The sequence below is a fragment of the Deinococcus fonticola genome (genome assembly GCF_004634215.1).
GTDB classification, from domain to species: domain Bacteria; phylum Deinococcota; class Deinococci; order Deinococcales; family Deinococcaceae; genus Deinococcus; species Deinococcus fonticola.
This window is the reverse complement of sequence record NZ_SMMH01000005.1, coordinates 111113-164538: the sequence shown is the minus strand read 5'-3', so window position 1 is coordinate 164538 and position 53426 is coordinate 111113. Positions and strand designations below refer to the sequence as shown.

Annotated in this window: 64 protein-coding genes (2 of these 64 running past the window's edge); 52 read left to right on the top strand and 12 right to left on the bottom strand. The window is 63.7% G+C overall.

Annotation, left to right across the window (positions count from 1 at the left end):
* From rplB to E5Z01_RS04975, 20 genes are all read left to right on the top strand, one after another.
* On the top strand, positions 1 to 279 hold the 3' portion of the coding sequence (rplB, locus tag E5Z01_RS05070) for a 50S ribosomal protein L2 (RefSeq protein WP_135228360.1). Its footprint begins 549 nt before the window's first position; 279 of the gene's 828 nt are visible here — the last part of the coding sequence; the start codon falls outside the window, past its left edge; the stop codon is at positions 277 to 279.
* A 14-nt stretch (positions 280 to 293) separates the two neighbouring features.
* Positions 294 to 581: a 30S ribosomal protein S19 gene (gene rpsS, locus E5Z01_RS05065; protein ID WP_135228359.1), complete on the top strand. Its 288-nt coding sequence runs from the start codon at positions 294 to 296 to the stop codon at positions 579 to 581.
* Positions 578 to 1021, top strand: a complete 444-nt coding sequence (gene rplV / locus E5Z01_RS05060) for a 50S ribosomal protein L22 (protein WP_240738191.1) — start codon at positions 578 to 580, stop codon at positions 1019 to 1021. Before rpsS ends, rplV begins: the two co-directional genes overlap by 4 nt.
* Positions 1021 to 1776: a 30S ribosomal protein S3 gene (rpsC, locus tag E5Z01_RS05055; RefSeq protein ID WP_135228358.1), complete on the top strand. Its 756-nt coding sequence runs from the start codon at positions 1021 to 1023 to the stop codon at positions 1774 to 1776. The genes rplV and rpsC overlap by 1 nt, the downstream gene beginning before the upstream one ends.
* The gene (gene rplP / locus E5Z01_RS05050) at positions 1776 to 2201 is read left to right on the top strand and encodes a 50S ribosomal protein L16 (protein ID WP_119763469.1); all 426 of its coding nucleotides are present in this window, start codon (positions 1776 to 1778) and stop codon (positions 2199 to 2201) included. The genes rpsC and rplP overlap by 1 nt, the downstream gene beginning before the upstream one ends.
* Positions 2188 to 2403: a 50S ribosomal protein L29 gene (gene rpmC, locus E5Z01_RS05045; protein ID WP_119763467.1), complete on the top strand. Its 216-nt coding sequence runs from the start codon at positions 2188 to 2190 to the stop codon at positions 2401 to 2403. Before rplP ends, rpmC begins: the two co-directional genes overlap by 14 nt.
* Positions 2400 to 2690, top strand: coding sequence for a 30S ribosomal protein S17 (gene rpsQ / locus E5Z01_RS05040; RefSeq protein ID WP_119763465.1), 291 nt, complete (start codon positions 2400 to 2402; stop codon positions 2688 to 2690). Before rpmC ends, rpsQ begins: the two co-directional genes overlap by 4 nt.
* Entirely contained in the window at positions 2687 to 3091 is a 405-nt protein-coding gene (gene rplN, locus E5Z01_RS05035; protein WP_135228357.1) for a 50S ribosomal protein L14, read from the top strand. Before rpsQ ends, rplN begins: the two co-directional genes overlap by 4 nt.
* The gene (rplX, locus tag E5Z01_RS05030) at positions 3091 to 3438 is read left to right on the top strand and encodes a 50S ribosomal protein L24 (protein ID WP_119763461.1); all 348 of its coding nucleotides are present in this window, start codon (positions 3091 to 3093) and stop codon (positions 3436 to 3438) included. Before rplN ends, rplX begins: the two co-directional genes overlap by 1 nt.
* Before the next feature lie 93 nt (positions 3439 to 3531).
* Positions 3532 to 4074: a 50S ribosomal protein L5 gene (gene rplE / locus E5Z01_RS05025; RefSeq protein ID WP_119763459.1), complete on the top strand. Its 543-nt coding sequence runs from the start codon at positions 3532 to 3534 to the stop codon at positions 4072 to 4074.
* A gap of 9 nt (positions 4075 to 4083) precedes the next feature.
* Positions 4084 to 4269, top strand: coding sequence for a type Z 30S ribosomal protein S14 (locus E5Z01_RS05020; protein ID WP_119763457.1), 186 nt, complete (start codon positions 4084 to 4086; stop codon positions 4267 to 4269).
* Positions 4270 to 4298: 29 nt separating this feature from the next.
* The gene (locus E5Z01_RS05015) at positions 4299 to 4694 is read left to right on the top strand and encodes a hypothetical protein (protein ID WP_135228356.1); all 396 of its coding nucleotides are present in this window, start codon (positions 4299 to 4301) and stop codon (positions 4692 to 4694) included.
* A 413-nt stretch (positions 4695 to 5107) separates the two neighbouring features.
* Positions 5108 to 5509 (top strand): 30S ribosomal protein S8, encoded by a 402-nt coding sequence (rpsH, locus tag E5Z01_RS05010; RefSeq protein WP_135228355.1) that lies wholly within the window; start codon positions 5108 to 5110, stop codon positions 5507 to 5509.
* A gap of 68 nt (positions 5510 to 5577) precedes the next feature.
* Positions 5578 to 6135 (top strand): 50S ribosomal protein L6, encoded by a 558-nt coding sequence (gene rplF, locus E5Z01_RS05005; protein WP_135228354.1) that lies wholly within the window; start codon positions 5578 to 5580, stop codon positions 6133 to 6135.
* Complete coding sequence (rplR, locus tag E5Z01_RS05000; RefSeq protein ID WP_135228353.1) at positions 6135 to 6473, top strand: 50S ribosomal protein L18; 339 nt, start codon at positions 6135 to 6137, stop codon at positions 6471 to 6473. Before rplF ends, rplR begins: the two co-directional genes overlap by 1 nt.
* The gene (rpsE, locus tag E5Z01_RS04995; protein ID WP_233554539.1) at positions 6463 to 7068 is read left to right on the top strand and encodes a 30S ribosomal protein S5; all 606 of its coding nucleotides are present in this window, start codon (positions 6463 to 6465) and stop codon (positions 7066 to 7068) included. The genes rplR and rpsE overlap by 11 nt, the downstream gene beginning before the upstream one ends.
* Positions 7065 to 7232: a 50S ribosomal protein L30 gene (rpmD, locus tag E5Z01_RS04990; RefSeq protein WP_119763445.1), complete on the top strand. Its 168-nt coding sequence runs from the start codon at positions 7065 to 7067 to the stop codon at positions 7230 to 7232. Before rpsE ends, rpmD begins: the two co-directional genes overlap by 4 nt.
* Positions 7229 to 7705 carry a 50S ribosomal protein L15 gene (gene rplO, locus E5Z01_RS04985; protein WP_119763443.1) on the top strand — a complete coding sequence of 159 codons (477 nt, stop codon included), beginning with the start codon at positions 7229 to 7231 and terminating at the stop codon, positions 7703 to 7705. The genes rpmD and rplO overlap by 4 nt, the downstream gene beginning before the upstream one ends.
* Positions 7705 to 9024, top strand: coding sequence for a preprotein translocase subunit SecY (gene secY, locus E5Z01_RS04980; protein ID WP_119763441.1), 1320 nt, complete (start codon positions 7705 to 7707; stop codon positions 9022 to 9024). Before rplO ends, secY begins: the two co-directional genes overlap by 1 nt.
* A 154-nt stretch (positions 9025 to 9178) precedes the next feature.
* On the top strand, positions 9179 to 9784 hold the full coding sequence (locus E5Z01_RS04975) for an adenylate kinase (protein ID WP_135228352.1): 606 nt from the start codon (positions 9179 to 9181) through the stop codon (positions 9782 to 9784).
* Positions 9785 to 10034: 250 nt separating this feature from the next.
* Here E5Z01_RS04975 and E5Z01_RS04970 read toward each other — a convergent pair whose 3' ends face one another.
* Positions 10035 to 11033 (bottom strand): WD40 repeat domain-containing protein, encoded by a 999-nt coding sequence (locus E5Z01_RS04970; protein ID WP_135228351.1) that lies wholly within the window; start codon positions 11031 to 11033, stop codon positions 10035 to 10037.
* 187 nt (positions 11034 to 11220) lie between these two features.
* Here E5Z01_RS04970 and E5Z01_RS04965 point away from each other — a divergent pair, with 187 nt between their 5' ends.
* Complete coding sequence (locus E5Z01_RS04965) at positions 11221 to 12570, top strand: FAD-dependent oxidoreductase (protein ID WP_135228350.1); 1350 nt, start codon at positions 11221 to 11223, stop codon at positions 12568 to 12570.
* A gap of 151 nt (positions 12571 to 12721) precedes the next feature.
* Here E5Z01_RS04965 and serA read toward each other — a convergent pair whose 3' ends face one another.
* Positions 12722 to 14347 carry a phosphoglycerate dehydrogenase gene (gene serA, locus E5Z01_RS04960; protein WP_135228349.1) on the bottom strand — a complete coding sequence of 542 codons (1626 nt, stop codon included), beginning with the start codon at positions 14345 to 14347 and terminating at the stop codon, positions 12722 to 12724.
* A 157-nt stretch (positions 14348 to 14504) separates the two neighbouring features.
* Between serA and E5Z01_RS04955 the strand changes: the two genes are divergently transcribed.
* Entirely contained in the window at positions 14505 to 15803 is a 1299-nt protein-coding gene (locus E5Z01_RS04955) for an Nramp family divalent metal transporter (RefSeq protein WP_135228348.1), read from the top strand.
* 330 nt (positions 15804 to 16133) lie between these two features.
* Here E5Z01_RS04955 and E5Z01_RS04950 read toward each other — a convergent pair whose 3' ends face one another.
* Both E5Z01_RS04950 and aat read right to left on the bottom strand, forming a co-directional pair.
* Complete coding sequence (locus E5Z01_RS04950) at positions 16134 to 16733, bottom strand: DoxX family protein (RefSeq protein ID WP_135228347.1); 600 nt, start codon at positions 16731 to 16733, stop codon at positions 16134 to 16136.
* A 173-nt stretch (positions 16734 to 16906) separates the two neighbouring features.
* Positions 16907 to 17527, bottom strand: a complete 621-nt coding sequence (gene aat / locus E5Z01_RS04945; protein WP_135228346.1) for a leucyl/phenylalanyl-tRNA--protein transferase — start codon at positions 17525 to 17527, stop codon at positions 16907 to 16909.
* A gap of 65 nt (positions 17528 to 17592) precedes the next feature.
* Here aat and E5Z01_RS04940 point away from each other — a divergent pair, with 65 nt between their 5' ends.
* Complete coding sequence (locus tag E5Z01_RS04940) at positions 17593 to 18246, top strand: MazG family protein (RefSeq protein ID WP_135228345.1); 654 nt, start codon at positions 17593 to 17595, stop codon at positions 18244 to 18246.
* The gene (locus tag E5Z01_RS04935) at positions 18243 to 18824 is read left to right on the top strand and encodes an NUDIX hydrolase (protein WP_135228344.1); all 582 of its coding nucleotides are present in this window, start codon (positions 18243 to 18245) and stop codon (positions 18822 to 18824) included. The genes E5Z01_RS04940 and E5Z01_RS04935 overlap by 4 nt, the downstream gene beginning before the upstream one ends.
* Positions 18825 to 18979: 155 nt before the next feature.
* Here the strand turns inward: E5Z01_RS04935 and E5Z01_RS04930 are convergent, their stop codons facing one another.
* The gene (locus E5Z01_RS04930) at positions 18980 to 20026 is read right to left on the bottom strand and encodes a DUF4384 domain-containing protein (protein WP_135228343.1); all 1047 of its coding nucleotides are present in this window, start codon (positions 20024 to 20026) and stop codon (positions 18980 to 18982) included.
* A 163-nt stretch (positions 20027 to 20189) separates the two neighbouring features.
* Positions 20190 to 21365 carry an ABC transporter permease gene (locus E5Z01_RS04925; protein ID WP_135228342.1) on the bottom strand — a complete coding sequence of 392 codons (1176 nt, stop codon included), beginning with the start codon at positions 21363 to 21365 and terminating at the stop codon, positions 20190 to 20192.
* A gap of 564 nt (positions 21366 to 21929) precedes the next feature.
* On the opposite strand from E5Z01_RS04925, the gene E5Z01_RS04920 reads away from it, so the two are divergent.
* Positions 21930 to 23108, top strand: coding sequence for an aminotransferase class V-fold PLP-dependent enzyme (locus E5Z01_RS04920; protein ID WP_135228341.1), 1179 nt, complete (start codon positions 21930 to 21932; stop codon positions 23106 to 23108).
* Between the two features lie 173 nt (positions 23109 to 23281).
* A complete protein-coding gene (locus tag E5Z01_RS04915; RefSeq protein WP_135228340.1) occupies positions 23282 to 23842 on the top strand; it encodes a hypothetical protein in 561 nt (186 codons plus the stop codon).
* 83 nt (positions 23843 to 23925) lie between these two features.
* On the opposite strand, the gene E5Z01_RS04910 is transcribed toward E5Z01_RS04915, so the two are convergent.
* On the bottom strand, positions 23926 to 24555 hold the full coding sequence (locus E5Z01_RS04910; protein ID WP_119763421.1) for a CBS and ACT domain-containing protein: 630 nt from the start codon (positions 24553 to 24555) through the stop codon (positions 23926 to 23928).
* A gap of 143 nt (positions 24556 to 24698) precedes the next feature.
* Between E5Z01_RS04910 and E5Z01_RS04905 the strand changes: the two genes are divergently transcribed.
* The 3 genes from E5Z01_RS04905 (at position 24699) to E5Z01_RS04895 (ending at position 26321) form a co-directional block, all read left to right on the top strand.
* On the top strand, positions 24699 to 25187 hold the full coding sequence (locus E5Z01_RS04905) for an OmpH/Skp family outer membrane protein (RefSeq protein WP_167757771.1): 489 nt from the start codon (positions 24699 to 24701) through the stop codon (positions 25185 to 25187).
* Between the two features lie 108 nt (positions 25188 to 25295).
* Positions 25296 to 25769: an OmpH family outer membrane protein gene (locus tag E5Z01_RS04900; protein WP_135228339.1), complete on the top strand. Its 474-nt coding sequence runs from the start codon at positions 25296 to 25298 to the stop codon at positions 25767 to 25769.
* Positions 25770 to 25871: 102 nt separating this feature from the next.
* Entirely contained in the window at positions 25872 to 26321 is a 450-nt protein-coding gene (locus tag E5Z01_RS04895) for a carboxymuconolactone decarboxylase family protein (RefSeq protein WP_135228338.1), read from the top strand.
* Between the two features lie 7 nt (positions 26322 to 26328).
* Here the strand turns inward: E5Z01_RS04895 and E5Z01_RS04890 are convergent, their stop codons facing one another.
* A complete protein-coding gene (locus E5Z01_RS04890; protein WP_135228337.1) occupies positions 26329 to 27009 on the bottom strand; it encodes a hypothetical protein in 681 nt (226 codons plus the stop codon).
* A gap of 193 nt (positions 27010 to 27202) precedes the next feature.
* Entirely contained in the window at positions 27203 to 28141 is a 939-nt protein-coding gene (locus E5Z01_RS04885; RefSeq protein WP_135228336.1) for a metal ABC transporter solute-binding protein, Zn/Mn family, read from the bottom strand.
* A 216-nt stretch (positions 28142 to 28357) separates the two neighbouring features.
* On the opposite strand from E5Z01_RS04885, the gene E5Z01_RS04880 reads away from it, so the two are divergent.
* The 11 genes from E5Z01_RS04880 to E5Z01_RS04830 all read left to right on the top strand — a co-directional run bounded on the left by E5Z01_RS04880 (position 28358) and on the right by E5Z01_RS04830 (position 39130).
* Positions 28358 to 29197: a chlorite dismutase family protein gene (locus tag E5Z01_RS04880; protein ID WP_135228335.1), complete on the top strand. Its 840-nt coding sequence runs from the start codon at positions 28358 to 28360 to the stop codon at positions 29195 to 29197.
* A 180-nt stretch (positions 29198 to 29377) separates the two neighbouring features.
* On the top strand, positions 29378 to 29569 hold the full coding sequence (locus E5Z01_RS04875; protein WP_135228334.1) for a hypothetical protein: 192 nt from the start codon (positions 29378 to 29380) through the stop codon (positions 29567 to 29569).
* A 293-nt stretch (positions 29570 to 29862) separates the two neighbouring features.
* Entirely contained in the window at positions 29863 to 30939 is a 1077-nt protein-coding gene (pheS, locus tag E5Z01_RS04870; RefSeq protein WP_135228333.1) for a phenylalanine--tRNA ligase subunit alpha, read from the top strand.
* Between the two features lie 5 nt (positions 30940 to 30944).
* The gene (locus E5Z01_RS04865; RefSeq protein ID WP_135228332.1) at positions 30945 to 31406 is read left to right on the top strand and encodes a hypothetical protein; all 462 of its coding nucleotides are present in this window, start codon (positions 30945 to 30947) and stop codon (positions 31404 to 31406) included.
* Complete coding sequence (locus E5Z01_RS04860; RefSeq protein WP_135228331.1) at positions 31403 to 31837, top strand: NUDIX hydrolase; 435 nt, start codon at positions 31403 to 31405, stop codon at positions 31835 to 31837. Before E5Z01_RS04865 ends, E5Z01_RS04860 begins: the two co-directional genes overlap by 4 nt.
* Positions 31834 to 34293 (top strand): phenylalanine--tRNA ligase subunit beta, encoded by a 2460-nt coding sequence (locus E5Z01_RS04855; protein ID WP_135228330.1) that lies wholly within the window; start codon positions 31834 to 31836, stop codon positions 34291 to 34293. The genes E5Z01_RS04860 and E5Z01_RS04855 overlap by 4 nt, the downstream gene beginning before the upstream one ends.
* A 447-nt stretch (positions 34294 to 34740) precedes the next feature.
* On the top strand, positions 34741 to 34971 hold the full coding sequence (locus E5Z01_RS04850) for a hypothetical protein (RefSeq protein ID WP_119763405.1): 231 nt from the start codon (positions 34741 to 34743) through the stop codon (positions 34969 to 34971).
* Entirely contained in the window at positions 34968 to 35945 is a 978-nt protein-coding gene (locus E5Z01_RS04845) for a phosphotransferase family protein (protein WP_240738190.1), read from the top strand. Before E5Z01_RS04850 ends, E5Z01_RS04845 begins: the two co-directional genes overlap by 4 nt.
* A gap of 54 nt (positions 35946 to 35999) precedes the next feature.
* Positions 36000 to 36659, top strand: coding sequence for a class I SAM-dependent methyltransferase (locus tag E5Z01_RS04840; RefSeq protein ID WP_135228329.1), 660 nt, complete (start codon positions 36000 to 36002; stop codon positions 36657 to 36659).
* A 147-nt stretch (positions 36660 to 36806) separates the two neighbouring features.
* Positions 36807 to 37541, top strand: a complete 735-nt coding sequence (locus E5Z01_RS04835) for a sporulation protein (protein WP_135228328.1) — start codon at positions 36807 to 36809, stop codon at positions 37539 to 37541.
* A gap of 164 nt (positions 37542 to 37705) precedes the next feature.
* Positions 37706 to 39130 (top strand): aldehyde dehydrogenase family protein, encoded by a 1425-nt coding sequence (locus E5Z01_RS04830; protein ID WP_135228327.1) that lies wholly within the window; start codon positions 37706 to 37708, stop codon positions 39128 to 39130.
* A 74-nt stretch (positions 39131 to 39204) separates the two neighbouring features.
* On the opposite strand, the gene E5Z01_RS19400 is transcribed toward E5Z01_RS04830, so the two are convergent.
* Complete coding sequence (locus E5Z01_RS19400; protein ID WP_167757770.1) at positions 39205 to 39369, bottom strand: hypothetical protein; 165 nt, start codon at positions 39367 to 39369, stop codon at positions 39205 to 39207.
* A 60-nt stretch (positions 39370 to 39429) separates the two neighbouring features.
* Between E5Z01_RS19400 and E5Z01_RS04825 the strand changes: the two genes are divergently transcribed.
* From E5Z01_RS04825 to E5Z01_RS04790, 8 genes are all read left to right on the top strand, one after another.
* The gene (locus E5Z01_RS04825) at positions 39430 to 39864 is read left to right on the top strand and encodes a pyrophosphohydrolase domain-containing protein (RefSeq protein WP_135228326.1); all 435 of its coding nucleotides are present in this window, start codon (positions 39430 to 39432) and stop codon (positions 39862 to 39864) included.
* A gap of 75 nt (positions 39865 to 39939) precedes the next feature.
* Positions 39940 to 40473 (top strand): hypothetical protein, encoded by a 534-nt coding sequence (locus E5Z01_RS04820; RefSeq protein ID WP_135228325.1) that lies wholly within the window; start codon positions 39940 to 39942, stop codon positions 40471 to 40473.
* Positions 40470 to 42353: a radical SAM protein gene (locus tag E5Z01_RS04815; protein WP_205750466.1), complete on the top strand. Its 1884-nt coding sequence runs from the start codon at positions 40470 to 40472 to the stop codon at positions 42351 to 42353. The genes E5Z01_RS04820 and E5Z01_RS04815 overlap by 4 nt, the downstream gene beginning before the upstream one ends.
* Positions 42350 to 42850: a hypothetical protein gene (locus E5Z01_RS04810; protein WP_135228324.1), complete on the top strand. Its 501-nt coding sequence runs from the start codon at positions 42350 to 42352 to the stop codon at positions 42848 to 42850. Before E5Z01_RS04815 ends, E5Z01_RS04810 begins: the two co-directional genes overlap by 4 nt.
* A gap of 107 nt (positions 42851 to 42957) precedes the next feature.
* Positions 42958 to 43398 (top strand): NAD(P)H-dependent oxidoreductase subunit E, encoded by a 441-nt coding sequence (locus E5Z01_RS04805; RefSeq protein WP_135228323.1) that lies wholly within the window; start codon positions 42958 to 42960, stop codon positions 43396 to 43398.
* Positions 43395 to 44960: an NADH-ubiquinone oxidoreductase-F iron-sulfur binding region domain-containing protein gene (locus tag E5Z01_RS04800; RefSeq protein ID WP_205750465.1), complete on the top strand. Its 1566-nt coding sequence runs from the start codon at positions 43395 to 43397 to the stop codon at positions 44958 to 44960. The genes E5Z01_RS04805 and E5Z01_RS04800 overlap by 4 nt, the downstream gene beginning before the upstream one ends.
* Positions 44957 to 47803, top strand: coding sequence for a formate dehydrogenase subunit alpha (gene fdhF / locus E5Z01_RS04795; protein ID WP_135228322.1), 2847 nt, complete (start codon positions 44957 to 44959; stop codon positions 47801 to 47803). Before E5Z01_RS04800 ends, fdhF begins: the two co-directional genes overlap by 4 nt.
* Positions 47804 to 47926: 123 nt before the next feature.
* Positions 47927 to 48247 (top strand): formate dehydrogenase subunit delta, encoded by a 321-nt coding sequence (locus E5Z01_RS04790; protein ID WP_135228321.1) that lies wholly within the window; start codon positions 47927 to 47929, stop codon positions 48245 to 48247.
* 67 nt (positions 48248 to 48314) lie between these two features.
* Here E5Z01_RS04790 and E5Z01_RS04785 read toward each other — a convergent pair whose 3' ends face one another.
* Together E5Z01_RS04785 and E5Z01_RS04780 are read right to left on the bottom strand one after the other, a co-directional pair.
* Positions 48315 to 49007, bottom strand: a complete 693-nt coding sequence (locus E5Z01_RS04785) for a Bax inhibitor-1/YccA family protein (RefSeq protein ID WP_135228320.1) — start codon at positions 49005 to 49007, stop codon at positions 48315 to 48317.
* Positions 49008 to 49096: 89 nt separating this feature from the next.
* Positions 49097 to 50119: a nucleotidyltransferase domain-containing protein gene (locus E5Z01_RS04780; RefSeq protein ID WP_135228319.1), complete on the bottom strand. Its 1023-nt coding sequence runs from the start codon at positions 50117 to 50119 to the stop codon at positions 49097 to 49099.
* Positions 50120 to 50197: 78 nt separating this feature from the next.
* Here E5Z01_RS04780 and E5Z01_RS04775 point away from each other — a divergent pair, with 78 nt between their 5' ends.
* The 4 genes from E5Z01_RS04775 to E5Z01_RS04760 form a co-directional block, all read left to right on the top strand.
* Entirely contained in the window at positions 50198 to 51463 is a 1266-nt protein-coding gene (locus tag E5Z01_RS04775; protein WP_135228318.1) for a S1C family serine protease, read from the top strand.
* Positions 51460 to 52554 carry a tRNA nucleotidyltransferase/poly(A) polymerase family protein gene (locus E5Z01_RS04770; RefSeq protein ID WP_240738189.1) on the top strand — a complete coding sequence of 365 codons (1095 nt, stop codon included), beginning with the start codon at positions 51460 to 51462 and terminating at the stop codon, positions 52552 to 52554. The genes E5Z01_RS04775 and E5Z01_RS04770 overlap by 4 nt, the downstream gene beginning before the upstream one ends.
* 43 nt (positions 52555 to 52597) lie before the next feature.
* Complete coding sequence (locus E5Z01_RS04765) at positions 52598 to 53260, top strand: site-2 protease family protein (protein WP_135228317.1); 663 nt, start codon at positions 52598 to 52600, stop codon at positions 53258 to 53260.
* 133 nt (positions 53261 to 53393) lie between these two features.
* Positions 53394 to 53426, top strand: partial view of a CTP synthase gene (locus E5Z01_RS04760; RefSeq protein WP_135228316.1) — the 5' end (the start) only. It continues 1602 nt past the right edge of the window; the window shows 33 of its 1635 coding nt (coding positions 1-33); its start codon is at positions 53394 to 53396; the stop codon falls past the right edge of the window.

Here is a 53426-nt window from a genome sequence, read left to right as displayed (position 1 = left end):
CGCATTCACAGCGAGTGCTACGCCACCATCGGCGTCGTGGGCAACAGCGAGCACAAGAACATCGTGATCGGTAAAGCCGGTCGCAGCCGCTGGCTGGGCCGCAAACCGCACCAGCGCGGCAGCGCCATGAACCCCGTGGATCACCCCCACGGCGGTGGTGAAGGCCGCACCAGCGCCGGTCGCGTGCCCGTCACCCCCTGGGGCCAGCCCACCAAGGGCCTCAAGACCCGCAAGAAACGCAAGATTTCTGACCGTTTCATCGTCACCCGTCGCAAGTAAAGGAGGGCTGAGATATGCCTCGTAGCCTGAAGAAAGGCCCGTTCGTGGATGATCACCTCCTGGAGAAGGTGGACGCTCAGAACGAAGCCCGCACCAAGAAAGTCATCAAGACCTGGAGCCGCCGCTCCACCATCGTTCCCGAGATGATCGGCCACACCATCGCCGTCCACAACGGCAAGCAGCACGTGCCGGTGTTCGTGAACGAGCAGATGATCGGCCACAAGCTCGGCGAGTTCTCGCCCACCCGCACCTACCGCGGCCACGGCGCGGACAAGAACGCCAAGGGGAGCAAGAAGAAATGACCGCTTCCGACACCGCCCAACTCAAGACTGCCAGCCGCAAGAACGAAGCGGCAGGCGTGCGCAACAAGAAGCAGCGCAAGCAGGAGGTCAAACTCCGCAAGCCCGGTTTCGCCGTCGCCAAGTACGTCCGCATGTCGCCCCGCAAGGTGCGACTGGTCGTCGACGTGATTCGCGGCAAGAGCGTTCAGGACGCCGAAGACCTGCTGCGCTTCATTCCCCGCAGCGCTTCTGAGCCGGTCGCCAAGGTGCTGAACAGCGCCAAGCACAACGCCCTGCACAACGATGACATGCTAGAAGACCGCCTGTACATCAAAGAAGCGTACGTGGACGCCGGCCCGACCCTCAAGCGCCTGATTCCCCGCGCCCGTGGCAGCGCCAACATCCTGAAGAAGCGCACCAGCCACATCACGATTATTGTCGCCGAGAAGGGAGCCAAATAATGGGCAACAAAATTAACCCCAACGGCTTCCGCCTCGGCATCACCCGTGGCTGGAACAGCCGCTGGTACGCCGGTAAAAAACAGTACGCCACCCTGCTCAAAGAAGACGAGAAGATCCGTAAACTCGTGAGCAAGAAACTGGTCGCCGCCGGTCTGGCCCGTATCGAGATCGAGCGCGCCGGCCAGCAGGTCAACGTGATCATCAGCGCCGCCAAGCCCGGCGTGGTGATCGGTAAGGGCGGCGAGAGCATCAAGGAACTGCGCGGTGACATCGAGCGCCTGGTGTCGGCCGGTACGGTGGCCGTGAACGTCGCCGAGATCCCCAACCCCAACATCAGCGCTCCCCTGGTCGCTCTGCGCATTGCCGAGCAGATCGAACGCCGCTTCGCGTTCCGCCGCGCCATGAAACAGGCCGCCCAGCGCGTCATGGAGTCGGGCGCCCGTGGCGTCAAGATCGTCCTGGGTGGACGCCTCGGCGGCGCCGAACAGGCCCGCACCGAAACCGTCCGTGAAGGCCGCGTGCCGCTGCACACCCTGCGCGCCGACATCGAGTACGGCACCGCCCGCGCCGAAACCACTTACGGCAGCCTCGGGATCAAAGTCATGGTGTTCAACGGTGAAGTCATCGGTGGCAAGACCGAGAGCTATGCCCGCCCGCAGCGCCGCGACGAACGCGGTGAACGCCGCGAAGCCGCCGCAGGTGACCGCCCCAACCGCCGCCGTCCCACGGCGCGCCGCCGCACCGGAGGTGAATGATGCTTCTTCCGAAGCGCACCAAATTCCGTAAACAGATGCGTGGCCGTATGCGCGGCGACGCCAAGGGTGGAGACTACGTCGCCTTCGGCGACTACGGCATGATCGCCCAGGAACCCGCCTGGATCACCAGCCGTCAGATCGAAGCGTGCCGTATCGTCATGAGCCGTCACTTCCGCCGTGGCGGTAAGATCTACATCCGAATCTTCCCCGACAAACCCGTCACCAAGAAACCCGCCGAAACCCGAATGGGTAAAGGGAAGGGCGCCGTGGAGTACTGGGTCAGCGTCGTGAAGCCCGGACGCGTGATGTTCGAAGTGAGCGGCGTGACCGAAGAGCAGGCCAAGGAAGCCTTCCGCCTGGCCGGTCACAAGCTGCCCATCCACACCAAGATGGTGAAGCGCGAGGTCTACGATGAAGCCCAGTGAAATGCGTAACCTGAAAGGCGAAGACTTCCAGAAGGAAATCGAAGCCCGTAAGAAAGAACTGATGGAACTGCGCTTCCAGGCCGCCATGGGCAGCCTGGCCCAGCCCCACCGCGTCAAGCAACTGCGCCGCGAAGTCGCTCAACTGAACACGATTCGCCGCGAGCAAACCGTGTCCGAACTCAAAGACGGAGCTAGTAAATGAAAAAGACCTTTACTGGCGTCGTGGTGAGCGACAAAGCCGACAAGACCGTCAGCGTGAAAGTCGAACGTAAGTTCGCCCACCCGCTGTACGGCAAGGTCGTGACCCGCAGCCACAAGTACGCCGCCCACGACGAAAACAATGAATACCGCCTCGGTGACCGCGTGGAGATCATCGCTGTGCGCCCCATCAGCAAGACCAAGACCTGGAAGGTCACCAAGCTGATCGAGCGCCCCCGTGGCATCGAGACCACCCTGGCCGAGACGGAAGTGGCCGGAGGCGAAGCATGATCCAGACTCAATCCCGCCTCGACGTGGCCGACAACAGCGGCGCACGCGAAATCATGTGCATCCGCGTACTGAACAGCGGCATCGGTGGCAAGGGCCTCACCACCGGCGGCGGTGGCAACAAGAAATTCGCCCACGTCGGTGACATCATCGTCGCCAGCGTGAAAGACGCCGCCCCCCGTGGCACCGTGAAAAGCGGTGACGTGGTCAAGGCCGTGATCGTGCGCACCAGCCAGGCGATCAAACGCGCCGACGGCAGCACCATCCGTTTCGACAAGAATGCCGCCGTCATCATCAACAACCAGAGTGAACCCCGCGGCACCCGCGTCTTCGGGCCGGTCGCCCGCGAACTGCGTGACCGCCGCTTCATGAAGATCGTTTCCCTGGCCCCGGAGGTGCTGTAATGCCCCGTCCCCGCGCCGGAACGCACCACAACAACAAGCTGCACTTCAAGAAAGGCGACACCGTCATCGTCCTGAGCGGCAAGCACAAAGGCCAGAGCGGCAAAGTGCTGCTCGCCCTGCCCCGCGACCAGAAGGTCGTCGTGGAAGGCGTGAACGTCATCACCAAGAACGTCAAGCCCAGCTTTGCCAACCCCCAGGGCGGCCAGGAGCAACGCGAACTGGCCCTGCACGCCAGCAAGGTCGCGCTGGTCGACCCTGAAACCGGCAAAGCCACCCGCATCCGCAAGACCATCGTGGACGGCAAGAAAGTCCGCGTGGCCGTCGCCAGCGGCAAGAACATCGACTGACCATCTCCGGGCCACCCCAGTCCACAGGACTGAAACGGGGTGGCCTGAGCGGCGCTCTCTGAAAAACTGGGAGACCGCTCGAAGGAACCCACCATGCAAACCCTGAAGAAGAAGTACAACGAAGAAGTGCGCCCCGCACTCATGCAGCAGTTCGGCTACAGCTCCGTCATGGCCGTCCCCCGCATCGAGAAAATCGTCGTGAACGAAGGTCTCGGCAGCAGCAAGGACGACAGCAAGGCCATCGACAAGGCAGCCAAGGAACTGAGCCTGATCACCCTTCAGAAGCCCATCGTCACCAAGGCCAAGAAAAGCATCAGCAACTTCAAACTCCGCCAGGGCATGCCCGTCGGCATCAAAGTCACCCTGCGCGGCGAGCGCATGTACGTGTTCCTCGAAAAACTTGTGAACATCGGCCTGCCCCGCATCCGTGACTTCCGTGGCATCAACCCCAACGCTTTCGATGGACGCGGGAACTACAACCTCGGGATCAAAGAGCAACTGATCTTCCCCGAGATCACGTACGACATGGTCGACAAGACCCGCGGCATGGACATCACCATCGTGACCAGTGCCAAAACCGACGAAGAAGCCCGCGCCCTGCTGCAAGCGATGGGGCTGCCCTTCCGCAAGCAGTAAGAGGAACTTATGGCTAATACTTCCAAAGTCGTGAAAGCCGCACGCGGACACAAGTTCGCCGTGCAGAACTACAACCGTTGCAGCCGCTGTGGCCGCGCCCGCAGCTACTACCGCTTCTTCGGCCTGTGCCGCATCTGCATCCGCGAAATGGCCCACAAAGGCGAACTCCCCGGCGTGAAAAAAGCAAGCTGGTAAGCGAAACGCACCAAGCAAGACTCCCCTGCGTGGGGAGTTTTTTGTTGGTGGAGGTCACGGTGGGTGGAAAAAGTTGGCCCTATCTGGTCGCAATTTTGCAGGTTGTTGTTGCAGTTACCGCCGCGCTGGCACTCATCAATCCCTTCCGTGAACCCATGCTCTGGGCGTTTGCCTTCGCGGGGGTGCTCTTTCTGACGACAGCGCCTGTACATTTTTGGATTCGCACCCGTGGCTCTGAAGAGGTCATCCATGGTCGGAATCGGCCCTCTTTCCTCACCAGGGAATTTCAGCAGAAACAATCTACAGAGTTCAATCAGTACCTCTACTTCCATTCGATACTTTCTCTGTGTAGTATGGCCATTTTCCTGGGTGTGATTTTCTTTGGTCTGCTTCAGGACATGCGGCTTGGTGCATCCAGTCATTAAGTCTGCTTCAACTTTTGCTGTGACTTGGGTACGGTGAAGGAGCGGTCAGGACGGAGTCGCTAGCCTCCGGTTGACTCCTCGACCCCTTCAGGGCAGCTTCCCCTAGATAGAGCCAGGAAGTGGTGTTCAAAGCTATTTGGCCGTTGCCTCGCTCGCCTGGGTTCTGCTACAATCCTAAATTGCCGTGTTTGTTGCGGCATTGTGTTCGGCCCCCCGGATACGAACTGTCCACATTTGGCCAGTGATCGTCTGGGAGTGGAATGACCCAACAGAAGAAGTGCCGCGTTTTTGCGGCCCACTTTCCGAGGGGAGAATTGCGCCCGCCTGCCAGCTTGTCTGGGGACGGGCCGCCTGCCGGGGATAAGCCTTGACACAAGGAACTGTTTCCGGGTAATGCAGCCGCTGGAGGCTACATGCTGAGTGATCCCATCGCCGATATGCTCACGCGCATTCGCAACGCGACGCGCACCCACAAGGAGACCGTGGATGTCCCGGCCTCCAAGTTCAAGGAAGAGCTGGCCAAGTTGCTCGTGAAGGAAGGTTACGTGGCTTCCTACGAGCGCACCCGTCCCGAAGGGGCAAAATTTGACGTGCTGCGCCTGACGCTGAAATACGGCGAGAAGCGCGAGCAGGTCATCAAGCACATCGAGCGCGTGAGCCGTCCTGGCCGCCGCGCTTATGTCAGCGCCGAGAACCTGCCCCGCGTGCAGCGTGGCCTGGGCGTGGCCGTGGTGTCCACGAGCAAAGGCCTGCTGGCCGACCGTGACGCCCGCAAGCAAGGTGTGGGCGGCGAAGTCGTCTGCATTCTCTGGTAATCGGTTTTCTGGCTTTTTAGACCTGACCTCAGACCATTAGGTTTGACTTAAGGAAGAAGGAGGACACTATGTCCCGTATTGGTAGACAGCCTATTGCCGTGCCGAACGGCGTGACGGTGAACATGGAAGGCGGCGTGTTCAAGGTCAAAGGCCCCAAAGGTGAACTGAGCGTTCCCTACAACACCGAACTGACCATCAAGAAAGACGGCGACAACCTCGTTGTCGAGCGCCCCACTGACCAGCAGCGCCACCGCGCCCTGCACGGCCTGACCCGCACCCTGGTCGCCAACGCCGTGAAAGGCGTCAGCGAAGGGTACACCATCAACCTGGAACTCAAGGGCGTGGGTTTCCGCGCCAAGATGACCGGGAAGAACCTGGAAATGGCCATGGGTTTCAGCCACCCTGTCGTCATCGAGCCCCCCACTGGCGTGAGCTTCACCGTGCCGGAACCCACCAAGATCGACGTGAGCGGCATCGACAAGCAGCTCGTCGGCCAGGTGGCCGCCAACGTCCGCAAAGTGCGTAAGCCCGATGTGTACCACGGCAAGGGTGTGCGCTTCGCTGGTGAGAAGATCTCGCTCAAGGCCGGTAAGGCTGGTGCCACCGGCGGCAAAGGGAAGAAATAATGAGCGCCCAGACGACTATTCGCCGCAAACTCCGCGCCCGCCGCAAAGTGCGTACCGCCGCCGGAGAACGCCTCCGCCTCAGCGTGTACCGCAGCAGCAAGCACATCTACGCCCAGATCATCGACGACAGCAAGGGTGTGACGGTCGCGGCCGCCAGCTCCGCTGGACTGACGAACGGCTCCAAGTCCGACAGCGCCAGCGCCGTGGGCAAGGCCCTGGCCGAAGCTGCCGTCGCCAAAGGCGTCAAGCAAGTGGTTTTTGACCGTGGACAGTACCGTTACCACGGACGTGTAAAAGCGCTCGCCGAAGCGGCGCGGGAGGGTGGCCTTGACTTTTAATCGTCGGAACGACCGCAACATGGAGCGTGAACCCAGCGAATTCGAAGAGAAGATGCTGTTCGTCAACCGCACCAGCAAAACCTATCAGGGCGGGCGCCGCTTCCGTTTCGCGGCCCTGGTGATTCTGGGTGACCGCAACGGCCGTGTGGGCATGGGCATCGGCAAAGCCAAGGAAGTGCCCGTCGCCATCGAGAAGGCCAAGAGCATTGCCCGCAAGAACATGATCAGTGTTCCGGTGGAAAACGGCACCATTCCCCACGAAATCGTGGGGGCGAACAGCACCAGCCGCGTGCTGTTGAAGCCCGCCGGCCCCGGTACCGGCGTGATTGCCGGTACGGTTCCCCGCAGCATTGCGGAACTGGCCGGAATCACCAACATGCTGTCCAAGGAACTCGGCAGCCGCAACAAAGTGAACGTGGCCTACGCTGTGTTCGACGGCTTCAAGAACCTGCGCACCGCCAAGCAAGTTCGCGCCCTGCGCGGCGACGCCGTGGTGGCCCAGCGCGGCGAAAGTCCCGCAGACCGCAGTGCCCCCCTTCAGGCCAACGCTGCCGAAGCCGGTGAAGGCGCCGCAGACAACGGAGGCACGCAATGAAAATCAAGCTCGTGCGCAGCGTCATCGGTCGCCCTGAGAACCAGGTCAAGACCGTTCAGGCGCTGGGCCTCAGAAAAATCGGTCAGACCCGCGAGGTCAACGACACCCCCGCCATGCGCGGCATGGTGAACACCGTCAAGCACCTGCTGGAGGTGCAAGAATGAAACTCCACGATCTGCAACCCACGCCCGGCAGCCGCAAGAACCGCAAGCGCGTCGGACGCGGCCCCGGCGGCACCGACAAGACCGCCGGACGCGGCCACAAGGGCCAGAAAGCCCGCAGCGGCGCTGGCAAAGGCCAGTTCTTCGAGGGTGGCCGTAGCCGCCTGATCGCCCGCTTGCCCAAGCGCGGTTTCAACAATGTGGGTACCACCTACGAAATCGTGAAACTGGGCCAGCTCGAAGGGATTGAAGGCACCACCGAAATCAACCGTGAAGCCCTGGAAATCCTGGGCCTGGTGCGCCGCAGAGACCGCCCCGTGAAACTCCTCGTCGGTGGCGAACTGAGCCGCGCCCTGACCATTCACGTGGACGCCGCCAGCCAGTCCGCCGTCAAAGCCGTCGAAGCGGCCGGGGGCAAAGTTGTGCTGCCCGCCGCACCCACTGAAACTCAAGCTGAAGCAGCGAAGGCGGAGTAATGCTTCGCGCCTTCCGCGACGCCTTCAGGATTCCTGATCTTCAGCGGAAGATTGTCTTCACCCTGCTGCTCCTCGCCGTCTACCGCCTGGGGAACACGATCCCCACCCCAGGCGTCAACAGTGCCGCCCTGAGTCAAGCGAACTCGGGCGGCCTGTTCGGCTTGATCAGCATGATCTCGGGCGGCAATCTCTCGCAATTCTCGATTTTTGCCCTGGGCGTGCTGCCGTACATTACGGCCAGCATCGTCATTCAGCTGCTGACCACCACCGTTCCTGCACTGGAAAAACTCAGTAAGGAAGGGGAAGAGGGCCGCAAGAAGATCAACCAGTTCACGCGCTACGCCGCTGTGGGTTTGGGGGCGGTGCAGGCCACCTTCTTTGCCGGCATGATCAATGCCAACCCCAGTTACATCGCCGTGGGCTGGGAGCCGGGGCTGTTCACCACCATGGTGATGGTCTTGACGCAGGTGGCCGGGATTGCCTTCACCATGTGGATCGGTGAGCGCATCACCGAAGTGGGCATCGGCAACGGCATTTCGCTGATCATCACGGCAGGCATTATTGCCAACTATCCCCGCGAAATCGCCGCCACCGCCGCCCTGCTCCGCAACGAGACCATCAGCATCCTCAGCATCGTGGCTTTTATCGTCGCCATTCTGATCACGCTGGCCGGCATCGTTTACGTGTATCAGGCCGAGCGCCGCGTTCCCATCACGTACGCGCGCGCGCGCGGCGGGGCTGCTGGGGAGGCCCGCGCTGCCGGACGCGCCACCTGGCTGCCCATCAAGGTGAACCAGGCCGGCGTGATTCCGGTGATCTTCGCCAGCGCCGCCCTGATGATCCCTAACCTGATCGCCAGTGCCACCGCCACCCGCGCGCCCGACGTGCAGGCCTGGATTCAGACCAACCTGAGTTTCGGCCAGCCGCTGTACATCCTGCTGGAATCGCTGCTGATCTTCGGGTTCACGTACCTGTACAACAGTGTGCAGTTCGACCCGAAACGCATCGCCGAGCAGCTCCGCGAGGGGGGCGGCTTCATTCCCGGAGTGCGCCCCGGGCAGCCCACCGCCGAATTCCTGGGCAGCATCAGCAGTCGCCTGAGCCTGTGGGGCGCCCTGTTCCTGGTGGTGCTGACCATTCTGCCGCAGATCGTGCAGAGCGCCACGAACATCAGCACCTTCCAGCTTTCCGGCACCGGGCTGCTGATCATCGTCGGGGTCGCGCTCGAAACCCTCAAACAACTCGAAGCGCAACTCACGGTCAGGCGCTACGACGGCTTCATCAGCAAGGGCCGCATTCGCGGACGCCTCAACAACTGAACGCCTCGTCGCCAGTTTCTCAAGTTGCTCAGCCGCCTTCCCCCCGGAGGGCGGTTTTCACGTTACCCCCGCAGTTCCCCCACAGGGCTGGGCAGGGGGCGCCCGCCTTCGACAGAAAGCATTATTCTGAACACTGTAACGGAGGAACACTCAAGTGACCCACTCAAAGCACAAAGTTGTCATTTTCCTCGGGCCTCCCGGCGCGGGCAAAGGCACCCAGGCTGCCCGACTGGCCGAAGAGCAGCACCTGACCCAGATCAGCACCGGCGACATTCTGCGTGATCACGTTCGCCGGGGCACCGAACTCGGCCAGCAGGTCAAACCCATGCTCGACGCCGGGCAACTCGTTCCGGATCCCATCCTGATCGCCCTGATCCGCGACCGACTCGCCGGCATGGACAGCATCCGCGTCATCTTCGACGGCTTCCCACGCACCTACGCGCAGGCCGAAGCGCTGGACGTGCTGCTGGAAGAACTCGGCGCACCCGTCAGCGCCGTGCCGCTGCTGGAGGTGCCCGATCAGGTGCTGATCGACCGCATCGTGGAACGGGGCCGGCAGGCGGCCGCCAGAGGCGAAGCGGTGCGCAGCGACGACAACGAGGAAACCGCCCGCAAACGCCAGCAGGTGTACCGGGAACAGACCCAGCCCCTCATCGACTACTACGGCGGACGCGGCCACCTGTACACCGTCGACGGTGTGGGCAGCATGGACGAGGTGTACGCCCGCATCACGGGTGGCATGAAACCGCAGTCGTCGTGACCGGCTGAGGCGCTGAGAGAATCAAGGCTTTCGGCCACTCCTACGGAGCCCGTTTGTTTCGCTCCCTCTTCACTTGGGTGGAATCGTTTATAAAACGGTTCCATTCGAGTTTTTCTCAGTTGTTCTGGCAGTGATTTTCAGGGCGCGCCACGAGTCTTCCGGGCTGAAACTCGAACAGAAAATGGTGGACTTGCAGGACTGAGACCGGGTGGCGGTGTGGCCTGTGGAGTCCTGCTGGGGCGTGAGCGATTTAGCGCGGTGCAATGGGCAGAATCCTGACGCCCCCCTGCCCGTCCCCGCCGATCAGGGAGGTGCCGTCGGGGCTGAGGAATTCTGGGTAACCGTCGCTGATGCGTGTGACCGCTCCCAGCGTGCGCCCGCTGGCGACCTCGCGGAGTTCCAGCCACTCGCGGCCCTGGGCGTCCGTGCTGGCGCGTTTCACGAGAACGCGGGTGCCGTCCATGCTGAAGCCGATCAGGCTGCCCACTCCTTTCAGGAAGGCGGCATTCTCGGCGGGTTTTTCCTTGCCGCTCTGCAGGTCGATCACGCGCCCGCGTGATGCCAGGAAAGAGGCGCTGTCCGGCCCGAACTGCCCCACGCCCACGCCTGCCAGGGTGTTTTTCAGGGTGCCGTCCAGGGTATTGAACAGGCGGGTTTTGACCTGTCCCCGGAACATGGGGGCCAGCAGTTGACCGTCGGGGGTGAAATGCAGGGCGCTGGGGGCCAGTTTCGTGTCACTGTTGATGGTGGTCAGGCGCTTGGCCTCCCGCGTATCCCACAGTTGCACGTAGCCGTTGCTGTTCCCGGCGGCCAGGCGCGACCCGTCGGCGTTCAGGGCCAGGGCGGTGGTGCCTTTCAGGCCCGGCGAGGCCAGGATTTTGGTCGGCCCGCTGGGCTGGTCGGGTTTACCGCTGCTGGTCAGGTTGACGATGCCCACGCGTGCCCAGCCGCTCTGGGGATCCGGGGTCAGCATCAGCGCCATCCACTTGCCGTCGCGGCTGATCGCCGGGGACAGGTTGTGGATCACGTCGGCCGACAGCCACAGCTCGCGTTTCAACTCGCCGGTGCCGGCATCCACCAGACGCAGGTGCGTGGAGTAGCGGTTGCGCAGGGCGATCAGGCCGCTGCCGCTGGCGTTGTCCTGCGTGACGCCCAGCACCACCAGGGGATCGGGCAGAATGCGGGTTTCCATTTGCGCCAGGGTGGAACTTCCCAGCAGCAGGGCAAGCAGCGGCACAGCACGTTTCATTACCGCCTAGCCTAACGGCGGGAAGCTCACAGAACAATGAGAAGTTGAACCTTAATCCGTCTCTCCCTGAACTCCGCAGAGGTGCTGGCAGTTACAGAGCGGATCAGGGGAGGGCCTGCCCCTCAGGGTGGAAATCAAAGCCTTATGAGGCGGCGTGTGACAGAGCGGGATTGGTTAGGCTCTGGGCATGCGGATCGTGATTGTGGGCGGCGTGGCGGCGGGCATGAGTGCGGCCAGTCGAGCGAAGCGGCTGAATCCGGAGGCCGAGGTGGTCGTCTTCGAGCGGGGCGACTGGATCAGCTACGGCGCGTGCGGGCTTCCCTACGTGCTGGGCGGCGACGTGCGGGACTGGGACGCCCTGGTGGCGCGCACGCCGGAGCGCATGCGCGCTCAGGGCATCGCGGTGCGGCTCCAGCACGAGGTCACGGGCGTGGACGCGCGCGCAGGAACAGTCACGGTGCTCGAACGGCAGGCGGGGCGAACCTCCACCGAACCGTTCGACCGGCTGCTGCTGGCCACGGGCGTCTCTCCCATCCGGCCCGACTGGAGCCGCACGGACTTGCAGGGCGTTCACGTCCTGAAGGACATTCCGGACGGGCAGGCCATCGAGGCCAGTCTGAAGGGCGCCAAAAGGGTTTGTATCGTGGGCGGCGGATACATCGGGATTGAGCTGGCAGAAGCGTGCCGGGCGCGGAACCTGAGCGTGGTGATGCTGGAGAAGGCGCCGGACGTGGCGGGCCGCGCCCTGGATCACGAGTACCGCGTGCGCGTGCGCGAAGAACTGGAGCAGCGCGGCGTGGACGTCAGGACTGGCGTGACAGTGGAGGGCCTGACCGGAAAGGCGGGTCGCGTGACGGGCGTGCAGACAGACGCGGGGCTGGTGCGGGCGGACGTCGTGATCGTGGCGGTGGGAGTCAAACCGCAGGTGGAGCTGGCGAAGGCCGCGGGCGTGCGAATCGGAAAAACTGGGGCCATCGCCGTCAATCATAGGCAGGAAACCAGTGTGCCTGGCCTTTACGCTGCCGGCGATAACTGCGAGAGCACCCACCGCGTGACGCGCCGCCGGGTGCACATTCCGCTGGGCCTCACCGCCAACCGCATGGGGCGTGTGGCAGGCGTGAACATGGCCGGCGGCGAAGCCCGCTTTCCCGGCATTGTCGGCACCGGGATTTTCAAGGTCTTCGGTCTGGGCGCCGCCAGAACAGGGCTGACGCAGGCCGAGGCCAATGCCCTGGGCCTGAACGCCGTCAGTGTGGACGTGACCAGCACCGATCACGCCGGGTATTACTTCGATGCCAGCCCCATTCATGTGCGCCTGACCGCCGAGCGGGGCACCGGCCGCCTGCTGGGGGCGCAACTGGTCGGCTGCCGCGAAAGCATCAAGCGGGTGGACGTGGTGGCGGCCCTGCTGCATGGCCGGGGCAAGGTGCAAGACCTGGCCGCAATGGACCTGGCCTACGCCCCCCCTTTTTCCAGTGTGTGGGACGTGCTGCTGGTCGCCGCGGACAAACTTGGTCGGGCTGTCAGTCAGAGGTGAGGATAGCGACGCACTCGCTGAATGAGATCGCCGCGGGAGGACAAGACATTGAGCTGTTGCTCTCGTACGGCGTCATTTGCCGGCCCATCGGGGAACGTGGGGACGCCATCACCTTTCGTGTGGTCTGGAACACGATCGGTAGATTCGCAGGTTACACGCGCACCAGGAAGGCGCTCTCAATAACGTCCAGGGCACGGATGGCCTGGAGCTGCTCGGGCGTGAGATTGTCGTCGAGGGTCAGGGTGAAGAGGGCCTGGCCGCCTTTCTCGGCGCGGCCCAGGGCCATGCCCGCGATGTTGACGCCCCAGGTGCCGAGCAGATTGGACAGCTTGGCGACGGCGCCGGGCTTGTCCTGGTTGCTGGCGATCAGGATGTACCCTTCGGGCTCCAGTTCCACGCGGTAGTCGCGGAGTCTAGTCAGGCGCGGGGATTTGCCGAACACCGTGCCGCCGACGGTGCGCACGCGGTCTTTGTCGGCGTTGTGGCTGAGGATTTTCACGATGACTTCGGTCTGGTAGTCGGGGCTGTCCTGTTCCTCGCGGATGGCAACGTCAATGCCGCGTTCCCTGGCCAGCGCCCGGGCGTTGATCATGTTCGGTGTTTCATCGGTGCTGCCGGACAGGTAACCGACCAGCACGGCGGTCACAACGGGGCTGGGGTCGACGGGAAATTCGCCCCGGAAGGTCACCTCGACTTCGTGGGCGCCGGGCAGCAGTTGCGCCTGAATGCGGCCCAGTTTTTCACCGAGGGTCAGGTAACCGCCCAGGGCTTCCAGGGTCTTGGCGTCCAGCGCGGGGGCGTTCACCGCACCTTTGCTCACGTCGCCTTTCAGGGCGTCCAGCACGCGGCTCACGATTTCCGCTCCGACCCGTTCCTGCGCTTCACGGGTATTCGCGCCCAGGTGCGCGGTGATGCCCAGGTTGGGCGCTTGCAGGAAAATGTGCTCGGCGGTGGGCGGTTCCTCCACGAACACGTCCACCCCGGCGGCGAACAGGTGGCCGGAGTTCAGGGCGTTCACCAGCGCCTGTTCATTTACGATGCCGCCGCGGGCCGCGTTCACCACGATGGCGTCTTTTTTCAGCAGCGCCAGTTCGTCTGCCCCGATCATGCCGCTGGTTTCTTCGGTCAGCGGGGTATGCACGGTCAGAAAATCTACGCGCCGGAGCAGGTCTTCCAGGGTTTCAGTCCGCTCGATGCCCAAACGCTCGAACTTGCTTTCGGGCACGTAGGGGTCGTAGGCGACCACTTTCAGGCGCAGGCCCTGTGCCCGGTCGGCCACGATGCTGCCGATACGGCCCAGGCCCACAATACCCAGCGTCTTGTCCTTGAGTTCGAGGCCCAGGAACTTGCGATCCCACGTGCCGGCGCGGGTGTTGCGGTCGCTGCGGGTCAGGCCACGGGCAGCCGCCATCAGGTGCATGACCGCCAGTTCGGCGGCCGACACGTTGTTGCTCTCGGGGGCGTTCAGGATCAGCAGGCCGCGCAGGCTGGCGTACTCCAGATCGATGTTGTCCACGCCGACCCCGCCGCGCCCGATGACCTTGAGGCGCGGCCCGGCGGCGTCGATCAGTTCCCGGTCGACCTTGGTGCGGCTGCGGGTGATCAGGGCGTCGTACTCGGGGAGGCGGCGCAGCGTTTCGGCCCTGTCCATGTTGCCCTGGTAGTCGATCTGAAAGCCCTCGTGGTCGAGGTTGCCGGGGTTCATCTCGTCGCAGATCAGGACGCGAAATGGGGTGCGTTCCGTGGCGTTTTCGCTGGTGGGGGCGGGGGCAGTCATGCTGTCAGGGTAAGCGGTGAGGGGGAGGTGGAACGTGGACATGGCTAGGTTCACGGGGACGGTTATCAATACAGCTTGTCTAAGTCTCGGCAGCTCATCTCAGGGCCTGGCTTAAGGCAAAGTAGACAAAGTTTTTAGGTATGCCTAAAATAGAACGGTGTCAGATTCCTTCGCCTCGACCTCCACTGAGCTTGACTCGCACAACAGCGCGAAGGCCGCCGACGTTCTGAGCGGACACTCGCCCAGACGCGGTCTGAAACGTCTGCTGCCCTTCCTGGGTCCAGCCGTCATCGCCTCGATCGCCTACATGGATCCCGGCAACTTCGCCACCAACATCCAGGGCGGCGCAGACTTCGGCTACCGCCTGCTGTGGGTCATCCTGGCCGCCAACCTGATGGCCATGCTGATCCAGAACCTCAGCGCCAAACTGGGCATCGCCACCGGCAAGAACCTGCCGCAGGTCATCCGCGAGCAGTGGCCGGGGCCGGTCAGGTGGTTCTACTGGGTGCAGGCCGAAATTGTGGCCATGGCCACCGACCTCGCCGAGTTCATCGGGGCGTCCATCGCCATTCATTTACTTACGGGCCTGCCGCTTTTCTGGGGCGCCGTGGTCACCGCCATCATCTCCTTCTGGATTCTGGGTTTCCAGCGGCGCGGCGCGCGGCCCATGGAACTGGTCATCGGCGCTTTCGTGCTGATCATCGGGCTGGCTTACCTCGCTCAGTTCGTCATGGCCCGCCCGGCCCTCTCGGCCCTCGGTGCGGGCTTTCTGCCCAGTTTCGCCGGAACGCAAAGTGTGTACCTGGCAGTGGGTATCATCGGCGCGACCGTCATGCCGCACGTCATCTACCTGCACTCGGCGCTGACGCAGGGACGGATCAAGACGCGCACCGACACCGAAAAAATCAAGTTGGCCAAACTGAACAAGGTGGACGTGATCGGCGCGATGGGTCTGGCGGGCCTGATCAACATGAGCATGCTGGCCGTGGCCGCCGCCACCTTTCACGGCAAGGGGATCGAGGGCGCAGGTGACCTGGAAACCGCCTACCGCACCCTGACGCCGCTGCTGGGTTCCTCCGCGTCTGTGCTGTTCGCCGTCGCACTGCTGGCCAGCGGCATCAGCAGCACGGTGGTCGGTACCATGGCCGGGCAGGTGATCATGCAGGGGTTCGTGAACTTCAGCATTCCCTTGTGGCTGCGCCGCACCATTACCATGCTGCCCGCCTTTGTCGTCATTCTGCTGGGCATCGACCCTACCCGGGCGCTGGTGATGTCTCAGGTGGTGCTGAGTTTCGGGATTCCTTTCGCACTGATTCCCCTGCTGATGTTCAGCGCCCGGCGCGACATCATGGGCGTCCTGACCAGCAAACCGTCCGTGACCGCGCTGGGCTGGCTGTTCGCCACGCTGATCATTGGGCTGAACGTCTATCTGCTGTGGGGCGTGTTTACAGGGTGAAGGGCCTTCTCGACGCTAAGTTTGCGGTGCGGTCGACTGTTCAGCATGTACTCCAGCCCCAGGAAAAGCAGGGAGACCAGCCAATCGGACGGGGCATTGAGGGCTTGCAAGGCCAGGGAGCCTTTTAGCGGAAACTGCCGCGGCCGGACGACCGGACTATGCAGGCAAGATGAGCTGACCCGAGCATCTCCACCACGGCCGGGATCAGCAGGCGCAACTGTTCGCTTGTGATACCTCAGATCTAGATACATCTCGGCCCGAGGAACCTGGCCCAGGGCACAACGGAAGAACCCGCCCCCTGAATGGCGGGCGGGTCTTTTAAAGCGGGCGTTACGAAGGCAGATGCGGTTGCTGGCTGTGATGCCCGAAGGGATGGGCCCCCACGCGACTTTCCGCTTGCGGCACGGTGTGTACGCCCAGGCGCGGCAATGCCCAGCGGTCGAGGCCGATCCAGCCCGCCACGCGCCACCCCAGCACCAGCCAGGTCGCCAGGATGAACAGCACCGGGTTACTGCTGAGGGTGCCGGCCAGCAGGAAGTTGGCGTTCATCAGCCCGCCGAAGAAGGCGGCCACGCCGGTAAACAGGCCCAGGATCAGGGCGATGCCCACGAACACTTCACCGAAAGCCACCATGTGCGAGAACAGCGCGGCGTTGGGCAGGGCGACGTTCTGAATGAAAGCGCCGTACCAGCCGCTCACGTCGGGGTGCTCGCCGCCGGTCTTGGCCAGGGCGCCTTTCAGGAAGCCGGTCACGGCGGCGCCGGCGTTGTCACCGACCCAGCCGCCACCCGAAATCTTGTGCCAGCCGGCCATCAGCCACTCGTAGCCGACGTACAGGCGCAGCAGCGTCCACAGAGGGGCCAGGCGCGTGTCGGCGAAGAGGGTGCGGGTGATCTGGGGTTCGGGGACGTAACGGGTTTCGGTGGTCATATCATCATCTCCTTTGAGAACCACTTCTGATGGCCTTAGGGTGAAACCGGCCCGTGACGAAAGCATTACCTGGGCATTACCGCCTGCACCGCTGCTGTCCCTGCTCACCGGACGTCAAGCGACAGCGCTGCCAGCCGTCAGAAAAGTGGGTGTGCTCCTTATCCAGGCGTCTCTTAAAAGGTCGCCTCCTGCGGCAAGGCGGCCCGAAAGAGGGACTGAAACTCGGCCTGACTAATCTCGTACACGCCCAGAGTGGCGATGTGGCTGTTCTGAATCTGCGCGTCCAACACGCTGAACCCCTGCCTCCGCAGGTGCCCGGCCAGATGAATCAGCGCCGCTTTACTGGCGTTGGTCACGCGGTGAAACTTGCTCTCGGCAAAGAAGATGCCGCCCAGTGCAATGCCTAGCACCCCCCCGGCCAGTTCGCCTCCGCGCCATACCTCGAAGGAGTGCGACAGGCCCGTGGTGTGCAGGTGGGCGTAAATGGCGCTGAGCTCATCTGAGATCCATTCGCCGTCGCGTGGGGGACTGCCCGGCAGGGTGCCCCGGCAACCGCGCACCACGTCCAGAAAGGCAGTATTCACGCGCGGCTCGAAATGCTTCAGGTCGCGTTTCAGGCGGCGCGGCACGTGCAGGCCATCTTCCGCTGTCAGGGGCACCAGAGCGCGGTTCTCCACGCTGTAAAAGCGCACGCCATCGCCATTGTCCATCAAAAAGGCGCCCTGCGCGTACATGCGGGCCACCTCGCGCGTGAACGGGTCCGGGTGGTTCAGGAAAAAAGCGGCGCTGGGCATGGTTGACGTTCAGCGTAGCAGCCCCGCCCTTTACCCCCGCCCCCAGAGCCACTAGGCTTAACCCCATGAATGACCTCCTGAACGTCATGCGGCGCCTGCGTGGGCCGGGCGGCTGCCCGTGGGATCAGGAGCAGACGCACGCGACCCTGCGCCCTTACCTGCTGGAAGAAGCGGCGGAAGCCGCCGACGCCGTGGGCCACCCGGCGGAACTGGCCGATGAACTCGGGGACGTGCTGTTGCAGGTGGCGTTCCACAGCGTGATCGCCGAGGAAGAAGGCACCTTCGACTATGCGCAGGTAGAGCAGAACATCGTGGATAAACTGATTCGCCGCCACCCGCACGTGTTCGGAGACGTGCAGGTGCAGGGCAGTGCCGAGGTGGTCGCCAACTGGCAGGCCATCAAGGCGGCCGAGCAGGGCGGCCAGCCGCGCAGCGCCGCCCAGCGCGTGCCCGCCGCCCTGGGCGCACTGGCCCGCGAGACAAAAACGCAGAAACTGGCCGGGCACGCCAAAACTGGGCGGGAAGCTGTCGAGCAGACCCTCGGGAACGCCGACGAGACCGAAGAGGGCGTGGCCGAGGTGCTGACGGCTGTGGTGTCCTGGGCCCGCAGCCTGGGCGTGGACGCCGAGGTGGCCCTGCGCGCTCGTACTGCCCGGACGCTGGCGGCGCTGAGCGACAAGGCCCTTTCCAATGAGGCCCATTCTGATGGGGCGCAGTGAGCGAACATGACCCTCTGGACAACCTGCAGGCTGACCCGTGGGCGGTGTGGCTGGGCGGGCGCGAACGGCAGACCCTGCACCTGCCGCACTACCGTCGCGCCGCCGTGCTGGTGGCCCTGACCCTGGAAGCCGACCCGCGCGTGCTGCTCACCGTGCGCGCCAGTAACCTGCCCACCCACCAGGGCCAGATCGCCTTTCCCGGCGGCAGTCTCCACGCCGGCGAAACGCCGGTGCAGGCCGCGCTACGCGAAGCGCAGGAGGAAGTCGGCCTTGCGCCCGCCCACGTGCAGGTGCTGGGTGAAATGGACGATGTCTTCACGCCCATCGGGTTTCATGTCACCCCGGTGCTGGCCCGCCTTGCGCCGGCCGCCCTGGCTACCCTGACCCTCACGCCGGAAGTCGCCGAGATCATTACCCCCACCCTCCATGACCTGCGCCTCGTCGGGCACTTCGATCAACTCCGCACCCTCCCGGACGGTACACAGGTGCCACTGTACCGTCACCCCTGGCGCGGCCACGACATCTGGGGCATGACCTCGCGCGTGCTGCACGACCTGCTGACCGACGGGCCCGAATAAAGAGGGCGGTAACTTGGGGAGCTGGCCTGTGGGTAAAAAAGCGGGGGAACAACAGGGGTGGGCTGGCATTTTCCAGTGACTAGCCACAACTCGTGCTACCGTCCAGCAACGAAGAACCCCCACCACACGGGCGGGGGCTTTGCGTCCACGCTGATTTAGCGGGTGGGGTTGATGGTGATCTGGCCGTTCTGGGTAATGTTGTAGGTGTTCAGGAAGGTGCGGTAACCGGGGGCGATCATCACGATTTCGTGCGAGCCGCGGCCCACGTTCAGGGTGATGCCGCCATTCTGCACCGCGCCAGCTTCCACGCCGTCCACGAACACGCGGGCACCGGCCACGCTGCTGCGAATCACGACGCTGTAGTTGTTGGCGTTGCTGACCGGCGCGGGACGCACAGGAGCGGGCGCGGTGGCGCGCACGGCAAAGTCCACGTTCAGGTTGGTGGTGCCGTTCTCCAGAATACGAACCGTGGTGGTGTAGTCCGCAAAACCGGGGGCTTTAACGCGCACGGGGTAGTTGCCGGGAGCAATGCCGGTGTAGGTGGTGTTGGCTACGCCAAGGGTGCGGCCGTTAAGAATCACGGTGCTGCCGGTCACGTTGGTGCCCACGAACAGGTTGCCGGTACGCACGGGCGCGGCGGCCACCACGTTGAAGAAGGCGGTGTCACTGACCCAGCTGTTCTGCTGCACGGGAGACACGACGATGCTCAGGGCCTGCGCCAGGCCGTCCTGCCCCTTGGCCTTGACGGTGGCGAACTGATCCTGCGCGTTCTTGAAGCTGCTGATCTGGTCGAGGTTCAGCTGCGTCAGGCTGGCGAGGGCCAGTACCTTGTTCAGGCCGGACTGGCCGTCGACGGTGAAGGTAAAGCCACTGCCGGCAGCGGGGAACACGGCGGTGGTGTTGGCTTTCACGAAGTTGCCGCCGCCCTGGAGACGGTTGGGCAGAATCTGCGTGACTTCGCCGGTGCTGTCCACGTTGAACAGGTACACGTAGGCATCACGGTTCACGGAGGTGCTGATGGTGATGTTTTCGCCCACGGCGTAGTTGGGGGCGGCGTTGCCGGTGCTGTCCTTGTTGACGCGCACCTGGACGCTCAGGTCGGGTTGCGTGGGGTTCACGATGATGCTCTGGGCGCTGATCTTCGGGGCGGCATAGGCACTACTGGCGAGCAGCAGAGCGGGAATCATCAGAAATTTCTTCATGGTGGTGTCCTCCGAGAAAGAGCCTAACCGGGTGAACCTGAAGGGCCATGAGCAGGTCAGGGGGAATTTTTAATAGTGGTTCAGTTCACCGTAAGGAAGGTGACGCCGCCCATCAGAATGAACGCCGTTCAGGACGACCTTCTTTGCGCCTTGTCAGGGGAATCTAGCGGATAATCCGCGCCGGCTCGACGTTGGCCGCCCGCCGCGCTGGAATCAGCGCCGCGATCAGGGTGGTCGCCAGGCCCACGGCGTTGACCCACAGGATGTCGGTGACTTTCACCTCGACGGGCAGCGAGGTGATGAAATACAGGTCACCCGGCAGCTGAAAAGGCCGCACCGTGAAGTACGCCGCCACCGCCAGACCCAGCAGGTTGCCGAGCAGCAAGCCCGCCAGACCCAGCAGCATTCCCTCCATCACGAAGGTTCTGGTAATCAGGCCACGGGTCGCGCCAATTGCCCGCAAAATGGCTATCTCCTGCGTCTTCTCGAAGACGGCCAGCGTCAACACGTTGGCAATCCCGAAGGCCGCCACCACCACGATCAGAAAAACCACGAACGCGATCACGCGCTTTTGCAGGGCCATCTGATCCAGCAGCGTGCCGTACAGGCTCTGCCACGGCAGCGGCGAGTAGGGAATGGTGCGCGTCAGCTCGTTGCCGACGGTGGGCGCGTCGTCCGGGTGGTGCAGCCGCAACTGATAGCCCGTGATGTCCTTCGTGCCCTGCAACGCCTGCAAGGTGCCCACATTCGTGAAGGCGTACGCGCTGTCGATCAGGTAATTTCCCGTGGTGAACAGGCCCGCCACCTTCAAGGTCGTGCGCTTCATGCCACTGTTCAGCAGACGCACCTCATCCCCGGTAAAGGCCCCCACGCTGCGGGCCAGGGCGCTGCCCAGCATCACCTCGCCGTCTTTCAGGTTCGAGATGACCTGACTTTCCCCCGCCGGCAGTTGCAACACCTGCGCCGCCTGCGGCCCCACCCCGAACAGCGTCGTGAAATCCACGCCCGCCGCGCGTCCCTGCACCGCCGGGCGCGTGAGCAGCCCCTTGTCGGCCACGAAAGGCACAAAAGACTGCACCCGCGCGTCTGCCCGCATGGCTGCCTCCAACTTGGCATCCGGTGGACTGGGCGTGAAACTGGTCAGGCTCAGGTGTGGACTGGCCTGCAAGGTCGCGTCGATGAGCGCCTTGGTAAACCCATTCGTGAGGCTCAGCGCCGCAATCAGCACCATCACCCCCACCGCGATGCCCAGCACTGTCAGGGTGTTCTGCATGCGCCGACGAGTCAAATGAGCTTTAGCCAGCACCCAGGCCAGACGAGGACGAGCAGGAACAGACATTCAAACAGGAGAGTAGCGCAAACACCTCCACGGCAAGAGGGTTGATGCAGCCCCTTGGTGTTGCGCTTTCATATTGTCTGCCTGAGCTGTTCATTCAGGCCTGGGTGCCTGATCTTGAGCCGGAAAGAGAGTGTGACCCAAGAGAGAAGAGGAAAGGTTCGGCGGGGTTAAAAGTTGCCCCATGCCTGTTGTGGACGGGTTCTCGGCTGATCCGTCGCGCGGCATCACGTTCATGTTCAGCACCCATGACCCGCGTCTGCTGGCCCACGTGCGGTGCACCGTGTAACTGGAAACCGTGCAACTCTAAGACGGGTGCGTAGCGGGGGAGATGGACGGGGTCGGCTCAGGCGAGTGGCTTTCCTCCCAGGCTCTCTGAGAAACGCAGCAGGTCATGGAATCAGGGAGGTGCTCTTCCACACCTGACGGACTTCAGAGAACTGCTCTGAAACCCTCGGCAGGCCGGTAAACGGTTATGCCTGTCAGGAAAGCACGGGCTGACCTTGCCTGAGCCATTTATGCAGACCTCTGTGCGGACACGTTTTCCGACAGGTCTACGCTGGGGACATGACGCAGCTTGCCCCGGCCCAGGAAGCCACTCCTGTTCCCGCCTACACGCCTCTCAACCGTGCCCGCCTGATCGCCCCCGGCCCGGTGGAGGTCGCGCCGGAGGTTCTGCAGGCGTTGAGCCAGCCTCAGATGCACCACCGGGCGCCCGAGGGCGTGGCAAAACTCATGGAAGCCCGCGAGCAGCTCACGCGCCTCCTTGGTGACCCTTACGATGCCGTCATCACGACCAGCAGTGGCACCGGGGCCTTTGAGGGGGCACTGGTCAGCACCACCCCCACGGGCGTGAAAGTCGTGAACGCACAGGCCGGGAAATTCAGTGAGCGCTGGGGCGAGATGGCCAGGCGCTTCGGCTACGACACGCAGGTGGTCGCAAAAGCCTGGGGGGAGATGCTGGAGGCGGGCGAAATCGCGGACGCCTGCCGGGACGCGCATACCCTGTGTATTACCCACAGTGAGACCAGCACCGGGGCACTGCACGATCTGGAGGCCATTGCGAAAGCAGCCAAAGCGCAGAATCCTGACCTGATCATCATCGCGGACTGCATCACCAGTTACGGTGTGGCGGAGTTGCGCCCGGCGGCGTGGGGCGTGGACATCATCGTCAGTGGCAGCCAGAAAGGTACGGCCACGCCGCCCGGTCTGGGGTTCGTGCTGTTCAGCCCGCAGGTGCAGGAGCGCCTGATCAAGAACACCCCCCACGGCTTTTACCTGGACATGACACGCGAACTGGCCGGCCAGAAGGCCGGAAGCACGCCACAGACGCCCGCCATCAACCTGATTTACGCCCTGAGTACCGCGCTGGAACGCCTGCTGGCGGTGCCGCTGGAGGTGCTGTGGGCCGAGCAGAAGCGCAAGACGGACGCCCTGATCGCGGCTGGAGACGCGTTGGGCGCCCGCGCCTGGGCCCCACGCCCCAGCCCCGCCGTGGCCGTTTTGACGCCCCCTCCGGGTATCGGCGGCAAGCAGGTGGCGGCCCGCCTGGCACAGATGGGGCAACGCGCCTTGCCGGGTCAGGCGCCGCACGAGGACGCCGTGTTCAGAATCTCGACCATGGGCTACGCCGACCGCTACGACGCCCTGGGCCTGGCCGGCATCCTGGAGGACTGCTTCGCGGGCCTGGGCGTGCCATTTCCGCGCGGGGTGGCGGTGCAGGCGGCCTGGCAGGCGCTGGCTTAATCGGCTCGCTGGTTGACTTCTTAGCTGACTCTGGCCTGGAGTGATTTTCCAGGGTTACTTTAGGCAGGTCAGTGGCGGCCCCCATCCAGCTTCAGAAATTCTCAAGGTCAATTAAGTGTTGACTTGTGGCTCGTCACACCGCCACGCCTTCTTCCTCCCGAAGAATGCGGGTCATGAAACATTATGTCTTCCCCACGGTCTCCGACGCTGACGCCTTCATTGCCGACCTGAAAGCCCAGAACGTCGTGGGCGACGTGTCCGGCCAGACCTCCTACCACCGCCGCACCGAGCTGCAAACCACGCCCACCACCACGACGACCGCGACCACCACCGAGCAGGCCGTCGTGGCCGAGGCCGGCGGGGACGGAAAAGACGTGGCGGCCGGCGCCGTGACGGGCGGCGCCCTGGGCACGGCGGCTGGTCTGGCGGCGGGCGCGCTGGTGGCAGCCACCGGCGGTCTGGCGGCTATTCCCGTGGTGCTGGGCCTGGGGATCGGCGCGGCAGCGGGCGCGGCCACTGGTGCAGTGTCCGGGCACGGCCTGGACGACGACGCGGCAGCCGAAGTGGCGGGGGGCACGCGCCGCTACCAGGACTCCTACACCCTGGAAAACGACGAGTACGACCGCCTGCACGGCGCCGTGAGCAACGACGGCCGCCTGGTGGCTGTCGAGGACAACATTCCCGCTGACATCGTGGCCGCCACGGCAGCCCGTCACAACGGCCGCCAGGCTTAATTAGACGTCAAAGTTACTGACGCCTTTTAACCCACAAAAAAATGGACTGGCCGGGAAACCAGTCCGTTTTTTGCTGGTTCGGCTCAGTCAAGCACAGTGATGCCAGCTTGCTTCACGCGCTGGCGCACGTCCTGCACGCCGTCACCGTTCACGCGCATCACGAAGCGGCGGTGTCCGGCGGTGGCGGCCGAGTCGTAGGTGGCGACACTGATGATGTTGCTGGGCGTGACCGCGTGCGTGGCGCGTTCCAGACTGCCGGGGACGTCGGGCATGTCCAGCGTCAGGCGCTGCCCGCCTTCTTTCATGCCCAGGATGTTCGTGAACGCCCGCAGGATGTCGCGCGTGGTAATGATCCCACTGATCTGCCCGGCGTCGTTCAGCACCGGCATGCCGCCCACCTTGTGCTCCAGCATGCGCAGGGCCGCGTCCTCGATGTACTCGCCTTCGGCGGCCGTGATGACCGGGCGGGCCATCACCTCGTCCACACTGAGTTTGCTGAGCAGGTAATTCAGTTCCCAGACGCTGAGGGTGGTGGCCTTGCTGGGCATGGCGTCCTTCAGGTCCTTGCGGGTCACGATGCCGACCAGGCGGCCCCGATCCATCACGGGCAGGCGCCGGAAGCCCCCTTCCTTGATAATCTGAAGCGCGTCCATGACGGGCGTTTCAGGCGTGACGGTCTTCGGGTTCACGGTCATCCAATCGCGTACTAACATGGTGCGATTAGTGTAATGCAAGTCACCTCGCCTCAGGGTGCGCCGATGACCACTGGACTCGTCTGACTGGTTTTTGACGCCAGATGTGTGGCCTCTTTGTGCCACTTCATTCGGCTCAGAAACCACGTGATACTTTGCTGGGCATGAAGATGAACGTCAAAGCGCTCGCTCCTGTTGCCGTCGTCGCCGCCTTCGGCCTCGGCACTCTTGCTCCGCATGCCCAGACGGGTGCCCAGAAAGTCGGCTTCGCCAACGTGGACGCCCTGTTTGCGGCCAGCCCCAGCTTCAAGGGTGTCAAGGATCTGGAAACCAAATTCCAGGGTGAAGCCGCCACGCTCGACAAGCAGATCAAGGAAATCGACGCCAAGGGAACTGCCGCTACCCAGGCCGACAAGACCAGGCGTTCGCAGCTGGTGGATACCTACAACGCCAAACTCAAGGACTACGACACCCAGATGAAAGCCAAGGCCGGCCCGGTCGAGCAGCAGATCGATAAAGCCATGAGCGACTACGCCAAGGCGAACGGCTTTTCCATCATCATGAGCCGCGCGGTCGCGCAGCAAAGCGGCCTGGTCGTGTACGCCGACGAAGGCACCGACGTCACCGAAGCCATCAAGAAGAACATCAAGTAAGCCCACCGGGGAACCGGCCCGGCTTTTTCCTGCACGCCCGCGCCCCCGCCCTGACCAGCGGGGGTTTGTCCTGAAGTTTTGTCTTAATTTTGCCTTCCCGAGGTTTCCATGAAACGACTCTTTCTTCTTCTGCCCGTGGCCCTGCTGTTGACCGCCCCCCAAGCCCAGAGTGGCAAGGGGCGCCTGGGGTTCGTCAATGTGCCGCAACTGGTGGCTGCCATGCCCGGCGGGGCCAATTACACCGCCCTGCGCAAGAAAGCCGATACGGATCTGGGTCAGCAGCAGAAAAACCTGCAAACCCTGCTGGTCAAAGTGAACGGCAGCCCCACTGCCGCCAACAAGGCTGCCGTCACCAAAGCGCAGCAGACCTTTGCCAACGCGCAGAAAAACTACCAGACGCAAATCGCGGCGGCGTTCAAGCCACTGGCGACCAAACTGAACAGCGCCATTGCCAAGACCGCCAAGGCCAACGGCTACAGCGTGGTGCTGGATCGCCAGGTGGCCGCCACCACCAGACTGGTGGTCTACGCCAACAGCAGCACGGACCTGACGGCCGCCGTGATGAAGGAAATCAAGAAGTAAGCACCGGCTGACCCTTCAATTCTTTTCCAGTTTGACCAGCACCGCCTGCCCTTCGTGGGTGGGCGGTTCTTGCTGGTGGCCGCTTTGGGTACGCTGAGAGGCATGGCACAGGACAAGCAGGACAGGGGAGCCGGGCAGAAGGCCCGTGAAGTTATCTTCGGGTCGCAGCAGGAACGAATTCTGGAACGCCTGCAGGGGCTGGACAGCGACCTGATGGCCTACATCCGGGATTTCGCTTACGACACGGTGTATGAGCGCCCCGGACTCGACCTCAAAACCAAAGAGTTGATGGCGTGTGTGCTCCTTACCTCGCTGGGCAGCCCGCCGGAACTGCGCACGCACCTGCGCGGGGCCATGAATGCCGGGGCCAGCGAGCAGGAGGTGCGTGAGGTACTGCTTTTTTGCGTACCCTACCTGGGGTTTCCACGCACCCTGGCGGCCTTCGAGCAGCTTCGCGGCCTGCTGGAGCACCGCGAACGGAAGGTGGTGCATGTCAAAACCTCCCATCCACAAGGACAGGAGGTCGAGGAATCAACAGCGGAGGATCAGTAATCGTGCCTCAGAAGTTGCTGAATTTCAGGCCGATCTTGGCTTTGAACACCGTGCCGGGGAAGGCAAAGCGTGCCCGCTGGTCGCTGTAACCGGCTTCGCCCGGGGCGTAGGTGCCGTTCGCGGTGCCGTTAGAGAGCGTCCCCGCGAAGTAATGATCCACTCCCAGATCGCCCACCAGACTCAGGTTGCCGGCCAGAGCGTAGCTGAGTTGCGCGCCGGCCCCCACACCAAATGAATTCATGGTCCAGGTGTTGCTCAGTGTGGCGTCGTCGGCGTAGGTTTCCGTGGCTCTGAACATGCCGTAGCGCGCGCCGGCGTAGCCCAGCGCACTAACGCCCGGCGTGACCTCGCCCAGGTTGTACGTGCCGTCCAGGCCGAACACCATGTGGCTGCCGCTCTCGGTGGCCAGACCACGGCTCTTGAAGCTACCGAAGGTGCCCAGGGTCAGGCCGGAGTTCAGACCCGTGATCTCCACATTGTCGCGGATGCTGTCGCTGGGGCTGGTGTAGGCCGCGCTGAGCTTCACGCCGATGGGGCCAGCCACATTGGGCGCGTGCACAAACACTTCACCACTGAGGCCCGAGGCGTACCCGGCGGTCAGGCCCAGTTCGATGGGGCGGGTCTGGGCACTGGCGGTTGCGGCAGTCAAGGCGGCGAGCAGGGCGGCGCTGGTCAACAGTCGTTTCATGCTTCCAGACTCGCAGTTTGGCGTGAGGGTTATACTTATCCAGCTTGACCAGACCTTTAAGGAATCAGTAGACTGCCTTATATGCAGGCGGGCCAGCGAGAAGGTTTGCATTCCTTCTTGCTGGCCCGCCTGGTGTGTTTTTTCTCCCAGCTGATGAGATGATTCAAGACCGGCGATCTCACCGCCGAGGGTTTTACTTCAAGGCTTTGACTACCGTGTCCACGTTCAGCCGCAGGGCTTGCAGGAAAGTGGAGCCGGGTTGTCCTGCTGGCGCCAGCGCGTCGGTAAAGAGCGGTGGCGCGACTTTCACGCCTGTTTCGCGGGCCAGCGTCTGGGCCAGGCGGGTATTTACGGTATTTTCGGTGAAGATGGCGCGCGCGCCGCTTTTCTTCACGTTCTGCACCAGTTCCGCCAGTTCGCGGGCGCTGGGCTCGCGTTCGGTGCTGAGGCCGGGCAGCACCGTGCCCACGATATTCAGGTGGTAACGTGCCGCGAAGTAGTGCAGCGCGTCGTGGTTGGTGACGATCTTGCGTTTGCCGGCTGGAAGCGTGGCGAACTGTTTTCTGGCGGCAGCGTCCACGGCCATCAGCTGGTTCGTGTAGCTGGTCAGGTTCTTCTGGTAGGTGGCTTTTCCGGCCGGGTCAAGGGCAGAGAGGGTGGCCGCGATTTTACGGGCGTACTGCGCGGCGTAACGAACGTCCCACCAGGCGTGCGGATCGGCCGGGCCGTGGTCGTGCTCATCGTGTTCGTGAGACTCCTGATCGTGAGTCTCGTGCGCGTGCTCTTCCTCTTCATCGGGCGCGGCGCGGAGCTTCAACCCGGCCGTCAGATCGGTGACCGGGGTCTTGCTGGCGGCCTTCAGTTTCGGCAGCCAGGGTTCCAGGCCCGCACCGTTGGCGAACAGCACCTTGCTGCTGGCCAGGGCGCGAATGGCAGCGGTGGTGGGCTGAAAACTGTGCGTGTCTGCGCCGGCCGGAACGATGGTGCTGACACTGACCCGCGTGCCGCCGATGTTCCTCACGAAATCCGCGATGATGCTGTTGGTGGTTGTGACAGGCAGGGGAGCCGCAGACGCCGCGCCGGTCAGCAGGAGCAGGACAGGCCAATGGCGCAAGAGGTTGGGGTTAGACATGAGAGTTCTCCTGAAAGTGAAAGTGGGAATGGGTCGCGGTGCCTTGCCGCACTCCGACGGTACGCTAACGGCGACCATACCCGAAAATGATAATTCATTATCAAATACAGGGCAAGAGGGCCTGGTCTGTGAAAGGGCCTGATCTGGCTGTGTGCCGCGCCTGACCGCTCGGACGGGGAAAAACGTCCCCTGGAAGGGGTGGAATAGTGCGGGAAGATGACGCAACCAGACCAGGCTGACTCCACCACCCCCGCCCCCACCCGTCCCGCCGGCCCACCCAGCACCAGCCAGGGCGGTGGACGCCCCAAACGCATGGTCGACCTCGACCCCAGCGGCCAGGTCACGCAGCGTGAACCGGACCGCGCCAACCGCCAGTTTCTGAATTACGCCTTCTTCAAACTCGATCCCGCCTTCCGCCGGCTGCCCCACGCCGAACGCGAGGAAATCAAGGCCGAATTCCGCGCCGCCGTGGAAGGTTGGGTAGAGGGCGCCCCCGCCGAAAAAGGCCTGATCCAGCGCACCTACTCGCTGGTGGGCGTGCGCAGCGACGTGGACTTCATGCTGTGGCGCATCGCCTTTGACGTGAACGACTTTCAGGACGCCCAGGCCCGCCTGAACCGCACCCGCCTGATGGGCTACCTGGCCCAGCCGAACAATTACGTGTCCATGCAAAAACGCAGTCAGTACGTCAACCGCGTCGAGGGCAGCGGGCACGGCCTGGAAATCCTGCCCGGCCAGGGCAAGTACCTGTTTATTTACCCCTTCATCAAAACCCGCCCCTGGTACGACCTGACCCCCCACAGCCGCCAGGGCATGATGGACGAGCACATCTACGCCAGCGGCCCTTTCAAGGGCGTTCGTATCAACACCAGTTACAGCTACGGCATCGACGATCAGGAATTCGTGGTGTCTTTCGACAGTGACTACCCGCAGGAATTCGTCGATCTGGTGCACCGCCTGCGTTACACCGAGGCCAGCAACTACACCCTACGAGACACGCCCATGTTCACCTGCGTGAAAAAAGAAATCGGTGACGTGTTGAACGACCTGGCCTAAAGGAACCCAGTTCGGCACCAACTGAGGGTCTGACCGCACTAGCAGGCGCTTTTCGCGGTCAGACCATTACTTTGGCCTGATTGAGCTTTGAGTATTAATTCATATTTTCCTCATGCGATTGGCGCTAAAGTTGCCATGAACCATAGGCTCCGGCCAATCACCTTCACCTCAAGAGGTTGCATGACATTGATCAACTCCCCTCACGCCCGCTCGACCCCAAGCAATCCCGGATGGACTCCTACTGTCCCGCACGACCACTCCGACATTCAGGTGTATCGCCTGCCCAGTTTCCCGAAAGGCTCGGCCCGCGCATACGGCCCTCGCCGCGCTTCCCGCTGCTGGTGGCGCATTCTCCTGCAAGGCTTGCTGTAAAACACGAAACACCTTGCCCAGGCCCGTCAGCGACTGACGGGCCTGGGTGCTTTCCTACCTGCTGAAGCCGTGTTTTGACTGGCTGGCTGCGGGTTGTATCTCGACCTTACCTTTGCTCTACGCCAGACCGCTGAAGAACATTCTGGCCTCATCTGCTACCCTGAACGTATGACCCCCCGGACTGGTACACCTTCGCCGTTTACCCGCTCCGGGGCCATGCTGACTGAATAACAGGTCAGCACGTCACCCCGCCCACATCCGTGCGGCGGGGCTTTTTCATTCAAGGAGACCACATGCAGCAGGAAGCCTTACAGGAAATCAGGGACGCCAGCACGCTCGACGTCCTTCAGGCCGTGAAAACCCGGTATGTCGGCAAGAGCGGCCTGGTCACCAGGGAGCTCGGCAGCCTCGGCAAACTTCCGCCCGAGGAACGGAAAACACGCGGCGCCGAGATCAACGCCATTCGCCAGGCCATCGACACGGCCCTGACCGAACGCGAAAGCGTGCTGAAACGCGAAGCCCTTGATCAGAAACTCGCCAGCGAGGCCATCGACGTGACCCTTCCCGGCCTGCCTCTCCCCGCCGGCGGTCTGCACCCGATCAGCCGCGTGTACGACGACCTGATTGCCATTTACCAGCGCATGGGCTATGAGGTTGCCGAAGGTCCCGAAGTCGAGGACGAACACTACAACTTCGAAGCCCTGAACATCCCCTGGTATCATCCCGCCCGCGACCTTCAGGACACCTTCTGGCTCGAAGAGAGTTCCTCTAACCTCAACGGCCCGTCGGAACCGGGGGCGGCCCCGGCCCCGAGCGTGCCTCGCCTGCTAAGAACCCACACCAGCAACATGCAGATCCGCTACATGATCGACCACGAGCCCCCCCTGAAAATGGTCAGTCGCGGCAAGGTGTACCGCTACGAAGCCACCGACGCCACGCACGAAAGCATGTTCCACCAGCTCGAAGGCCTGGTCGTCGGCCCGAATATCAGCATGAGCGACCTGAAAGGCACCATCGCCGAAATGGCCCGTGGCCTGTACGGCCCCAGCGCCCGCGTGCGCTTCCAGCCCAGTTACTACCCTTTCGTGGAACCCGGCGCGGACTTTGCTGTGTACTGGGAGAACCCACGCGGAGAGAGCAAATGGCTGGAACTCGGCGGGTGCGGCATGGTTCACCCCAACGTGTTCAAAGCCGTGGACGACCTGCGCGAACAGGCCGGCAAAGAGCGCGTCTACGAAGGCATGACTGGCTTCGCCTTCGGCCTCGGCCCTGAACGAATCGCCATGCTGAAGTACAAAATCCCCGATATTCGCTACTTCTACGCCAACGACCCGAGGGTATTGGGGCAATTCCGGGGTGAGTTGGGGTAGACGTCATGTCGGGGGGCATCTTGGACAGTTTGCATCCTGATCTCCGCATCGCTTGGGAGAAGATGGGGTCTTACGTTGGGCCTGCTTCGGCAGAAGAGTTGGAAAAACTACTAAAATACTTTCCTGATCCACCAGCAGAGTATTTAGAGCTTATTCAACGGTATAAAGATTTGCAGATAGAAAGCAAAGAGGGGACACGAGAGTACATCTATTTTTCGCTGCTTTCTCCGTTGGACGTAGTGAGTTGGCTTGAATGGTATTCGTGGCTTCAGGTTGAGCTGCCTGGAAGTTTCTTCTTCGCGCAGGATGGAGACATGGCGTATTTCATTGGGGAAAATGAAGGTAGAGAAGGCGTTTATCATGTACAAATTTCTGCCCCAGATTGGACATATGCAGATTACATAGCCCCATCGATTCGCGCTTGGCTCTGTGATGGAGTTGGCTGGGCCGATAAGGAGAACTTATGACCCTTCGTCCGCGTGCTGTCGGCATCCTTTTCAATGATCAGAACGAAGTTCTTCTTATGCTGCGTCGGAAAAATGGCAAAGCTTATGCCACGCTTCCCGGTGGTGGCATCGAGGAAGGCGAAACGCCCGCCGAAGCCTGCGCCCGCGAGGTGCTGGAGGAAGTCAACCTCGTGGTCGAAGTCGGCCCGGAAGTGCTCGTGCTCGACAATCTGCAAAACCACGAACACTACTTCCTGACGCGGCTGGTGTCTGGCGAAATGCGCCTGGGCGATGGCCCGGAAGGCACCATTCGCCAGAGCGAAGAAAACTGGTATCGGCCCGAATGGGTCAGTCTGAAACGCCTGGAAGAAGTGAACCTCGTACCGGAGCAGGCGCGAGGCCTGGTGCGTGGTTTAAACGATCAAAGCAAGTCAAAAGAAGGTAATCAATGAAACTCCCCTATTCCTGGTTGAAAGAACTTGTTCCGAACCTGCCCCCCGTTGCTGAACTGGAGCCTATCTTCGCGCACCTGGGGTTGCCGCTGGAGGGCGTGGATGAAGTTCCCGCGCCTGTGGCGGGCGTGATTCTGGCGGCGGTGCAGGCCGCCGAGCCGATGGCGGGAACGCAACTCACCAGATTGACGCTTGCTACGGGCGCGAGTGGTGTGAAAACGGTGGCGTCCGGTGCGCCGAACGCGGTGGGGCTACCGGCAGGAACGATGGTCGCTCTGGTGACGCCGGGCACCTCGCTGGGGGGCATGGAGTACGGTGTGCGCTCGATGCAGGGCGTGGAGTCGTGGGGCATGTGCGCCAGCGCGAAGGAACTGGGGATTGGGGAGGCCAGCGCAGGCATCCTGACCTTCCCGGTGGGAACGGCGGCGCCCGGTACGCCCATGAGCGAGTTGTGGCCTGCCGATCACGTGCTGGACATCGAGGTGACGCCGAACCGCGCCGACGTATTGAGTGCGCTGGGTGTGAGTCGTGACCTGGCGGCCTTCCTGAAACTGGAGTTGAAAGAGCCGGTGGTGGGCCCCGTGCCGACGCAACCGGGCGAAATTCGCGTGACCCTACCCCCCAAGGGCCGCACGCTGGAACGCGACCCGTCCAGAAAATTGCGCTTCGGCTGTGACCACTTCGCCGCCCGCGCCGTCAGTAACGTACAGAACGGCCCCGCGCCCCTGTGGATGCAGCGCCGCGTGACCCTCAGCGGGATGCGTTCCATCGACCTGATCGTGGACACCAGCAACTACGTGATGATGGAACTGGGCCAGCCCACGGCGCTTTATGACCGCCGCGACGTGCAGGGTGACCAGATCAACGTGAATTTCGGCCTGCGCGAAGGCGAAACGGTGAAGGACTTGATGGGCAATACGCACCAGGTGGGCCCGGAAGACCTGCTGATTCTGGACGGCGGAGCCGGCGAGATTCCCAGCGTGGCGGAAGCTTTTGCCAGGGCCGGCGAACCGAAGGCGGGAAATCACGTGCTGGGCATTGCGGGCATCGTGGGTGGGGATCACGGGCACGTGCGGGCCGACACGCACAACGTGGTGATCGAGTCGGCGCACTTCGACCCGGTGCTGCTGCGGCGCACAGCCACCCGCCTGGGCCTGAAAACCGATGCCGTGTACCGTTTCGAGCGCGGCGTCGACCCGCTGCTCGCCCCGAAAGCGGCTCAGCGTGTGGCGGAACTGCTGGCGCAGTACGGGGGCGGCACGCCGGAGAGCGGTCAGACGCTGGTGGGCGAGCCGGAACTGCCACTGGAAATCACCGCGACCGGCGACCAGATTCGCGCCCTGCTGGGCATGGACATTGAAACGGCCGAAATGCGCGACATTCTGAAGCGGCTGGGGTGCCAGGTCGAAGGTGCCGGCGACGAACTGAAGGTCACTGGCCCGTCGTGGCGTGTGGACATGAACATCTGGCCCGACCTGGCCGAGGAAGTGGCCCGCCTGCACGGGTACGCCGAACTCCCGGAGACGCTGCCGACCATGCGGGTTCACGAGAGCAACCTGGGCGCGTCTGCCCCCAGTCAGGCCCGCAGCGACCTGCGCCGTACCCTGTCCGGCCTGGGCTTTCAGGAAGTGGTGACGTACACCTTCACCAGCGACGACGAAGCGCAGAAAGCCCGCACGGAAACGCCGGGGGTGCGCCTTCAGAACCCCATGACCACCGACCGGACGGGCATGCGAACTGCCCTGTACCCCAGCCTGCTGAAAGCCGCGCAGGCCCACGCCAAAGGCGAACGCGTCCTGCTGTTCGAAATCGGGCGCATTTTCCCCGCGACGGGTGAAACCGAGCGCCTGGGCCTGCTGATGCGCGGCGACCTGGCGGGCGCCACCTACCAGCCCGGCGTGAAAGGCAACTTCAGCGTGTTCAAAGGCCTGGTCGAGAGCCTCGCCGCCGCTGTCGGTGCCGCCTTCACGCTGGAACAACTGCGGGGAGACGACGTTCCTGCCGCGCTTCATCCCGGCATTGCCGGGGCCGTCGTGTGGAATGGCCAACGCGTCGGCTGGCTCGGCGCACTGCACCCGGAAATCGCGCAGGAATTCAACCTGAAGGGCGACACGTTCATCCTCGAAGCGGCCTTGCCCTTGCCGGGACGTTCCTGGGCCTTCCGCGACCCCAGCCGCGCCCCCGCTGCCTGGCGCGACCTTGCGGTGATTGCCCCCACGGGGGTCAGTTACGGTGAAGTGGCCGCCCTGCTGAAACGCGAAGCGGGCGAATTGCTGGAGAGTGTGGAACCCTTTGACGTGTATACCGGAGATCAGGTCGGGGCCGGCAACCGCAGCGTGGCCGTGCGCCTGGTGTTCCGCGGCGCCAAGACCCTGACGGATGAGGAAGTTGACCCCGTTATGGACAGGCTGATCGGAGCCGTAAAAGCGCAAGGCTGGAGCATCCGCGAGAAGTAACAACAGACGAGAAAGGGCGACTGGATTAATGTTCAGTCGCCTTTTCTGTAGGTTCGTGTTTTTCACTGCGCCCAAAGTTGCGGGTAAATCCAGAGCTGAGCGTCGTTTGACTCATTGACGCTGGCGACGGTTGAGGCAGTTCGATTTGTTGAGCCGGGAATAGCTCAGAGATTCTGCTGGGCTGGTGATTTTTCGCCGGAGCGAACGACTCATCATCGTCAGGTCACGTCGGTCAGGTGAGGCGGAATTGCTGGATTGATAGGTTTCTGGACTTTCCTCCGCACATCCGAGAACGGCTCCTGAATTCACTTCATAGCGTCCACAACCGTATTTTCTCTTCCTCACGTTCGGCGCGCAAGAACAGCCTGGGGAGCACCATTCTCTTCTTCCGGGGCGTATGGCCCCTGTCTCGGGAACTTTTCATGTCCTCGCCGCGTACCCTGAACCATGAGTAGCTTTTCTGGCGGTGGATTCTTCGGTCATTCGCGTTCCAGTGGTCACCGTGGCGGCCTGGGCGGGTTTCTGGGAGGCAGCCACAGCAGTCACGGGCGGGGGCGTTACGTGCAGCACGGGCATTACCGCCCGGTGAAGCGCCGGGGCGGCTGCCTGAGCCTGTTCGTGCTGGGGGCGCTGACTGCCGGTTCCGGGGTGTTCGGGCTGGTGTCTCTTCTCAGTTGATTGCGTTTTTAGATGATGCCCGGGCGGCCCGTGGGGGTGGCCCGGTCGGTCATTCCTGGCCGGCCCTGTGGCCTGCCGGGTTGCGGCGTGAATTGCCTGGGGTGAGGCGCGTGGAGGCGTGGGAGGGGAACGGCGCGGCCTTTGCAAGGTTCACTTCCCCGTCTGGGCCACTGTTCCTGAAGTACCTGCCGCTGGGCTGGCGCGATGCCCGCGCTTACCGCCGGTTCGGGCGCGAGATTGCCTACTTGCGTGACCTCGCGCCGCTGTGTCCGGTGCGGCACGCGCCCCTACTGCACGCAGCGCAGGAGGAGGGGCGCCTGCGGTCACACCTGCTTACGCCGGATCTGCTGCCCGAAACACATGGCTGGGGGGCTTTCCAGACCGAGGCGCAGCGCGGCGCGGCCCTGCTGGACGTGGTGCGCGTCATGGCGCAGTTGCACGCTTTCTGGGCGAACCATACGGCCCTCACTGGTGCATGGGCGTGGCAACCAAACGTGCTGGTTAAACAAGCAGAGCAAATGACCTTGAAAGCCACTGGCCCGCACATCCCAATCATGCAAGACGTGACCGCCGTGCTGCCTGAGCTGCTGGGCCGCACTCCCATTTCCACGATTGCCCACGGGGACATTCACTCGGGGCAACTGCTGTGGCCGGTCGCGGGCGGGTTGCCGTTCCTGATCGATTATGGGCAGGTGCATACCAGCATTCCTGGTGAAGACCTGGCCCACCTGCTGCACGTTCGCCTGAACGCCAGCGAACGGACTCAGTGGGGCGACACGCTGCGTGAAGCGTACCGCGAGGAAGCCGCCGCGCACGGCCTGAGCCTCTCCCCGGCGCGCCTCAGGCACGAGGAGCACGCGGGCCTGGCCCTGAACGTCCTTGGCACTTTAAAGACCGCCGCCCGTTCTCCCGGAAGTGGCGTGCAGGGCGCCGTGCAGAATGTTCTGGCGAGCTGGGCGGAGTGGCTGGCCTGATGTCCGTCATTCAGCCGATGTTCTCTCTGACTTCGCCAGGTAGACTGCCTCTTCATGCCTGATTCCCTGCATTCACGCGCGGGTTACGCCCGCTTGGCCCGCGAACTGGGCGGATACTTTCACCCGTGGCAGCGTGAACTGGGTGGCCCTGACCCGGAACTCACGTTTGATGTGGTGCTGACCTCGCTGCTCACGCCACAAACGCGGGTGCTGGAGGCCGGGTGCGGTCACGGGCTGGACGCCGCCCGCTTCGGCCCGGACAGCGCCGGTTGGGCCGCTTACGATTTCGTGCCGGAAATGCTTGAACAGGCACGCAAGAACGCCCCGCACGCGCAGTTCTTCGATTGGAACGGTAAGCCAGATGTGCCGGACGGAATGCAGGTGCCGTTTGACCTGATCGTGTCGCGGCGCGGGCCGACCAGTGCGATCCTGCACCTGAACGAACTAGCCGCCCCGGATGCCCGGTTCCTGTACGTGGGGCCGCGTCTGGAGGTGCCGCAGGTGCCGGAGCGACTGGCCGCCGTGAACTGGGCCATCCTGAGCGAGTGGCGCGTGAGCGTGCAGGCGTTCGCTCCTACCTGGGAAGACTGGCAAACCCGCGGCGCCTTCATGGGCGAACCGGCCCACCGCGCCGACTGGGACAGGTGCGCGACAGCAAAAGGCCTGCCTTACCGCGAGGAGAGGTACATCGTGCTGGCCGGCCGATCCGGGTGAACTTCAGGGCAGGTGCTGCGGCGTAATGGGCAGAATTTACGCGTCATCAGGCGCATCTTGACCCTTTCGCCCGCGAGATCACAGGTGCCGGACGGCAGGGGTTCGTAGCCAGGGAACCAATTCGATTTTCCTGCCGTAACGTCTTGCATGGGATTCTTGAAGAAGATGATGGCCGCTATCGGGGTAGGAAACGCCAGTGTGGACGCGCAGGTTCACCACAATGCCGTTCGCGTGGGCGGGCAGGTCACGGGTGTGGTCGTCATTCGCGGCGGGGCCATCGAGCAGCGCATCGAGCGGATTAACCTCGGCCTCGCCACCCGCTACAAAACTGACGACAGTTACATGACGCATCAACTCTCGAAGGAGCAGGTGGTTCCTGGGTTCACCCTGCGTCCCGGCGAGGTGCGCGAGTTTCCTTTCAGCATTGCCGTGCCGCTGAATACCCCCCTCAGTTTGCCCGGCACGCAGGTGTGGCTGGCCACCGACGCCGACATTGCGGGCGCGGTCGACCCCGGCGATCAGGATCACCTGCAAATCCTGCCCAGTTCCGAGGCGGAAACCCTGATCGCCGCCGCGCAGCGCCTGGGCTTTACCCTGTCGGGCAGCGAAGTCGAGTATCACCATGGCCAGATCGTGCAGGAACTGGCCTTCCGGCCCCCTTACGGCCAGTACAAGATTGCCGAGATCGAGATGATGATGTTTCCCAGCCGGGGCGGCCTGGACGTCATTCTGGAAGTGGACAGACGCGCCACCGGCATGGCGAGTTTCTTCGTGAGTGAATTCGAGCAGAAGGGCCGCTGGCACCTCGGCGCCCAGACGCTCGCGGGCGGGCCGGACGCTGTGGCCCGCGAACTGGAAGTGCGAATTCGCGCGCTGATGTAAACCGCAAGCTCCCCGAGGCCAGTTTCCGTGGTGGGACTGGCCTTTGTCGTGGCGCTGCAACCTCGCGGTTTGAATCGTGTCCCGATTTCTGTACCGGGTGCAGTCAGAGGTTAAGCTGGAGGGGTTACCACCTGCCCCGCCCTGACCCTTCCCCGAGGTTTCCCATGACCCACCTGACCGAAACCGAAATAAAAGCCGTCTTCCAGGCCCAGCAGGCCCACCGCGCCCGCATGCAGCGCACCACGCCCGCCGAGCGCCGCGCCCTGCTCAGGGGTTTTCGTGCGGCCGTGGGCGCCCGCCGCGAAGCTTTCATCGCGGCCATGCACGCCGACCTGGGCAAAAGCCGCACCGAGGTGGAAGTCACGGAGCTGCACCAGGTCATGGAAGGGCTGAACCACAACCTTCGCCAGGTGGAACGCTGGATGCGCCCCCAGCACGTTCCCGGCCCCATGACCATGCCCGGCATCCGGGGCGAAATCGTGCCGCAACCCAAGGGCACGGTGCTGATTCTGGGGCCGTGGAATTACCCCATCACCAATCTGCTCTCGCCGTTCGTGGACGCCCTGAGCGCCGGGAACACCGTTATTCTGAAACCCAGTGAGAAAGCGCCCGCCACCGCGCAGGTCATTCAGGAACTCATTGAAGCCGTCTTCGAGCCGCACCTGGTGGCCGTGGTGCAGGGGGACGCCGACACCGCCGCGTTCCTGACGCACCTGCCGTTCGACCACATTCTGTTCACCGGAAATACCGGCGTGGGCCGGAAGGTCATGCAGGCCGCCGCTGGCAATCTGACCCCGGTCACGCTGGAACTGGGCGGCAAAAGCCCCGTCGTCATCGACCGCAGCGCCGACCTGTCCCTGGCCGCCCAGCGCACCGCCTGGGGCAAACTCATGAACGCCGGGCAGACCTGCATTGCCCCCGACTACGTGCTGGTGCCCCGCGAAAAGCAGGCCCAGTTCGTGCGGCACGTCCGCGACGCCGTGCAGGCCATGTATGGCGACCCGCACACCCTGCGGCAGAACGCGGATCTGGGGCGCATCATCAGCGCCGAAAGTGTGGCCCGGCTGCGCGAACTGGTGGTGGGCAGCCTCAACCTGGGCGCGACCCTGAACCTCGGCGGGGAATTCGACGAGCAGGGCAAATTCATCACGCCCACGGTGCTCAGCAACGTCACCCGCGCCATGCCGGTCATGAGTCAGGAACTGTTCGGCCCGGTGCTGCCCATCCTGCCTTACGACGACCTGCAAACCGCGCTGGACGACATCAACCGTGGGCCGACACCCCTGGCCCTCTACGCCTTCGGGAACGGCGAAGCCACCCGCTTCATTCAGCAGCGCACCCGCAGCGGGGGCATGGTCAGCAACGGCGTCATCATCCACATCACGGACCACCGCCTGCCCTTCGGGGGGTTGGGCCACAGCGGCATGGGCCACTACCACGGCGAGCACGGCTTCCGCACCTTCAGCCACTACCGCACCGTGGTTCACGAAGGCAAGAACAGCATCACGCACCTGGGCCACCCGCCCTTTAGACGCCCCGCCGCCAGGGCCGCAGGCTGGCTCCTGAAATTCACCGAGAAGTTGCCGTGATAACCCCTCGGCCCCTGGCGGGGCAGCTCCCCTCAGGGGGAGCTGTCAGCGAAGCTGACTGAGGGGTTATTGGCTTACCCGTCCTCGTCCTCGGGTTCTGCCTGCTCGGTTTCGGGCGTGAGGGTCATGAGTTCCTCGGTGGGGGAGAGGTTCTCGCGCTCGGCGGGGCTGGGGCCGGTGTCCAGTCCGCTGATCAGCACTTCGCCTGCTCCGCTGCGTTTCTCGTCGGTGGTGGACATGCCCTTTACCGTACCTGTCCAGCCCGCTTGCCGGGGTGACCGGGGCTTTAGCATTTGCGAATGCCCGACCGCCCCAGCGACGACCACCCCAGCAATGCCGCCAGTCTCCATGAATTTCACCGTGCCATCGGCCTGAACCCACCGTCCACGCCGACCGTGCCTGATCTGGCCCTGCTGGAGCTTCGGCAGACGCTCCTGTGTGAAGAATGGACGGAGGTGCAGGAGGAAATAACCGCCCTGCGCGAGCGTTTGCAGTCGGCTGAGCCTGTCCAGCCTGGGGACCTTGCTCCGCTGGTGCATGAACTTGTTGACCTGCTGTACGTCACTTACGGCGCCCTCGATCAATTCGGGGTGGACGCCGACGCCGTATTTGCCGAAGTGCACCGCGCCAATCTCAGCAAGACCACCGGCCCCAAACGAGCCGACGGCAAGCAACTCAAGCCCCAAGGCTGGCAGCCTGCCGACGTGCGCGCGGTGCTGGAATCGCAGGGATGAATGATCGCTAAAATTCTGTGCGCTCGGGACGGCAAATCGTCATGACGGGCTGACACGTATGAAGCAGAATGGCGTATGTCGGACGGTGATACCTACAAGTACGACTACCCGGAGAAACTGCCGCTCACGCTAAAGCAGAAGCTGAGTCGCCTATTCACAGTGATCCTGCTGGTACTGGCGTGGGGTTGGTTCTTCCGTTACGGGTTGCCTGCCTTTGGAGAGTTAGGGGGGATTCCCGTCGCTCTGATGACCATCATTCTGCCAGCGGCAACGTTCAGCAGGAAGAAAAAAATTGAACTGTTCCCGCGTTACCTGATCTGCGGCCCAAACATCGTGTACTTTCAGAACGTGGAGGCGTTGACCCTGAAGGATCAGGCGGGCACGCTCACCATCGATTACCTGCAAGGCAAACTGAAAAAACAGTTCGTGTTAGACCGCAAGAACTTTCCCACCAATGCCCGCAAGCAGCACAAGATCGACGCGAACAGGCAGAAGAAGTTCGACAAGGTGGTGGCGCGCATTACGCGTGCGGTGGGGCAGCAGGCCCCGCAGGTGGCCCTTCCCGTGTTGCCGTTACCTGCTGACGCGCCAGTGGCGGTGCAGGCATGAGTCAACCCGTCTCTCCTCTCATCCAACTGGAGGACACGCCGCCGGACTTTCTGCGTGGCCCGGTGGTCTCCGGTTCTGAGGTCGCGGCGCGGCGGCACATTCACCTGCTGTACGTGCCCACGGTGTATTGCAACCTGGATTGCAGCTACTGCTACCTGGGGCAGCAGACCAGCACCGCCGACCTGAAACTGGACATTACCCGCGCCGTGAGCACCTTGCGGTTCGCGCTGGAGAAGTTCGAGGCGGCGAACGTGCTGCCATTCAACGTCTCCCTGCATGGCGGCGAGGTCACCACCCTGCCGGTGCCGGTGCTGGACGAGCTGTTCACGATCATTCGCGGGCATTACCGCCAGCATTTCGACGAGTTGAACGCGCTGGGGTACCGCAAGGCCGCGCCGCACATCAAGACTAACCTGTTCCGCTTCGCGCCCCTGCTGGAGCTGTTCCGGCGGCACAAGGTCTCCGTGAGTGCCAGTATCGACCTGCCGTTGGCGCTGCATGACCGTTACCGCCTGCGCCGCGACGGCAAGGGCTGGCGCGACCGCACCGAGGAGAACCTGCGCTTGCTGGCCGCTTACCCTCACAACAGCAAAATTTCGGCCACCCTGTCGGCGGTTCACCTGGAAGATGTAGATGCCATCGTGCAGGACATCTGGTACATCCACCGTGAACTGGGCTTCGACATGAACAACATGAACCTGATGTTTGCGTTCGAGTCGGCCCTGAACAGCGAAGACCCGAACAAAGTTCCTTTGCAGCCGGTGCACGCTCCCGGTCAGCTGGCGCTTTACCACGCCCTGCACGAGCAGTTCATGGGCACCGAACTGGAAGAAGGACTGCGCCGCAACTGGTTCGATGAATTCTCGCCGTCTTACTGCACCAATGCCTTCAACTGCGGCGAGAAGTTCTACCTGCTGCAAAGCGACGGGAACGTGTACTCGTGCGTGCGCGGCCAGGGCATTCCTGAGTTTCATTACGGCAACATCTTCACCGACAGCGTGGAACAGATCCTGCAGACCGGTGCGCACAAGATCAGCCTGATGCACCAGCGTTTCGGGTTCGACGAGCATTGCCAGGGCTGCGGGCACCTGTCCACCTGCCACACCGGCTGCGCGGTGGTGAAATTCCAGCGTCAGCACGGCCAGTCCTATACTTGTGACCTGCAACGGCAGATGTACGCCGATCAGCCCCTCAGTTTTCCTGCCGATCCGCCGGAGGAGCAGCGCGAGTACGCTGCTGCCTACGCCGCGCAGATGCACCCGACCCTGCACCTGGAGGGCCTACCGACCCTGGCCCCGCAAAGACTGGTACTGCCCAACGACCTGTACGACGAGAAGAACGAACTGCTGAAAATCATCGAGCAGGATGAGACCTTGCAACAGCTCTACCGTGAAGACGCTTTCCTGCTGGAACACGGCGGCGAGGTGCTGGCGCTGGCTTCCCAGATTCTGAAGCCCGAACGCCTGCTGCTGACGGTGGCCGAAAACGATCCGGTCGGTCTGCATGTTCACCGTGACCTGCTGGCAGGTGGGGAAGCGCACCGCAACACCCTGTACGTGCAACTGCTGCGCGACAGTCCGGTGGTCTACGGGGACGAAGCCCGCACCAAGCAGGCGCACCTGTTCACCTACCAGTTGTGGCTGGATCACCTTTTGCCCAGTTCATACAGTGAAAACTACCTGTACGCCGACCTGGGGCCGATTCTGCGGGCTCATTCTCACCTTTACCAGCGGGGTGTGCTGAATAACCTGCTGGTGACCACCAGCGCCCTGCGCGACTACCATTACCTGAAACAGAAGAACAACGCCTTCTACCACATCCAGGCCATCAATCTGCCCTTCCAGAACGCCGAATTCTATTACCTGAAGGAGAACGAATGACGCAAGCGCCCGTTTCACAGTCCCCGGCCAGCCCCGACCACCTGCGGCGCGTGGCCTTCACGGTCGAACAGTTTCTGAACACGATTCCCCGGCTGGAGGCCAGCGAGCGTGCCAATTTGGAAAGCACCATAGTGAACTGGCTGGCCCGCCAGAAGCCCGGCAGCGCCTACGTGGTGTTTAATCACGCCGGACTGTACCTGCACAGCGGTGGCCAGTTGCGCGGCAGTTTTCCCCTCAGCAGCCAGAGTGCCGTGAGCGCCTGGACGGACGGCACGCGCATTTCCGCCATCGACCCCACCGCGTACCAGGGGGGCAGGATTCAGAAAACCAGTGGTCTGAATCTGCCCAATCCGCCTGCAACGGGGGCGCGGGGAATTCTGGGGATGCTCGGCCGCCGGGGCCGCGGTGGGAATGGCCGGGGAAGCCGCAGTGGCGGCCATTACAGCAACAACAATAATAATAACAATAACAACAACAATAATAATAACAACGGCTGATTTTCATGTAAAACCCTGAGCGGCTTCAATATTTAGCCGGCCTCTTGGTTCGTTCCCATGACCGTTGCGGTGAGTGTGGGCTCGGCGGGGTTAAAATGCCGTCATCCATGAACGAGTTTTCATCTCATGCGGCCTGCGTGGCGGCCCTGGTCGAGCGGCACGGGGCGCGCCAGGATGCTCTGCTGCCCCTGCTGCACGACCTTCAGGCCGAGGTGGGCTTCATTTCCGAGGAGGCCATCCGGGCGCTGGCGGCGGCGCTTAACCTCGGTCGGGCGGAGGTGCAGGGGGTGGTGAGTTTCTACCATGATTTTCGCACCCAGCCGGAGAGCAGGCCGGTGATCAAGTTATGCCGCGCCGAGGCCTGCCAGGCGCGCGGTGTGGAGGGGCTCATAGCCGCGCTGCCCGACGATTTCACGCAGCGGGTGGCGCTGGACAGCGTCTATTGTCTGGGGCTGTGTAGCGTGGGGCCTAATGCCCTGGTGGGGGGCGCCGTTCAAGCCCACCTGGACGCCGAAAAACTCCAGCAACTGGCCGGGGTGAAATCATGACGCCTCCCCAAACAGCACCGATGACCGTGCGCGTCGCCGCCGATTCCTTGGCACTGGCCTGCGGGGCGGATGCGGTGGCGGCTACTTTTCAGCGCGCGGGCTGCGAGGTGCAGCGGGTGTCCAGCTGGGGAATGCACTGGCTGGAACCGCTGGTCGACATCGGCGGTGAGGGCTTCGGGCCGGTTGCCCCAGGCGATGTCGCGGCCATCCTGCACGGTGATAAGACCCTCAGTATCGGAAAAATCGAGGAGCACCCGTTCATTGCCCGTCAGATGCGCCTGACCTTCGCCCGTGCCGGCAAAACCCGCCCCCTGAGCCTGGACGATTACGGGGCGACGGGCGGCTGGCGTGGGCTGCAAAAGGCGCGGGAACTCGCGCCGGAAACGATTGTCGAGCAGGTCACCGCTTCCGGCCTGCGGGGGCGTGGCGGAGCGGGCTTCCCGGCAGGAATCAAGTGGAAAACCGTCGCGGCAGCCCCCTGCACGGAAAAGTACATCGTGTGCAACGCCGACGAGGGCGACAGCGGCACCTTCGCGGACAGAATGGTCATGGAAGGCGACCCCTTCCAGCTCATCGAGGGCATGGCGATTGCCGGACTGGCGGTGGGTGCGGGAAAAGGCTTCATTTACCTGCGCAGCGAGTACCCGCACGCCATCAAAACCATGCGGGCCGCCATTGAAGCCAGCCGCGAAATTGTCGCTCCGTTCACGCTGGAGGTGCGCGTCGGCGCGGGTGCTTACGTGTGCGGCGAGGAAACCTCCCTCCTGAACAGCCTGGAAGGGAGACGCGGGGAAGTCAGGGCCAAGCCGCCGCTGCCTGCCATTGCCGGACTGTTCGGCCTTCCCACCGTCGTGAACAACGTCCTGACCCTCGCCGCCGTGCCGCACATCATCGCGGACGGGCCGGAAAAATACGCCAACTTCGGCCTGGGACGCTCACGCGGAACCATGCCCGTGCAACTCGCCGGAAACATCAAATACGGCGGTCTCTTTGAAGCCGGCTTCGGCATGAGCCTGCGCGAACTGGTGGAGGACATCGGCGGCAGCACCGCCAGCGGCAGACCCATCAAGGCCGTGCAGGTCGGCGGGCCACTCGGCGCGTACATTCCCCTCGATCAGTTCGACATCCAGTTCGACTACGAAACCTACGCTGGGGCAGGCGCCCTGATCGGTCACGGCGGCATCGTCGTGTTCGACGACACGGCCGACATGGCCCGCCTGGCCCGCTTCGCCATGCACTTCTGCGCCGAGGAATCCTGCGGCAAATGCACCCCCTGCCGAATTGGAGCCGTGCGCGGGCGCGAGATCATGGACAGAATCATCAGCGGAAACGGCCGGCCGGTCGATGCCGTGGAAGGGTTGCCGCAAATGCACAACGCCACCACCGCGGGCAGGTCGCACGTGGATGAAGTCGCCCTGCTCACCGACCTGTGCGACACCATGAAATACGGCAGCCTGTGCGCCCTGGGCGGCTTTACCCCCTACCCCGTCATGAGCGCCCTGCGCTTCTGGCCCGAAGACTTTGGACTCACCCGTGAACTGGTGGAAGGAGCATCCGCATGACCCCTTATCGCCCGCAGGATGACCTCGGCACGCCGCCGAGTCTGTCCACCGACTCCGTGAGTTTGACCATCGATGGCCGCAGCGTGACTGTTCCGGCCGGCACCAGCGTGATGCGGGCCGCGGCCGTGTCGGGCGGCTCCATCCCGAAGCTGTGCGCCACCGATAACGTGCAGGCGTTCGGGTCGTGCCGCCTGTGCCTGGTCGAGGTGGAGGGGATGCGGGGTTACCCGGCGTCCTGCACCACGCTGGTCAGCGCGGGCATGACTGTGCGCACCCAGTCGCCCGCGCTGGAGAAACTGCGCCGCGGCGTGATGGAACTGTACATCTCGGATCACCCGCTGGACTGCCTGACGTGCAGCGCCAACGGCGACTGCGAGTTGCAGGATCAGGCGGCGGCAGTGGGCCTGCGTGACGTGCGTTATGGCTACGAGGGCGCGAACCACCTCAAACAGCCGACGGACACCAGTAACCCGTACTTCGACTTCGATCCCAGCAAGTGCATCGTGTGCTCGCGCTGCGTGCGGGCGTGCGACGAGGTGCAGGGCACCTTCGCCCTGACCATCGACGGGCGCGGCTTCGCCAGCATGGTGTCGGCGGGAACGTCCAGCGACAACTTCCTGTCGTCCGAGTGCGTGTCCTGCGGCGCGTGCGTGCAGGCCTGCCCCACCGCCACACTGAACGAGAAGGCCATCAAGATCATCGGCAAGCCCGAACGCAGCGTCGTGACCACCTGCGCGTACTGCGGTGTGGGCTGCACCTTCCGCGCCGAGATGCGCGGCGAACAACTGGTGCGCATGGTGCCCTGGAAGGACGGGAAGGCCAACCACGGGCACAGTTGCGTGAAGGGCCGCTTCGCGTGGGGTTACGCCAACCACGCCGAACGCATTACGAAGCCGATGATCCGCGAGAACATCACCGACCCGTGGCGCGAAGTGTCGTGGGATGAAGCCCTGACTTACGCGGCCATGAAACTGAACGCCATCCGTGAGCAGCACGGCCCCGGCGCCCTGGGCGGCATCACGTCCAGCCGCTGCACCAACGAGGAGACCTTCCTGGTGCAGAAACTGGTGCGGGCGGGCTTCGGCACCAACAACGTGGACACCTGCGCCCGCGTGTGCCACAGCCCCACCGGGTACGGCCTGAAAACCACCTTCGGCACCAGCGCCGGCACGCAGGACTTCGACAGCGTGATGTTCAGCGACGTCCTGCTGGTGATCGGCGCGAACCCCACCGACGCGCACCCGGTGTTCGGCAGCAAGATGAAACAACGCCTGCGGCAGGGCGCAAAACTGATCGTCATCGACCCGCGCCGCATCGACCTGGTGAAAAGTCCGCACATCGAGGCGGCTTACCACCTGCCCTTGCAACCCGGCACAAACGTGGCTGTGCTGACTGCGCTGGCCCACGTGATCGTGACCGAGGGACTGGCCGACGAGGACTTTATCCGGACACGCTGCGACTGGGACGAGTTTCAGGAGTGGGCCGACTTCGTGTCGAACGAACGCCACAGCCCCGAAACGCTGGAAGCGGTGACCCGCGTGCCGGCCGCTGACCTGCGCGGCGCGGCACGCCTTTTCGCCACCGGGGGCAACGGCGCGATCTACTACGGCCTGGGCGTCACCGAGCACAGCCAGGGCAGCAGCACGGTCATGGCGATTGCCAACCTGGCCATGGCGACCGGCAACATCGGGCGGCCGGGCGTGGGCGTCAACCCCCTGCGCGGGCAGAACAACGTGCAAGGCAGTTGCGACATGGGCAGCTTCCCGCACGAACTCCCCGGCTACCGCCACATCAGCGACACGGAAGTCCGCACGCAATTCGAGGAGGACTGGGGTGTGACCCTCGACCCCGAACCCGGCCTGCGCATCCCCAACATGCTAGACGCCGCGCTGGACGGCACCTTCAAGGGCCTGTACATCCAGGGCGAGGACATCCTGCAAAGTGACCCGGACACCAAACACGTGGCGGCGGGCCTGGCGGCGATGGAGTGCGTCATCGTCCACGACCTCTTCCTGAACGAGACCGCCAATTACGCGCACGTGTTCCTGCCCGGCTCCACCTTTCTGGAGAAAACCGGGACGTTCACGAACGCCGAACGCCGCATTCAGATGGTGCGCAAGGTGATGGAACCCGCCAACGGCTATGAGGACTGGCAGGTGACACAACTGCTCGCGCGCGCGCTGGGCTGCGACTGGAACTACACCAGCTCCGCGCAGATCATGGGGGAAATTGCCCGCCTGACGCCCACCTTCGCCGGGGTCAGTCACCACCGCATCGAGATGCACGGCTCGCTGCAATGGCCCGTGACGGGCGAGGATCACCTCGGGTCACCGATCATGCACGTGGACGCTTTCGTGCGTGGCAAAGGAAAGTTCATGGCCACGGGCTACATTCCCACCGACGAGCGCACTGGGCCGCGTTACCCTCTGCTGCTGACCACCGGGCGCATTCTGTCGCAGTACAACGTGGGCGCCCAGACGCGCCGCACCGCCAACACCGCCTGGCACCCCGAAGACCGCCTGGAAATCCACCCCACCGACGCGGAAAACCGCGGCCTGAAGGACGGTGACTGGGTGAAACTCGCCAGCCGCGCCGGGGAAACCACCCTCCGCGCCCTCATTACAGACCGCGTCGCTCCCGGCGTGGTGTACACCACCTTCCACCACCCGGACACGCAGGCCAACGTGGTCACCACCGACTTTTCCGACTGGGCCACCAACTGCCCCGAGTACAAGGTCACCGCCGTGCAGGTCACGCCCGCCCACGCCCCCAGCGGCTGGCAGGAGAACTACCGCGCCCACACCGAAGCCTCACGCCGCATCGAGGTGAGTAATGAATCCTGAAAAGACGGCTTCAAGGAAGGCGGCTTTTCCGAGCAGAGCGAGTCGGGAAAGGTCAAACTTCGTAATGGTAGGGATGCGCCTGGCGTTCTTCCGGGGGCATCACGGGAATGAAGGAGTTTGGAGATGACTGAACACCCCACTCCTGACCAGACCACTTCTGAACAGTACGCCGACTGGAATGACCGTTTAGTCCGCATGGCGAACGAAATCGCCCGGAACTTCACGGCCATCGGCCATGAACGCGCCGCCGTGGCGACCGCCGACCACATCCACAGTTTCTGGGACAGGCGCATGAAGGAAAAACTGTTTCAGGCTTGCGAAACCGGAGAGTGTGGCCTCTCGCCCGCCGCCCACGCCGCCTTGCAGCTCCTGCATGACCGGGGCGCACCCGCCCACCAGACCCGCGCCACCGAGGACATTCCTGGGGCGTCCGACGCCGGGTAAAGCACAGCAGAACCCCCCGCCACAGCCAGGGCGGGGGATTCTGGTTTCTACTTGGCTTGGTTCTGGCTCAGTTGCGGCTGCCGCCGAACAGACGCAGCAGGAACAGGAACATGTTGATGAAATCGAGGTAGAGCTGCAGGGCGCCGTTGATGGCGGCCCGTTCGGCCATTTCGCCTTCCACGCCGCTCAGGGCCAGCTTGCGCAGCATCTGGGTGTCGTACACGGTCAGGCCCGCGAACAGCAGCACGCCCACCACGCTGATGCCCAGGGTCAGCGCCGTGCCGCCGATGAACATATTCACGATCATGGCGACCAGCAGGCCGATCACCGCGAACATGAAGAAGCGTCCGAATCCGCTGAGGTCTTTCTTGATGGTGAGCCCGGCGACGGTCATGGCCCCGAAGGTGCCGGCGGCGGTGGCAAAGGCGGCGAACACGCTTTGCAGGTCGTACACCATCAGGAGGCTGCTGAAGGTCAGGCCGGTCATGGCAGCGTAGGCGATGAACAGCAGCCCGGCAATGGCGCTGGGCAGGCGCTGCGCGAAGAGGCTCAGGACGAACACCAGTGCCAGTTGCCCCAGCAGCAGGGGCAGCCGCCACTGGGCCACCTGAAGGGCGAAATTCATGTTACTCGCGGTGATCCAGGCGATGCCGGCGCTCAGGGCCAGGCCAGCGGTCATCCACGAGTAGGTGCGGGCCATGAACGTGCGAACCAGATCCGCCCGGCCGGCTGTATTCAAAGTCGAGGGGTAATTTTGCATACCGTCACTGTATACGCTGAACGGGTGAAAAAAGTTCCCAACGGCGTGAAGGTCGCCGGGAAATATCGCTGGCGGGGGGCCCGCGCTCCTCATCTTTCCAGGGCGGCCAGCCAGGGGTGCTGGGCCGTTGTGCGGGCCACCTGCTGGGCCAGCCACTCCTTTTCCGGGGTGCTGAGGGTGGGCAGGCTGCGCCGGAAGTCCTGTTCATCCTTGGGGCGGGGCTGGCCGCCGCTGGTGGCGGACTTGAACAGCAGGGCGGCCTGCGGGGCCAGGTAAGGCAGCCCATTTTCAGCGTGCCGCCTGGCCTCGCTGAGGGGCAGGGTTATGCCGGGGTCACGGCGGTAATGCCAGCGTTCGCCTGACAGGTCGGTGAACATGAAGTCCGCCAGGATCACGTCCGGCAGGTCGGGGTGCCGCGCATGCACCTGGTGGTGAGGGGGCTCCAGCGGGGCCGTCCACGGCTGGTAGGTGCCGTCCAGGGGGGCGTCGGTGCGCCAGCCGCCGGCCCGCAGCAGGGCCAGCAGATCCGGTTGCCGTTCGCGGGGAAAAACGATGTCCACATCGTCGTGCGGGCGGGCCACGCGGCCCAGGTGCAGGTCGAGGGCCACCCCGGCCGCGAACATCCACGGGGCGTCCAGGGGCGCGAGGGTCTGTGCGATGAATTCAGCGGGGCTGAACCCGACCGTCCGGGCGTGGTGCCGCAGGGCGGCGTCTGCGAAAGCGTGGTCAGCGGCGCGGCGGCCCTGCGCCTCGAAAACGTGGCGGTACCCTGCGGCGGCGCCGTTGTCCGCGCTTAACAGGGAGGCCAGCGCCTGCTGCTCGGCCCGCCAGCCCGTTCCGTGATCCGGGAACACCAGGCGCCACCCGCCCGGATGCACCCAGTGCCCGCTGTCCGGGACATAGCCCACTTGCAAAAGCCCGCTGCGTTGCTGCTCGCTCAACTCGCCGGGCAGCACGTCCACGTGAAGCTCCGGCACGTCCAGATCGCTCAGGGCCGGGACACTGCCGGGGCCGCCTGCCTGCACGAAGAACACGCCGTCCTCACGGCCACGGTCGAGAAAATCGCCCAGGGTCTTTTTCAGGGCTTCCGTGGCCTCTTGCAGCGCATGCATCACCTTCCAGTCAAGCGCGGCGCGGGCCTGAAAGCATCTGTCATCTGGCTTAATGTCACGGCTGGAATAATGCGCGGCATGAAGTCAAGGGGAATGGCGGTTCTGCTGGTGGTGCTGGGCCTGGGGCTGGGGGCCACGCTGCTCAGGGATCAGGTGCCGGTGGGGGACGCCCGCGTGGCGCGGCAGCCCAGCGGGCCGGCGCTGGTGCAGGCGGAAGCGGCCGGGCGGCTGGAAAACGAACGCAACACCATGCAGATCGTGGCGAAGTACGAGCCGGGCCTGGTGTACATCAGCACCGAGCAGGACGTGACCACCCAGGATCCGTTCGCCTGGATGATGGAAGGCGGCGCCCAGACGCAGGTGCAGCGCGGCGTGGGCAGCGGGTTCTTCGTGAACCGGGCCGGCGACATTCTCACGAATTACCACGTGGTGGCCGGTGACGGCGGCGGGGCCAGCCGCATCACCGTGCGCGTGATGGGCAGCAGCAAAGCCGTGACGGCCAAAGTGATCGGCATGGCGCCGCAGTACGACCTGGCGCTGATTCGCCCCTCCTGTCTGGAGGCTGGGCTGATCCGGCCCATGCCGCTGGGCAACAGTGACGCCCTGAAGGCCGGGCAGAAGGTCATCGCCATGGGGGCACCGTTCGGCCTGGATTTCAGCGTGTCCGAAGGCATCGTGAGCAGCGTGGCGCGGCAGATCCCGATCGGCTTTGGCCTGGGCGGCCAGGGCATCACGCAAAAAGCCATTCAGACCGACGCCGCCATCAACCCCGGCAACTCCGGGGGGCCGCTGCTGGACAGCGCCGGAAACGTCATCGGCATCAACACGCAGATCTACAGCCCCAGCGGGCAGAGCACGGGCGTGGGCCAGAGCGCCGGGGTGGGCTTCGCCATTCCGGTGAACGTGGCCAGAAACCTGCTGCCGCGCCTGCAAGCGGCGAAGGGCGGCCTGGTCAGCGCCCCGCAACTCGGCATCAAGGCTGGACTGCTGGCGCAGACGGGCCAGGGCTTCATCCCTGTGGGAGTCAGTGCCCTGAGCGCCGCCGCCCGCCAGGAGTGGCGACTGCCGGACGCCGGCATCATGGTGGGCGCGGTGACGCCCGGCCTGCCCGCCGCCCGGGCCGGACTCAGGGGCGGCACCCGCGAGCAGCAGTTCCGGGGCGGCGCCGTGAGCCTGGGCGGGGACGTCATCACCGCCGTGAACGGCAAAGCGGTGGACGGCCTCGAAGACCTGCAGGCCGTCCTGATCGACCGCAAGCAGGGCGACAGTGTGACCCTGAAGGTCTGGAACGCCGGCAAGACCCGCGACGTGAAAGTCACGCTGGACGCTGCGGCCTTCCGGTGAGTGAACGGCTGAGCGGCAAGGACATCCTGGCGCGGCTGCGGCCCGGGGATCAGGCGTGGCTGACGGAACTGGCGGGTCTGGCCGGCCCGGCGGCCCAGGTGGCCCTGGTGGGCGGGGCGGTGCGCGACGCGCTGCTGGGTGTCACGCCGCTCGACCTGGATGTGGTGGTGGACGGCGTACAGGTCGAGGAACTGGCCCACGCCAGCGGATGGCCGTTCGTGTATCACCCGGCTTTTCAGAATGCGACGCTTCACCTGCCAGACGGACGGTTTGCCGATCTGGTGCGGGCCAGGCGCGAAAGCTACCCCGTTCCCGGTCAGAACCCCGTGCCTGAACCCGGCACGCTGGCCGATGACCTGCGCCGCCGCGATTTCACCGTGAACGCCCTGGCGTTACGTCTTGGCCCGGAACCGGAATTGCTGGATGTCGCCGGCGGACAGCGTGACCTCGATCGGCGGCTCCTGCGGCCCCTTCACCGGCACTCCTTCCACGAGGATGCCAGCCGGCTGGTGCGCGGGGCCAGAATCGCGGCACGGCTCGACTTGCAGGCCACGCCGGAACTGCTGGAGCAGGTGCAGGACGCGCTGCACATGGCCCCGCAAACATCGCGCCTGTGGGCCGAATTGAAACTGCTGTTGCAAGAGGCGCGCCCTTACCTGGCGGCCCTGAAGCTCCGCGAGTGGGGCGCGGGCGAATTGCTGCCGGACCTTCGCGTCCTGGCCGCGCTGGACGAACTGCCCGACGTGAACCCGCAGACTTACGCGGCGGGCCTCCTCGCCACCGCGCCGGACGCCGCGGCCCTGGCGCAGCGCCTTTCGTTGGGCGACAAACCCGCCGCGCTGCTCTCCCGCGCCCTGTCGGACACCTTCTCCCCGCCCGGCACGCCTGAAAGGCAACTTCGCGCCATCCTCAACCCGCACAGTTACGTTCCTCTGACCGGAAAGGACGTGCTGGCGCTGGGCGTCCCGGCGGGCAGGCAGGTGGGGGAAGCGCTGACCCATCTGGCCGAATTGCGCCGTGCGGGGCGTGTCAACAGCCAGCTGGACGAACAGCTGGCCCTGCGTGACTACGTTAAGAACGCGCCCGATTGACCCTCCCTTCCGTTTCACCGCCGCTGGGTAGAATGACGGGGACATGAATAACCTCCCCGGCCTGCTGGGCCTGCTGTTCGAAAATCCATTGCTGTTCGTCATCGTGGCCGGGGTGCTGCTGCTCTCGCTGACCTTCCACGAGTTCGCGCACGCCTACACCGCCTACAAACTGGGCGACCCGACGCCCAAACAGATGGATCGCGTCAACCTGAATCCCCTCAAGCACCTCGACCCCCTCGGCACCATCATGCTGCTGGTGGCCGGGTTCGGGTTCGCCAAGCCGGTGCCCATCAACCCTTACCGGGTGGGCCGCTGGGGGATGTTCTGGGCGGTGGCGGCCGGCCCCCTGAGCAACCTCCTGATCGCGCTGGTGTGCGGCCTGATCATGAAAGTTCTGCCGCGAGAAGTGCTGGTGGAAACGAACGTGGCGGGGCAAGCGCAACTGAGTTTCGTGGGCCTGGCCCTGATCACCATTCTGGGCACCAACATTGTCCTGGCGGTGTTCAACCTGATTCCTATTCCGCCGCTGGACGGCAGCCGCCTGCTGGGCGCCTTGGTGCCGCCGCTCAAGCGCGCCTTCGACCAGTTTGAAGCCAACCCCTCCAGTTTCCTGATTTCCATGTTCCTGGTGTTTTTCGTGCTGCGCCAACCCATCGGGAACATGCTGAGCGCCGTGCAAAACTGGGCGTTCAGCCTGGTGTTCTGACCTGACCCTTCCCCACGTGCTACCATGAAATCCCGGAGGCCGAGCGCCCCGGATTTCTTTTTTTGGGGCGCTCCCGGCTGGTGATTGGACGTTTTGACCTTTTCAAGTTCTGAGCATTCCCCGGAGGGAATCCATGAAATACATTTTTGTGACTGGCGGTGTGGTC

Excerpts from the sequence above, each read along its gene's own strand:
- rpsS (WP_135228359.1), top strand. The coding sequence starts at position 294 with ATGCCTCGTAGCCTGAAGAAAGGCCCGTTCGTGGATGATCACCTCCTG.
- rplV (WP_240738191.1), top strand. The coding sequence starts at position 578 with ATGACCGCTTCCGACACCGCCCAACTCAAGACTGCCAGCCGCAAGAAC.
- rpsC (WP_135228358.1), top strand. The coding sequence starts at position 1,021 with ATGGGCAACAAAATTAACCCCAACGGCTTCCGCCTCGGCATCACCCGT.
- rplP (WP_119763469.1), top strand. The coding sequence starts at position 1,776 with ATGCTTCTTCCGAAGCGCACCAAATTCCGTAAACAGATGCGTGGCCGT.
- rpmC (WP_119763467.1), top strand. The coding sequence starts at position 2,188 with ATGAAGCCCAGTGAAATGCGTAACCTGAAAGGCGAAGACTTCCAGAAG.
- rpsQ (WP_119763465.1), top strand. The coding sequence starts at position 2,400 with ATGAAAAAGACCTTTACTGGCGTCGTGGTGAGCGACAAAGCCGACAAG.
- rplN (WP_135228357.1), top strand. The coding sequence starts at position 2,687 with ATGATCCAGACTCAATCCCGCCTCGACGTGGCCGACAACAGCGGCGCA.
- rplX (WP_119763461.1), top strand. The coding sequence starts at position 3,091 with ATGCCCCGTCCCCGCGCCGGAACGCACCACAACAACAAGCTGCACTTC.
- rplE (WP_119763459.1), top strand. The coding sequence starts at position 3,532 with ATGCAAACCCTGAAGAAGAAGTACAACGAAGAAGTGCGCCCCGCACTC.
- E5Z01_RS05020 (WP_119763457.1), top strand. The coding sequence starts at position 4,084 with ATGGCTAATACTTCCAAAGTCGTGAAAGCCGCACGCGGACACAAGTTC.
- rpsH (WP_135228355.1), top strand. The coding sequence starts at position 5,108 with ATGCTGAGTGATCCCATCGCCGATATGCTCACGCGCATTCGCAACGCG.
- rplF (WP_135228354.1), top strand. The coding sequence starts at position 5,578 with ATGTCCCGTATTGGTAGACAGCCTATTGCCGTGCCGAACGGCGTGACG.
- rplR (WP_135228353.1), top strand. The coding sequence starts at position 6,135 with ATGAGCGCCCAGACGACTATTCGCCGCAAACTCCGCGCCCGCCGCAAA.
- rpmD (WP_119763445.1), top strand. The coding sequence starts at position 7,065 with ATGAAAATCAAGCTCGTGCGCAGCGTCATCGGTCGCCCTGAGAACCAG.
- rplO (WP_119763443.1), top strand. The coding sequence starts at position 7,229 with ATGAAACTCCACGATCTGCAACCCACGCCCGGCAGCCGCAAGAACCGC.
- secY (WP_119763441.1), top strand. The coding sequence starts at position 7,705 with ATGCTTCGCGCCTTCCGCGACGCCTTCAGGATTCCTGATCTTCAGCGG.
- E5Z01_RS04970 (WP_135228351.1), bottom strand. The coding sequence starts at position 11,033 with ATGAAACGTGCTGTGCCGCTGCTTGCCCTGCTGCTGGGAAGTTCCACC.
- E5Z01_RS04965 (WP_135228350.1), top strand. The coding sequence starts at position 11,221 with ATGCGGATCGTGATTGTGGGCGGCGTGGCGGCGGGCATGAGTGCGGCC.
- serA (WP_135228349.1), bottom strand. The coding sequence starts at position 14,347 with ATGACTGCCCCCGCCCCCACCAGCGAAAACGCCACGGAACGCACCCCA.
- E5Z01_RS04950 (WP_135228347.1), bottom strand. The coding sequence starts at position 16,733 with ATGACCACCGAAACCCGTTACGTCCCCGAACCCCAGATCACCCGCACC.
- aat (WP_135228346.1), bottom strand. The coding sequence starts at position 17,527 with ATGCCCAGCGCCGCTTTTTTCCTGAACCACCCGGACCCGTTCACGCGC.
- E5Z01_RS04940 (WP_135228345.1), top strand. The coding sequence starts at position 17,593 with ATGAATGACCTCCTGAACGTCATGCGGCGCCTGCGTGGGCCGGGCGGC.
- E5Z01_RS04930 (WP_135228343.1), bottom strand. The coding sequence starts at position 20,026 with ATGAAGAAATTTCTGATGATTCCCGCTCTGCTGCTCGCCAGTAGTGCC.
- E5Z01_RS04925 (WP_135228342.1), bottom strand. The coding sequence starts at position 21,365 with ATGTCTGTTCCTGCTCGTCCTCGTCTGGCCTGGGTGCTGGCTAAAGCT.
- E5Z01_RS04920 (WP_135228341.1), top strand. The coding sequence starts at position 21,930 with ATGACGCAGCTTGCCCCGGCCCAGGAAGCCACTCCTGTTCCCGCCTAC.
- E5Z01_RS04915 (WP_135228340.1), top strand. The coding sequence starts at position 23,282 with ATGAAACATTATGTCTTCCCCACGGTCTCCGACGCTGACGCCTTCATT.
- E5Z01_RS04910 (WP_119763421.1), bottom strand. The coding sequence starts at position 24,555 with ATGTTAGTACGCGATTGGATGACCGTGAACCCGAAGACCGTCACGCCT.
- E5Z01_RS04905 (WP_167757771.1), top strand. The coding sequence starts at position 24,699 with ATGAAGATGAACGTCAAAGCGCTCGCTCCTGTTGCCGTCGTCGCCGCC.
- E5Z01_RS04900 (WP_135228339.1), top strand. The coding sequence starts at position 25,296 with ATGAAACGACTCTTTCTTCTTCTGCCCGTGGCCCTGCTGTTGACCGCC.
- E5Z01_RS04895 (WP_135228338.1), top strand. The coding sequence starts at position 25,872 with ATGGCACAGGACAAGCAGGACAGGGGAGCCGGGCAGAAGGCCCGTGAA.
- E5Z01_RS04890 (WP_135228337.1), bottom strand. The coding sequence starts at position 27,009 with ATGAAACGACTGTTGACCAGCGCCGCCCTGCTCGCCGCCTTGACTGCC.
- E5Z01_RS04885 (WP_135228336.1), bottom strand. The coding sequence starts at position 28,141 with ATGTCTAACCCCAACCTCTTGCGCCATTGGCCTGTCCTGCTCCTGCTG.
- E5Z01_RS04880 (WP_135228335.1), top strand. The coding sequence starts at position 28,358 with ATGACGCAACCAGACCAGGCTGACTCCACCACCCCCGCCCCCACCCGT.
- E5Z01_RS04875 (WP_135228334.1), top strand. The coding sequence starts at position 29,378 with ATGACATTGATCAACTCCCCTCACGCCCGCTCGACCCCAAGCAATCCC.
- pheS (WP_135228333.1), top strand. The coding sequence starts at position 29,863 with ATGCAGCAGGAAGCCTTACAGGAAATCAGGGACGCCAGCACGCTCGAC.
- E5Z01_RS04865 (WP_135228332.1), top strand. The coding sequence starts at position 30,945 with ATGTCGGGGGGCATCTTGGACAGTTTGCATCCTGATCTCCGCATCGCT.
- E5Z01_RS04860 (WP_135228331.1), top strand. The coding sequence starts at position 31,403 with ATGACCCTTCGTCCGCGTGCTGTCGGCATCCTTTTCAATGATCAGAAC.
- E5Z01_RS04855 (WP_135228330.1), top strand. The coding sequence starts at position 31,834 with ATGAAACTCCCCTATTCCTGGTTGAAAGAACTTGTTCCGAACCTGCCC.
- E5Z01_RS04850 (WP_119763405.1), top strand. The coding sequence starts at position 34,741 with ATGAGTAGCTTTTCTGGCGGTGGATTCTTCGGTCATTCGCGTTCCAGT.
- E5Z01_RS04840 (WP_135228329.1), top strand. The coding sequence starts at position 36,000 with ATGCCTGATTCCCTGCATTCACGCGCGGGTTACGCCCGCTTGGCCCGC.
- E5Z01_RS04835 (WP_135228328.1), top strand. The coding sequence starts at position 36,807 with ATGGGATTCTTGAAGAAGATGATGGCCGCTATCGGGGTAGGAAACGCC.
- E5Z01_RS04830 (WP_135228327.1), top strand. The coding sequence starts at position 37,706 with ATGACCCACCTGACCGAAACCGAAATAAAAGCCGTCTTCCAGGCCCAG.
- E5Z01_RS19400 (WP_167757770.1), bottom strand. The coding sequence starts at position 39,369 with ATGTCCACCACCGACGAGAAACGCAGCGGAGCAGGCGAAGTGCTGATC.
- E5Z01_RS04825 (WP_135228326.1), top strand. The coding sequence starts at position 39,430 with ATGCCCGACCGCCCCAGCGACGACCACCCCAGCAATGCCGCCAGTCTC.
- E5Z01_RS04820 (WP_135228325.1), top strand. The coding sequence starts at position 39,940 with ATGTCGGACGGTGATACCTACAAGTACGACTACCCGGAGAAACTGCCG.
- E5Z01_RS04815 (WP_205750466.1), top strand. The coding sequence starts at position 40,470 with ATGAGTCAACCCGTCTCTCCTCTCATCCAACTGGAGGACACGCCGCCG.
- E5Z01_RS04810 (WP_135228324.1), top strand. The coding sequence starts at position 42,350 with ATGACGCAAGCGCCCGTTTCACAGTCCCCGGCCAGCCCCGACCACCTG.
- E5Z01_RS04805 (WP_135228323.1), top strand. The coding sequence starts at position 42,958 with ATGAACGAGTTTTCATCTCATGCGGCCTGCGTGGCGGCCCTGGTCGAG.
- E5Z01_RS04800 (WP_205750465.1), top strand. The coding sequence starts at position 43,395 with ATGACGCCTCCCCAAACAGCACCGATGACCGTGCGCGTCGCCGCCGAT.
- fdhF (WP_135228322.1), top strand. The coding sequence starts at position 44,957 with ATGACCCCTTATCGCCCGCAGGATGACCTCGGCACGCCGCCGAGTCTG.
- E5Z01_RS04790 (WP_135228321.1), top strand. The coding sequence starts at position 47,927 with ATGACTGAACACCCCACTCCTGACCAGACCACTTCTGAACAGTACGCC.
- E5Z01_RS04785 (WP_135228320.1), bottom strand. The coding sequence starts at position 49,007 with ATGCAAAATTACCCCTCGACTTTGAATACAGCCGGCCGGGCGGATCTG.
- E5Z01_RS04780 (WP_135228319.1), bottom strand. The coding sequence starts at position 50,119 with ATGCATGCGCTGCAAGAGGCCACGGAAGCCCTGAAAAAGACCCTGGGC.
- E5Z01_RS04775 (WP_135228318.1), top strand. The coding sequence starts at position 50,198 with ATGAAGTCAAGGGGAATGGCGGTTCTGCTGGTGGTGCTGGGCCTGGGG.
- E5Z01_RS04765 (WP_135228317.1), top strand. The coding sequence starts at position 52,598 with ATGAATAACCTCCCCGGCCTGCTGGGCCTGCTGTTCGAAAATCCATTG.